The sequence below is a fragment of the Neisseria canis genome (assembly GCF_900636765.1).
Classification (GTDB): Bacteria; Pseudomonadota; Gammaproteobacteria; order Burkholderiales; family Neisseriaceae; genus Neisseria; species Neisseria canis.
The window spans coordinates 2,124,739-2,182,409 of sequence record NZ_LR134313.1; the positions used below are offsets into that span (position 1 = coordinate 2,124,739).

Consider the following 57,671-nt stretch of genomic DNA (forward strand, 5'->3'; position numbering starts at 1 on the left):
GCAATCACCAAAGTATTTTCAGACAGGCATACTGTTTTTTCATTCAAGCAAACCAACTCTTCGCCTTCTTTTGCCCTACGGACAATGATGCTGCCGCTCAATTTATCCGCATCAAAAATATGCATAGGCTGGCCTAGCTCCAGCATGACATAGTTGCCGATATCGACTAAAGCGGAAATCGAACGGATACCGCTGCGCACCAAACGCTGTTTCATCCATTCAGGGCTTGCCGCCTTAGCGTTCACATTCTCAATAACACGGCTGATAAAGCGGCCGCAATCCGCAGGTGCCTCAATGCGCACAGGTTGCGTTTTTGTGCCGGTAATGTCGGCAGGCACAATATCCGGCACACGGTTTTGACATTGCGTTAAAGCAGCCACTTCCCTAGCCAACCCTTTGATGTTTAAGCAGTCGGCGCGGTTAGGCGTAATTTTCAGCGTAAACACCGTATCATCCAAATCGAGATACTCGCGGATATTTTGCCCCACCGGCGCTTCGGCAGGCAGCACCAGCAAACCGCCCGCATCTTCAGACAGGCCTAATTCTTTTGCCGAACAGAGCATGCCATTGGAAGTTTGCCCCCGCATTTTCGTGGGTTTGATTTTGAAGTTACCCGGCAATACGGCACCCGGTAAGGCACACGGCACTTTAATGCCTGCCTGAACATTCGGTGCGCCGCAAACAATTTGAATCAGTTCGCCCGTGCCCGCATCTACTTGGGTAACATTCAAACGGTCTGCATCGGGATGCTTTTCTACCGATTTAACTTCTGCCACAACCACACCGGTAAAAGCGGGCGCCGCTGTATCGGCTTCTTCCACCTCAAGGCCGGACATAGTCAGCAGGTGGGCAAATTCATCGGCGGAAAGATTAGGGTCGGCTTGTGTTTTCAGCCATGAGTAGGAAAACTGCATGTTTAATCTCGGTTTATTTCAGATATTTCGATTGATTTAACGTATCAGAAGTGTCGGCAAACTGAATTTTCAGACAGGCATTTTATCGGTTTAATCATTGACGCCCGTCTGAAAACAATCTACAGCCGGACAAAGGTACATTATCTAAACTGTCGTAAAAAATTCAGATCGTTGTCGAAAAACAAACGCAAATCATTGATACCGTAACGCAGCATGGCGAAGCGGTCTAATCCGATGCCGAAAGCAAAGCCGGTGTATTTTTCAGGATCAATGTTCACATTATTCAACACATTCGGATGTACCATGCCGCAGCCGCCCACCTCCAGCCATTTGCCGTTATCTCCCATAATGTCGATTTCGGCAGACGGCTCGGTAAACGGGAAAAACGAGGGGCGGAAACGCACTTGCAAATCATCGCGCTCAAAAAATCTACGGATAAAATCAGTAAATACCGCTTTCAAGTCCGCCATTGTCACACCCTCTTCCACCCACAGACCCTCTGCTTGATGAAACATAGGCGAGTGCGTAGCATCGGAATCCACCCGATACACCCGCCCCGGCGCGATAATGCGGATAGGCGGCTCTTTTTTATCCAGCATGTAGCGAATTTGAATCGGTGATGTATGGGTGCGCAAAACATCACCGTTTTCCACATAAAAAGTGTCCTGCATCGCGCGTGCGGGATGGTTCTGCGGAATATTCAAAGCCTGAAAATTATGAAAATCGTCTTCGATTTCAGGCCCGTCGGCAACCTCGAAGCCCATGCCGTGAAACAGCTCCACTACCCGCTGAAGCGTTAAAGTTACCGGATGCAGCCCGCCATCGCTTTGACCCCGCCCCGGCAAAGTAACATCCAAGGCTTCCGCCGCCAACTGGGCTTGCAGTTTGGCCGCATTTAACGCATCGCGTTTAGCGTTATAAGCTTCTTGAAAGCGGTTTTTACATTCATTGATATGCGCACCGGCGGTTTTTCGCTCTTCCGGCGACATCTGGCCAAGCTGTTTCAGCAAAAGGTTTAGTTCACCGGTTTTTCCCATATATTGCGCTTTGATAAGCTCTAAGGAATTGAAATCTTGAGCAGATTCCACGGCAGCAATGCCGGCAGCTGCAATTTGGTCTACGTTTTGCATAATGCAGTATTTTCAAATGGGTAGTTAAAACTATATCGTTTTAATGGTGTTGGAATCACACCATCGATATTGATAACGGAAAGGCATAAATGCCTGTCTGAAAAATCAGGTATTGTAACGCAAATATATTTTAAAAAACAGTAGCATGATGCTGTTTTTAACATTCAGTTCAATTAAAAAAAGGAAACCTAAGTTTCCTTTTTTCTTGATAACCGGATTCAGCTATTATGCTAAAGCAGCTTTGGCTTTTTCTACCAGCTGTGCAAATGCTGCTTTATCAAACACTGCCAAATCAGCCAACACTTTACGGTCGATTTCAATAGCGGCACGTTTTAAGCCGTTCATGAATTTACTGTAAGACAAGCCGTTTTGACGGGCGCCTGCATTGATACGGACAATCCACAATTGACGGAATTGGCGTTTGCGTTGACGACGGTCACGGTAAGCGTATTGCCCAGCTTTCATTACCGCCTGTTTGGCAACACGATAAACATTTTTACGACGACCGCGGTAACCTTTGGCTAACGCTAATACTTTTTTATGACGGGCTCGTGCGGTTACACCGCGTTTTACGCGTGGCATATCTCAAACTCCTTAAGCGTACGGTAACATTTTAGAAACAGAAGCCAAATCACGGTCGTTCACCATAGCGGTGCCGCGCAATTGACGTTTGTTTTTAGTGGTTTTCTTAGTCAGAATGTGGCGTTTGAACGCATGCGCGCGTTTCACGCCGCCGTTACCCAGTACTTTAAAGCGTTTTTTCGCGCTCGACTTGGTTTTCATTTTAGGCATGGGAATACTCCATATCATTTATTAGATAAGATATAAGGGGATTTTAAATTTGCTTCAAAATACTTGAAACCCCTATACCACGGTTTTCGCCGCTGAGTAATATTGCTTCAACGCGGCAAATTAAAGCAAGCTTTGAATTATAGCCTTATTTCTTTTTCGGCGCAATCATCATAACCATTTGACGGCCTTCCATTTTCGGAAACTGCTCGATAGCGCCCACTTCAGCCAAATCTTCCTTAACCCGTTCAAGCAATTGCGCACCAAATTCTTGGTGGGCCATTTCACGGCCTCGGAAACGCAAAGTCACTTTCACTTTATCGCCATCTGCCAAAAAGCGGTTGATATTGCGCATTTTGATTTGGTAATCGCCTTCATCGGTGCCCGGACGGAATTTGATCTCTTTGATCTGCACCTGTTTTTGCTTTTTCTTGGCTTCATCACGTTTTTTTGATTGCTCGTATTTGTATTTGCCAAAATCCATGAGCTTGCATACAGGGGGTTTGGCAGTTGGGGAAATTTCAACCAAATCCACATCCTGCTCTTCCGACATGGCCAAAGCATCACGTAATGAAACAATACCAAGCTGTTCGCCTGAACCACTGATTAAACGCACTTCTTTTGCGGTGATTTCACCGTTGATTCGTGCTTCGCGTTCTTGTGCGATGACTATACTCCTTATAAAAATTACTAGGTTAACAGGGCTTCTATCCATACAGCCCTAAACTTTATTTAGGTTTAATATTACAAGCCCGGTTTCAAACAGCCTGTAAATTCCACCTTAACTTGCAAATGCCTGTCTGAAACTTTTTTCAGACAGGCATTTCATCCTGTCAACTTGAATCAGGATTAAAACTCCGCTTTCAATTCTTCATTCAAACGGTTGATAAATTCATCTACGGAAAGGCTGCCCAAGTCTTCCGCTTTACGACGCACGGCAACATGACCGTTTTCTTTTTCTTTATCACCTACAACAATTTGGTAGGGGTAACGGTATTGGCTGTTATCACGGATCTTGTAACCGATTTTTTCATTACGCAAATCCAATTCGGCACGGAAACCCGCTGCGTGTAATTTTTTCACCACTTCCCGGCAGTAATCTGCCTGTTTTTCAGTGATATTCATCACAACCATCTGCACCGGTGCGAGCCATAAAGGGAAAGAACCTGCGTGGTTTTCAATCAAAATCCCGATAAAGCGCTCCATAGAGCCAAGAATAGCACGGTGCAACATTACAGGGCGGGCACGGCCGTTATCTTCAGTTACATATTCGGCGCCCAAACGCTCAGGCAGCACGAAATCCAGCTGAATGGTACCACATTGCCATGAGCGGCCAATAGCGTCTTTAATATGATATTCAACCTTAGGGCCGTAGAAAGCACCTTCACCGGGCAATTCTTCCCATTCAATACCGCAGGCGGTTAATGCTTCGCGCAAACCTTGCTCGGCTTTATCCCAAGTTTCATCGGAACCGGCTCTTTTTTCAGGGCGCAAAGAAAGTTTTACGCTTACATTATCAAAGCCGAATTGCTTGTACACTTTCATTACCAACTCGTTAAACGCTTTGGCTTCCTGTGTTATTTGTTCTTCAGTACAAAAAATATGCGCATCATCCTGCACAAAGCCGCGCACACGCATCAAACCGTGTAAAGCGCCGGAAGGCTCGTTTCGGTGACAGGAACCAAACTCTGCCAGCCGCATGGGCAAATCGCGGTATGAACGCAAAGTATGGTTGAAGATTTGAACGTGACCGGGACAATTCATCGGTTTAACGGCGTAAGTGCGTTTTTCCGATTCGGTTACAAACATATTTTCCTGATAATTTTCCCAGTGGCCGGATTTTTCCCAAAAGGTTTTATCCATCATCAATGGGGTTTTGATTTCTTGGTAACCTGCGGCCTCAAGCTCTTTGCGCATATGTTGCTCGATGACCTGCCACAAAGTCCAACCCCGCGGATGCCAAAACACCATACCGGGCGCTTCATCTTGCAGATGGAACAAATCAAGCTGCTTGCCGAGTTTCCGGTGATCGCGCTTTTCAGCCTCTTCCATGCGCGTAATATAGGCTTTGAGGTCTTCTTTTGTGGCCCAAGCCGTGCCGTAAATGCGTTGAAGCATTTCATTGTTACTGTCGCCGCGCCAATAAGCGCCGGCAAGTTTGGTTAATTTGAAATGCTTCAAGAATCTTGTGTTCGGCACATGCGGGCCGCGGCACATATCTACATATTCTTGATGATGATACAAGCCCATTGCCTGCACTTCAGGCATATCTTCAATCAAACGCAGCTTGTATTCTTCGCCGCGATCTTGGAAAGTTTTTACCGTTTCGTCGCGCGGGGTCATCACTTTGATTACATCGTAATCCTGCGCTATCAATTCCTTCATACGCGCTTCGATGGCGGCAACATCTTCAGGCGTAAACGGTTTTTCCGTAGCAATATCGTAATAAAAGCCCTCTTCGATAACCGGGCCGATTACCATTTTTGCGTCTGGATAAAGCTGTTTCACTGCATGGCCGACCAAGTGTGCGCAAGAGTGGCGGATGATTTCCACGCCTTCGGAATCTTTCGGAGTGATGATTTGCACGCTGGCATCTTGGTTAATCGGATCGCACGCATCAACCAACACCCCGTTTACCTTGCCCGCAACCGTGGCTTTAGCCAAACCTGAGCCTATGGACGCAGCAATCTGCGCCACTGTTACAGGGGCTTCATATTGGCGGACTGAGCCGTCGGGCAAGGTTATGTTCAACATTAAAAATACTCCGAAAACCTACAAAACAACGGCCAAGCGAATATGGCCGTTTTAAAATAATCAACCGTTCGACAGTTGTAATCCGGGCTTCGGCATCTAACACTCGCCCCGAACCCATACACCTGCATAAATAAAGTGTTAAATTTTAGCCGATAGCAACATTGATTGGCAAGCAGGCATATCATAATTTTTGCTGTCTGCACAAGATGTTTAGCCCTTTCAGACAGGCATTTCAGGTTTTCGGCTATAATCCGCAGCAAATTAATCCTATCTAAAGACACGAAATGCTCAAATTTACCTTGCACAAAACCGACGGCCATGCCCGCCGCGGTACGCTGGAGCTCAACCACGGCACCATCGAAACACCGGTTTTTATGCCGGTAGGCACTTACGGCTCAGTAAAAGCCATGACGCCGCAAAATCTGCACGACATCAAAGCTCAAATTATTTTGGGCAACACTTATCATTTATGGCTGCGTCCGGGTTTGGAAGTGATCGAAGAATTCGGCGACCTGCATCAGTTTATCGGCTGGAACAAGCCGATACTTACCGATTCGGGCGGCTTTCAGGTATTTTCACTTTCCGACATGCGCAAGCTGACGGAAGAAGGCTGCACCTTCAAAAGCCCGATTAACGGCGACAAATTGTTTTTATCGCCCGAAATTTCTATGAAAATCCAAACCGTGTTGAATTCCGACATCGCGATGCAGCTTGATGAGTGCACGCCCGGCGAAGCCTCGCACGAACAAGCGAGAAAATCCCTGCAAATGAGCCTGCGCTGGGCGGAGCGCTCGAAAAAAGCATTTGAAGATTTACGCAATCCGAATGCCCTGTTCGGCATTGTTCAAGGCGCGATGTATGAAGACTTGCGTGAGGAATCGCTAAAAGGTTTGGAAGCTTTCGACTTCCCCGGCTTGGCCATCGGCGGGCTTTCAGTGGGCGAACCCAAGCCGGAAATGTATCGGATGTTGCGCGCAATCGGCCCGATTTTACCGGCGCACAAACCGCATTATCTGATGGGCGTGGGTACGCCCGAAGATTTGGTATACGGCGTGGCACACGGCGTGGATATGTTCGACTGCGTGATGCCCACCCGCAACGCCCGCAACGGCTGGCTCTTTACCCGCTTCGGCGATTTGAAGATCAAAAATGCGGTTCACAAACACGATACCCGCCCGATTGATGAAAGCTGCTCCTGCTACGCCTGTCAAAACTTCAGCCGCGCCTACCTGCATCATTTGCACAAAGCGGGAGAAATTCTCGGCGCCCAACTCAACACTATTCACAATCTGCATTTCTATCAAGTGATTATGGCGGAAATGCGTGAAGCCATCGAGCAGGGCAAATTTGCCGACTGGCAGGCCCAATTTCATGAAAACCGCGCCCGCGGCGTGTGATTCAAGTGCATATAAACCCAAATGCCTGTCTGAAAACTTTTTCAGACAGGCATTTGCACACTGATTCCGCTCTTTTACTATAGTTAATCCACTTAAGTTTAATAACGATACCGTCATACTCGGGCTTGCCCCGAATATGACAAGCGTACTATTTTTTAAGTTGTTTCACTATAAATCTCAAACACCACCCTTCAGCCCGCTCAAATAATCCCGCACTTTTCCTTCATCCAAATGCCAATGGCAAAGCTCTTTATCTTCATGCAACAAAACCGGCACCAGCTCATTATATTCCGCTTCCAGCGCCTCATCTTCATCCACATCCACCACCGCCAGCTCAAAGCCGAATTCCTCTTGCAGCGGTTTCAGTTCATCCCGCATTTTGTGGCACAAACTGCAATATTCACGAAACATCAAAGTCAGCTTCACTTCATCATCCCCATTTTTCAGACAGGCATCCATTCAGCCCAACACAAACAATTCATTACCATGCCGCTTCAGCCAATTTTTCGCTTCGGCCGTGTGCGGCGTAAACCGGTCAACCAGCGCCCAAAAATCACGGCCGTGGTTTAAATGGCGCAAATGGCAAAGCTCGTGTATGCACACATAATCCGCCACAAAATCCGGCGCACCGATCAAACGCCAGTTTAAACGAATGCCCGTGCGCACCCGGCACACGCCCCAAAACGTTTTGGCATTCGATAAATCCGCCGCCACCGGCTGCAATCCCGTTTGCGCCGCATGGCGCATCAAACGCGGCAGCAGCATTTCCGCCGCATGCGCGCGCAAATAACGCGCCAAATGCCTTTGCTGAGCCCCCCAATCACCGCACGGCACATGCACAACACCCTGCCCCAAAGCCACAAAAGCCGCACCGTGCTCAAGCAGCTCATGCCTCACGCCCCGATACCAAACAAATTCCGGCCGCCCCGCTCCCTGCCCGGTATCCGCCTTTTGCAACAAATCCAACACAACACGCTCGTTTTCAGACAGCCATTCAAGCAAGCTGCGCTCGCTCAAAAACGGCGGCACATTCACACTGATTTCATCCGCCGACACCGGCCGCATAATAATGTTTTTCTTCGCACTGCGCCGAAGCTGCAAAGCAATGCTTTGTCCATTGTTTAAAATATGTTTTTTACGAATCATCCCAATATGGCCGTGAAAATCAAAATCCCGCGGAAACAAGCAAAAAGCACCATATCCTTCTGATAGTTAATCCGCTTACATAAAACGGTACCGTCATACTCCGGCCAAGCCCGGGCATGACGAGCGCACTATTTTTAAAACACACCATTTTTAAGTTGGCCCACTATATATGCCAATGCCTGTCTGAAACAGAAAGTGCTTGACGCACAAGCATAAAGCCACTAACATGCGCACTCATTTTTTATTTGAAGCCATCGTCTTCAGCCAACTTAAAAATGCCTATCCTCGGATAAGGCTTTTCTTTTTGGTTTTGCACATTCCACACGCAAAACCAACCGATTGCAGGTTGTCGCCGATGTTAACACAAGCCCCCGAGCTTGCGACAACCTTTAAAAGCTATATTCCGTATTTCTTTTTTCCCCTGCTTCAGGCTGCCTGCGCTTCTCAGGCAGAAGGTGTTGTTGATGTTTTAGGAACACCATGTCTATCAAATTCAGCGATTTACTGCACGACAAAAATATCCTTTCCGCCCTCAAAACCGAAGGCTACGAAACCCCTACCCCCATTCAAGCGCAAGCCCTACCCGCCGCATTGGAAGGCCGCGACATCATGGCCGGCGCACAAACCGGCTCAGGCAAAACCGCCGCATTCCTGCTGCCCACCCTCCAGCGCCTGACCAAACGCAGCGAAAAACCCGGCAAAGGCCCGCGCGCGCTGGTGCTCGCCCCCACCCGCGAACTGGCCGCCCAAGTTGAAAAAAATGCGCAAGCCTACGCCAAAAACATGAAATGGTTCCGCACCGTAACCATCGTCGGCGGCTCATCATTCGGCCAACAAATCCGCGCATTGAGCAAACCCGTAGATTTGGTGGTGGCCACACCCGGCCGCCTGATGGATTTAATGGAGAGCGGCAAAGTCGATTTCGACCGCCTCGAAGTATTGATTCTCGACGAAGCCGACCGCATGCTCGATATGGGCTTTATCGACGACATCGAAACCATCGTCGCCGCCACACCCGAAAGCCGCCAAACCCTGCTTTTCTCCGCCACTTGGGATGGCGCCGTAGGCAAACTCGCACGCAAACTCACCAAAAATCCCGAAGTAATCGAAATCGAACGCGTTGACGACCAAGGCAAAATCGAAGAGCAGCTTTTATACTGCGACGACAAACGCCACAAAGACCGCCTGCTCGACTACATCCTGCGCGACGCCAATATCGACCAATGCGTGATTTTCACCTCAACCAAAGCCATGACCGAAGTCTTGGCCGACGAATTATACGACAAAGGCTTTGCCGCCAACTGCCTGCACGGCGACATGCCGCAAGGCTGGCGCAACCGCACACTGATGGATTTGCGCAAAGGCCGCTGCAAAATCCTCGTTGCCACCGACGTAGCCGCCCGCGGCATCGACGTGCCCACCATCACCCACGTGATCAACTACGACCTGCCCAAACAAGCCGAAGATTACGTCCACCGCATCGGCCGCACCGGCCGCGCAGGCCGCACCGGCTTGGCGATTACCTTTGCCGAAGTAAACGAATATGTGAAAGTGCACAAAATCGAAAAATACATCGGCCGCAAGCTGCCCGAAATGACCATCGAAGGCATGGAACCCACCCGCAAACGCAGCAAACCCGCGGGCAAAAGCAAAGGCGGCTGGGGCGACAAACGCGGCGGCGACAAAAAATGGGGCGCACGCAAAGACAGCCCGCGCAAAGACGGAGCACGCAAAGACAGCGGCTTTAAAAAAGCCAAAAAATCCGGCGGCGGCAGCTTCAAAAAGCAGGATAAAAAAAGAAGCTGATCCGACTTGAATCAAGCACAATGCCTGTCTGAAACGATTTTCAGACAGGCATTAATGATTCCGAAACCCAAACCGCAGTCGGATACTTACATCCGACAAAATTTTGGCTGCTCCGTGATTGCAAAATATATCCGTGGGATGCGATACATCGGATTCAAAAATCCGACCTATCTGACTGCTTTTTCAGACAGGCATATAGCCAATCCGTTTACATAATAACGATACCGTCATACTCGGGCTAGACCCGAGTATCTCCTAAAGTTACTGAAACTCAAGATACTCTGGTCAAGCCCGAGTATGACGACCGTGCTATTTTTAAGTTGATTAACTATAGGAATAGCAATTACACATGCAACGTTTCAGACGGCATTGGAACAGAAGCCCGAACAACGAGTGCGTGTGTACCGCACACACCCCACACATGGGATTAAGTTTTATGCAGGCTACCGCTTGCTAAGATTGTTCAGATGTAGGTCGGATTCTTGAATCCGACAAATAGGGAATGTGCTGTAAAGAAAAATGTTTCAGGCAGCTTTACATTGATTTTGTCGGATACGAGTATCCGACCTACGGCTGACTGCCCGAGCGTTTCCCAGACGGCAAAGATTTGGTGATGCTCTGTACCGGCTGCTCCGGCATCGCACCGTTTTTATCCATTTTGGAACAGCCCGAAATTTGGCAACGCTTCGACCGCCTCGCCCTTGCGCATTCTGTTTCTTACGGCAATGAACTGATTTTCAACGACCGCATCGCCGCCCTTGCCGAACACCCGCTGATTGAAGAGCATTTCCACAAACTGCATTTCGTACCCGTCGTTACCCGCGAAACCACCGACGGCGCACTCGGCAAACGCCTGCCCGAACTGTTAAAAAACGGCGAACTCGCCACCGCACTCGATATGAAGTTCACCCCTGCCGACACCCGCTTTATGATCTGCGGCAACCCCGCCATGGTGAAAGACACCTTCCAAGCCCTGCTCGACATGGGCTTTGCCATGCACCGCAACCGCATTCCCGGGCAAATCATGATGGAAAACGGGTTTTGATGAATTTTATTGGATGCTTATTATAAAAGGCCGTCTGAAACATATTTTTTTCAGACGGCCTTAATGTATAAATTGCTGTATCGCAAGCAACTTGTGCGTACTTTTGGCCATGCGTTTTACGCTTTAAAGCATAGTAAACGTTTAATCATAATCAGGATATGTGGCGCAGCTATGCACGCGGTTTTGAATGGAACAGCGCATATCGCCTACAAAGATTTTAAAATCACGCCACATTATTTATGTTCAGAACAATGCCGTCTGAAAAGAAAGTTTCAGACGGCATTGGAGCGGAAGTTCGAACAACGCGTGCGTGCCTCACACACCCTACGCATGGAGTTTAGGTTTTATACAGGCTACGGCTTGCTTTTGAAAATTCAAACAGCTTGGTAGGTCGGATACTTGTATCCGACAAAATAAGGATATGCTGTGATACCGAGATATATCAGGGGGATAAGTCGGATTCGAGAATCCGACCTACGGATTTACAAACGTTAAACCATCGATAGAGTATGTGGCGCAGCCACGCACGCGGTTTTGAATGGAACAGCGCATAATCGGCTATAAAGATTTTAAAATCACGCCGCATTATTTATGTACAAAACAATGCCGTCTGAAACTTTCTTTTCAGACGGCATTGGAACAGAAGCCCAAACAACGCGCGCGCGCGTACCGCACACACTTTATGCATGGGATTTAGCTTTTATGCAGGCTACGGCTTACTACATTTACTTACGTAATATAGTGACAATCAGTAGTTATATCTACAAAGTCAATTAGGTTCTCAACATTAATTTTTTGAGTAAGACCAATTTTAAATGTATTACCAGATTCGTAAAATATATCATAGTGGTACAAGGGATGTAATTTACCATTTTCTCGTTCTTCATCATGGTCATATCTAATATATCCATCTTCCATAATTAGTAAGCTATTTAAAATTTCATATACTAATTTCATATTATAGTTTTCATCATCTACATGAATCAAATCATTACCTTCATTTATATAGCATGAGGTTCCCATATCATATGATTCTGATAGTTTAGTTAGAGCCTCCCTAAGATAAGATACAATACCTATATCTATATTTTTCCCACTATAATAAATATTTTGTATTTTATTCCCATCCTTGTTAAGGATATAAGTAAATGGAAATCTAATAGAAAATATTTTTTTATCGAGTATGAAAAATAATCTAGAAAATTTATTTTTATGTAATATGAAAAATAAATTAGATTTTGGCTTTATAGTATTATTATTTGAGGAGTCAAGATCAATGAGCATACACTGCAAGGCTTCAATAATAAGAAGAAGTAAATCATATTTTTTTCTTATTGGAGCGTTAAATTTGTCTTTTTCATACTCCTCTATTTTGAAATAAAGCATTAGCTTAACACCTCTAACAAAGATTTTACTTTAGAGCGGATTAATTCCGTATCATAAGTTTCACCACAAGAATTAAGAACTCCATCAAATACCCAATTAATATTTTTCATATTTATATTTGGAGATTGCTTTCTAATTTCAATAAGAACTAAATCTCTGAAAGACATAATCGTGCTGTTATCAAAATTAAGATTAAGTTGTTTAATTTCTTCTTTATTTGAGTGATCAGGTTCAGTTACGATCATTTCTCCCTTTTCATTAATATCTTGTAGCCCAGATTCATATTGCCTCCATATGGAAGGGTCGACGATATTTATAAATAAAGTGCTTTGTATAAAAGATCGAGTCATTGCCATATAGAGTGCATTCCTAATCCTCAAATCTTTGTTAATATTATTGGGAGAAACACAAATCACAAACGGAAACTCAAGACCTTTTACATTGTTATGATTAGTAATACATAACTGCCCATCTTTGTGGACTTGTGTTTCAAAAGCTAAATTTATTTTCCATTCGATTCCAGATTCTCTTAATTTTCGCTCAATTATTGCACTCATATCGTTATTGTAAGCTCTGTTTTTTTCGATAAAAATAACAGCAATATCGCTTGGTTTAATCGTAGAATTGTTTCTCTTAATTTCAGTTATTGATTCTACTATTTTACTGGCGATTTCATCTTTATTTAAGCAGTTGATATTTCTAATTAGTACACTATCAGATGTTTGAATATCTTCAAATCTTCTTATCGGTAATCTACTAAAGTGATAACGCTCCTCATGTTTTTTTATTGTATATCCATAGGCTTGCCATTCCTCATCAGTTGGCCATTGTAATTTAGAATTTTCAAATAAACCCATTCCTAATCCATGAGAAAACATCAATGTTTTAGGGTCTGTTCTGTAACATTGGTTTAATAAATAATCAACATCTTTATTTACTTTTGCATTCGTACCAAAGATAGATTGAAATATATCTCCAGCTATATAAATTTTATCTTTAGCAACTCGTTCACATAGATTAATAAAATTATCGCTAAAGTCTTGGCTTTCATCAATCATAATATAATCAAAAGCATACTTATCATTGTTGCTATCATCATTGTTTATAGCATCTAGTGCTATTCTACAAACTTCAGAAAATGAAGAATTATTTCCATAAGTAAGAAATGGGATATTGTAAAAATGACAAATATAACGATATGCCCCTGAGTTAATATCATTCTGTGATCCCCAAGCATGGATGCACCATAATCTTTGGTTCCATTCAATCTGCTGTTCAACTTTCATAAAGTTAAAGAAAGAAGGTATTCTTTTTTTTAAATTATTTGCAAGAATTTTATTATGGCATGTGAATAGTATTTTACTATTTTCTGAATTTATATATAAATCTTTTAATTTGTGAAGTAGTAACTCAGTTTTCCCAGTGCCTGACAGACCTTGTATAACTAAGCGTTTTTTATTTTTTTTATTAAATAAAAAATTAGTTTGAGTAGAATCAAATAGTAATATCTTTTTCTTAACTTTATCTAAAATGTTGTCTGGTACGTTTAAGCCATCAACTTTTTCTATATCATTAATACTACCAGTAAATAAAGATATTAGTAATTCACTTAGCCTTTGTTCACTATTTTCATGTAGTTTAATTTTTTTAAAAAAATCTGATAAGCAATCTATTTCGTGGAAATTACTTATTTTTTCAATAATATGTTCCCATTTTTTAGGTCTGCCAATTTTGTCTTTATATTGGTACTTATTAGAAATGTATCCAATATCTTCAATAACTTCCTCGTAATAATTATTGAATGGTTCGTTTTCAGAAGAATTAAAATTGATAAATATAATTTTACTTTTAGGTTTCAATAAAATTAAAGCTTCCTTGTATTCATAAGTGTATTTTCTTGAATCAATTAAGGGAGCTTGAATAAGGAAAATATGATCATGATTTAATGAGTTTTCAGAATATGTTTTAATTTTCTCAATAAATTTATTTAAATCATCATTACTCTGAAAAGTTGAGTTTTCAACATCGGAAAAAAAATAGTTTGTATAACTTGATGTAAGAGAATTCATTTTCTCTCCTTTCTATCTTAATGAATTTATGCTAATAATATTCTTCAAATACTTCCCAGTATAACTCTTCTCAACCTTCACCACTTCCTCCGGACTACCTTTAGCAATAATCCTCCCCCCACCATCGCCACCTTCCGGCCCTAAGTCGACAATATAATCCGCTGTCTTAATCACATCCAGATTATGCTCGATAATCACAATCGAGTTGCCTTTGCCTTTCAGACGGCCGATGACTTCCAGCAGCAGGGCGATGTCGGCGAAGTGCAGGCCGGTGGTGGGTTCGTCTAGGATGTAGAGGGTGCGGCCGGTGTCGCGTTTGGAGAGTTCGAGGGCGAGTTTGACGCGTTGGGCTTCGCCGCCGGACAGGGTGGTGGCGGATTGGCCGAGGCGGATGTAGCCCAGGCCTACGTCCATCAGGGTTTGCAGTTTGCGGGATACGGTGGGCACGGCATCGAAGAATTCGCGGGCTTCTTCTACGGTCATGTCGAGCACTTGGCTGATGTTTTTGCCTTTGTATTGCACTTCGAGGGTTTCGCGGTTGTAGCGTTTGCCGTGGCACACTTCGCAGGGCACGTAAACGTCGGGTAGGAAGTGCATTTCTACTTTGATCACACCGTCGCCTTGGCAGGCTTCGCAGCGGCCGCCTTTGACGTTGAACGAGAAGCGGCCGACGTTGTAGCCGCGTTCGCGGGCAAGGGGTACGCCGGCGAAGAGTTCGCGGATGGGGGTGAAGAGGCCGGTGTAGGTGGCGGGGTTGGAGCGGGGCGTGCGGCCGATGGGGGATTGGTCGACGTTGATGACTTTGTCGAGGTGTTCGAGGCCGGTGATGTCGTCGTAGGGCGCGGGTTCTTCGTGGGCGCGGTTGAGTTCGCGGGCGGTGATTTTGGCGAGGGTGTCGTTAATCAGGGTGGATTTGCCGCTGCCGGATACGCCGGTGATGCAGGTAATCAAACCTAAAGGCAGCTCGAGGGTAACGTTTTTGAGATTGTTGCCGCGTGCGCCTTTGAGCACGAGTATTCTTTCGGGGTTGACGGGCGTTCTTTCAGACGGCACGGCAATGGCTTTTTTGCCGCTGAGGTATTGGCCGGTAACGGAATCGGTGCAGGCGGCGACTTTGTCGGGTGTATCGGCAATGATAACGTTGCCGCCGTGTTCGCCCGCGCCGGGGCCCATGTCGATCACGAAATCGGCTTCGCGGATGGCATCTTCGTCGTGTTCGACCACGATCACGCTGTTGCCGAGGTCGCGCAGGCGCTTGAGGGTGGCGAGCAGGCGGTCGTTGTCGCGCTGGTGCAGGCCGATGGAGGGTTCGTCTAAAACGTACATCACGCCGGTGAGGCCGCTGCCGATTTGGCTGGCAAGGCGGATGCGCTGGGCTTCGCCGCCGGAAAGGGTTTCGGCGCTGCGGCTGAGGTTCAGATAGTCGAGGCCGACGTTAATCAGAAAGCCCAAGCGCTCGGTGATTTCTTTGAGGATTTTTTCGGCGATGTGTTTTTTGTTGCCTTCCAAATCGAGGGTTTCAAAGAACCGGTGCGTTTGGGTGAGCGGCCATGCGGAAATTTCGTGCAGCGGCTGTTTGCCCACATAAACATAACGCGCTTCTTTGCGCAAACGTGCGCCGCCGCAGCTCGGGCAGGCGCGGTGGCTTTGGTATTCGGCGAGCTGTTCGCGCACGGTGGGCGAATCGGTTTCGCGGTAGCGGCGTTCGAGGTTGGGGATGATGCCTTCAAAGGCGTGGCTGCGGTTGAAGGTGGTGCCGCGTTCGGAAAGATAGGTGAAATCAATCACTTCTTTGCCGGAACCGTGCAGCACGATTTTGCGGATGTTTTCAGACAGGCTTTCAAACGGGGTATCGACATCGAATTGATAATGTCGTGCCAGCGATTGAATCATTTGGAAATAGAACTGGTTGCGTTTGTCCCAGCCTTTAATCGCACCGGCGGCTAGGGAAAGCTCGGGGTGGGCGACCACTCGCTCGGGGTCGAAGAAATTCATGCTGCCCAAGCCGTCGCAAGTGGGGCAGGCGCCGACGGGGTTGTTGAAGGAAAACAGGCGCGGTTCGAGTTCGGGCAGGCTGTATGAGCACACGGGGCAGGCGAATTGGGCGGAAAACCAATGTTCTTCGCCGCTGTCCATTTCCATTGCCAACGCGCGTTCGCCGCCGTGGCGCAGGGCGGTTTCAAAACTTTCGGCCAGCCGCTGTTTGATGTCGGCTTTCACTTTTACGCGGTCGATGACCACGTCGATATTGTGCTTGATGTTTTTTTCTAGCTTGGGCACTTCGTCGAGCTGATAGACTTCGCCGTCCACGCGCACGCGGGCAAAGCCCTGCGCCTGCAAGTCGGCAAAGAAATCGACAAATTCGCCTTTGCGTTCGCGCACGGTAGGGGCGAGAATCATCACGCGGGTGTCTTCAGGCAGTTTTAAGACGGCATCCACCATTTGCGACACGGTTTGGCTGCTCAAGGGCAAATCGTGTTCGGGGCAATGCGGCGTGCCGACGCGGGCATACAGAAGGCGCAGATAATCGTGGATTTCGGTTACGGTGCCGACGGTGGAGCGCGGGTTGTGGCTGGTGGATTTTTGTTCGATTGAAATCGCGGGCGACAAGCCTTCGATCAAATCGACATCGGGCTTATCCATCATCTGCAAAAACTGGCGCGCATAGGCGGAAAGGCTTTCCACATAACGGCGCTGGCCTTCGGCATAAAGCGTGTCGAACGCGAGCGAGGATTTGCCGCTGCCCGACAAACCCGTTACCACCACGAGCTTGTGGCGGGGGATGTCGAGATCGACGTTTTTCAGATTATGGGTGCGTGCGCCGCGGATGCGGATGGTGTCGTTGTCGTGCTTGCTCATGATGCCTGTCTGAAATATATAGAAAACCGCTTATTTTAACGTGTATCGTTATGAAAGAGATAGTTTTTATGCAAAACAAAAATAACGCTCGCCGGAAAATTTTTCGCAATGCGGCGCAACATGATTTCTGCCGCGCAAACAAAATGCCTGTCTGAAAAACATTCAGACAGGCATGGTTTCAGACAGGCATTATTTATCAATCAGCGTGCCTTCCTGCATCATCATCACCCGGTCGAAGCGGCCGGCCAGTTCGTCATCATGCGTAACCACCACCAGGCTGGTGCCCAACTCGCGTTTCAAATCTATCATCATATCCAGCACGTTTTGCGCGTTTTTGCGGTCGAGGTTGCCGGTGGGTTCGTCGGCCAGCAGGCATTTCGGGCGCGTAACCAGCGCACGGGCAATTGCGGCGCGTTGGCGCTCGCCGCCGGAAAGCTCGCTCGGGCGGTGTTGCATACGGGCTTTCAAGCCCACCCGGTCAAGCATCTGCACGGCCTGCTCTTCGGCTTGCGCTTTGGGCTTTTTGGCGATTAAAAGCGGCATCATCACGTTTTCCAGCGCGGAGAACTCAGGCAGCAGATGGTGAAATTGGTAAACGAAACCCAAATATTGGTTGCGCAGCAAACCCAATTGTTTTTGGTTTAACGCGCCCAAATCATTGCCCATCAGCTCTATTTTTCCCAAACTGGGCATATCCAGGCCGCCGAGGATGTGCAGCAAAGTGGATTTGCCGCTGCCGGAAGCGCCGATAATGCTCACGCTCTGGCCTTCCCGGACCTGAAAATTCAAACCTTGCAGCACCTGCACCCTCAACGCACCGTCGTTATAGCTTTTGCTGACGTTTTGGCAGCTCAAAACCACATTATTCATAACGCAAAGCCTCCGCAGGTTGGGTTTTCGCGGCGCGCCAGCTCGGATAAAGCGTGGCAATAAACGCCAAAGTTAACGAAATAGCGGCAATCACGGCCACGTCGTGCGGGTTCACATCGCTGGGCACATAATCGATAAAATAAAATTGCGGATTAACCAGCTTTTTACCCATCAAACCTTCGAAAGAAGCAATGATTTTACCCACGTTCAAACCGAGCAGCACGCCGACTACCACACCGACCAAAGTGCCGAAAAATCCGGCAAACGCGCCCTGCACCATAAAAATCTTCATCACGCTCCCGGGCGATAGGCCCAAGGTACGCAAAATGGCAATATCGGCCTGCTTTTCCGTTACCGCCATAACCAGCGACGACACCAGATTAAAGGCCGCCACGGCGATAATCAGCGTGAGGATGATGAACATCATGCGCTTTTCCAATTCAACCGCTTCAAAATAGCTGCGGTTGGCAAACGTCCAGTCGCGCACCCACACTTTATGCTGCTCGGCGGCGGGAATCAGGTTTTGGGTAAACTCGGGGGCGTTTTGCGGGTCGGCAAGTTTCAGCCGCAAACCGTTCACACCGTCTTCACCCAAGCGGTAAAGCGTTTGCGCATCGGTCAGGTGGGTAAGCGCAAGCGAATTATCCACTTCGTAAACGCCTGTTTTCACAATGCCCGACACATTAAACTGCTTCAGGCGCGGCACCACGCCTGCGGGCGTTACATTGCCCTCCGGCGTGATCACGGTTACTTTGCCGCCCTTTTCCGCGTCGAGCGCTTCGGCCAAGCCTTCACCCAAAATAATGTCGAATTCGCCCGGGCGCAGGTCGTTGAAACTGCCGCTGGTCATTTTATCGCCGTAATCCACCACTTTCTTTTCTTCTTCAGGCAGGATGCCGCGTATCTGCACGCCGCGCACTTCGCCCGAATTGGCCAGCAAGGCCTGATCGGCAATATAAGGCGCGCTGGCCAATACTTCTTTTTTGCCCTGCACATACCGGCGCAAATCCTGCCAATTCTCGCCGTTGCCCATTTCGAAATAGCCGATTTCCGCATGCGGCGCCACATTGAGCAGTGCGCCGCGGATGTCTTTTTGAAACCCGGCCATCACCGACAACACGATAATCAGCGCCGCCACGCCCAGCGCGATGCCCAAAATGGAAATTAAAGTGATAAACGACATGAATCCGTTGCGTTTTTTCGCACGCAGATAGCGCAAACCAATCCAAGTTTCTAAAGAAGCCATTTGCAGGGGCCGCCTTCCTTCAGCTGAAAATAAACGCGCATTGTACCGTAAATCGGGTTAAATCGGTTTAAGCCTGTCTGAAACAAGTAAATCTGCGCTTCGGGAGCCGATTCAGGTATAATTCCGCCCTTGATTCAAATGAACTTCAAACACGCTTCCATGTCTAGAAAACCCAAACACGAGCTTGAAAACAATAAATTAAACAAACGCCTGCGCCATGCCGTGGGCGACGCCGTCAATGATTTCAATATGATTGAACACGGCGACAAAATCATGGTCTGCCTTTCCGGCGGCAAAGACAGCTACGCCCTGCTGGATATTCTGCGCCAGTTACAGGCCAGCGCACCGGTCGATTTCGAATTGATTGCCGTCAACCTCGACCAAAAGCAGCCCGGCTTTCCCGAGCACGTTTTGCCCGAATACCTCGAAAGCATAGGCGTGCCGTATAAAATTATTGAGGAAGACACTTATTCCGTGGTCAAACGCGTGATTGAAGAAGGCAAAACCACCTGTTCGCTGTGCAGCCGTTTGCGCCGCGGCGTGCTGTACCGCGTGGCCAAAGAACTGGGCTGCACCAAAATCGCGCTCGGCCACCACCGCGACGATATTTTGGAAACGCTGTTTTTAAATATGTTTTACGGCGGCAAACTCAAAGCCATGCCGCCCAAGCTGGTGAGCGATAACGGCGAGCACATCGTTATCCGCCCGCTGGCGTATGTAAAAGAAAAAGATTTGGAACGTTATGCCGAGTTGAAGCAGTTTCCGATTATTCCGTGCAACCTTTGCGGCTCGCAGCCTAATTTACAGCGGCAGGTGATTAAAGAAATGCTGCAAGATTGGGACAAACGTTTCCCCGGCCGCATCGAATCCATGTTTTCCGCCCTGCAAAATGTCGTGCCTTCGCATCTGGCCGACACGGCTTTGTTCGATTTTGCCGGTTTGGAACGCGGGCAGGCGTTGAAATACGGCGGGGATACGGCTTTCGACAAAGAAAGCCTGCCGCAGCAGTTTTCAGACAGGCATTCAGAGCAACACGATAACCCTATAACCATCGGCGCGCCGCCCTCACGCAAAGTGATTAATATATTGGCCAGCAAACCGAAAAGTTGATATTGATAGCCTGCTTATCCATGTTTTCTTATATATAGAGAGGATGATGAAAAATGAACGATTTAAACAGTCTGCCGCTTCCTGAAGAGAATCAGGAAGACGGCCAGATTGAAGTTATCATTGCGCCGCCGGATCTGCGTATCGGTGCAGTATTGCTGAATTCGCTTTTTACCTTCATTGCATTTATTCCCTTGATTTTATTACCGATTGTTTCCATCTTAATCTTCCCGCCACATTCAAGAACTATCGGTCTAAGCAACCAGCCAAACTCATTGCAAACCACGTTTGGATACTCGGCAATAATATTGTTGGCTTATCTGGTTCCCCTGATTTACTGCATCTGGCAAATTGTTATGATGAGCAAGTACGGCCAGTCACTGGGCAAGCGATTACTGAAAATCAAAGTGATTAAATCGAACGGTGATGAAGCAGGGTTTGTAGATACTGTGTTGCAGCGCGAGTTATTTTACAGTATTGCCAGTTTTATTATTATATTTTTCACCACAGTTTTAGTAGAAACAATCTCCAACGCACTAATTCAAAAATATATAATAATGGGCTCCTCACTCATCCTTGCCTTCTTCATCTACTCACTGCCCAACCTAATCTGCCTGATCATGCTGTTTAACATTAAACGCGACCGCCGAACCTTGCAGGATTATGTAGCCGATACCGTAGTAGTGAAGCTGCCTGAATAAACTGCAATGCCTGTCTGAAAAACACTGTTTCAGACAGGCATTGTTTACTGCGCAACTGACCTGATTTAACCCTTTGGTAAAACCACGAAAATAAGGCTTATCTCAACATGGTAAGCCTTTTATAATCCCATCCCAAACACTTGCTCCCTGTTTTCAGACAGGCATAGCCGGTCTCTCACCTAATTCTTTACTTTCATCGGAATACCCATGACTACCATCCTCATCCTATGCGGCTTAATCTGCATCGTTATCGGCCTGCTCGGCACCATTTACCCCGCCATCCCGGGCTTGGGGCTGATGTTTGGCGGCGCATGGCTGCTGGCTTATGCGGGCGACTACCAAATCATCGGCACCAATACCTTAATCGCATTAGGTGTGTTCGCAGCCGTCGGCACTGCCACCGATTATATAGCCGGCATGATGGGCGCCAAGTTTACCGGTGCCAGCAAACAGGCTATTTGGGGCGCGTTTATCGGCGGCATCGTCGGCGCTTTTTTCAGCATTCCCGGCTTATTAATCGGCCCGGTTATCGGCGCCGCTACGGGTGAAATCGTTGCCAGAAAAGACGTATGGTCGGCCGGAAAAGTGAGCATCGGCACGTTTATCGGGTTTATTCTCGGCGTGGTGGCAAAAGTCGGCTGCGCCGCCGCTATTGTACTGACGCTGGCTACGGTATGGATTGTCAGCCTGTTTAATTAAGCTTTTCAAACCCCATAAAACAATGCCTGTCTGAAAGCAAACCGTTTTTTCAGACAGGCATTGTGTTTATTTGAGCAACTCGGCCAGCATGTATTCGTAAACAGCGGAAAGTTTGGGAATGTCTTCTAAAAGCACGTGCTCGTTAATCTGGTGGATGCTGGCATTGGAAGGCCCCAATTCAATCAATTCTTTTGCAACGGCTTTAATGAAACGGCCGTCGGACGTGCCGCCGCTGGTGGAAAGTTCGGTTTGGATGCCGCACACTTCGGCTGCCGCGGCCTGAGCCACCTGCGTGAGCCGGCCGGCTTCGGTAAGGAAAGGCTGGCCGGAGCACGACCATTCCAAATCGTAATCCACGCCGTGTTTATCCAAAATCGCATGCACCCGTTCTTTTAAGCCTGCCTCCGTCGATTCGGTGGAAAAGCGGAAATTGAATTTGATGTTCAACACGCCCGGAATCACATTGGTTGCACCCGTGCCGCCGTTGATATTGGAAATCTGAAAACCGGTCGGCGGGAAATAATCATTGCCTTTGTCCCACTCTTCAGCAGTCAGCTCCAGCAAAGCGGGCGCCACTGTGTGCACGGGGTTTACCGCCAAATGCGGGTAGGCGATGTGCCCCTGTTTGCCTTTAACGGTGAGGTTGCCCGAGAGCGAACCGCGGCGGCCGTTTTTAATGGTGTCGCCCACGCGGTTTACCGCTGTCGGCTCGCCCACAATGCAATAATCAATTCCCTCGCCGCGCTTTTGCAGCGCTTCAACCACTTTGACCGTGCCGTCATACGCATCGCCTTCTTCGTCGGAAGTAATCAAAAAAGCAATGCTGCCTTTGTGTTCCGGATTTGCCGCCACAAAGCGCTCGCACGCGGTAACAAAAGCCGCAATGCTGGTTTTCATATCCGCCGCCCCCCGGCCATACAGGCAGCCTTCCCGCTCTGTCGGCACAAAAGGCGGAGACGCCCATTTTTCTTCAGGACCCGGGGGCACCACATCGGTATGCCCGGCAAAACACACAACCGGCGCCGCGCTGCCTTTGCGCGCCCAGAAATTTTTCGTGTCGCCAAAATTCATGGCTTCCACCGTAAAGCCCATTGCCTCAAGCCGCCCGGCCAAAATGGCTTGGCAGTTTTTGTCGTCGGGTGTGACGGATGCTTGGGCAATCAGTGCTTTGGCCAATTCTAAAGTAGCGGTTTCAGTCATCGCAGTTTCCGGTTGTCGAAATGAAGTTGGAGATTGTATCAGCTTTGTTTCAGACAGGCATACCGCCGCTTCACGCCGAATCACAAAACTTGTCAAAAAAACTCATTCCGTTACAATCACCTTACCCGAAAATTCTACAAAGGCCTGTCTGAAAATGGAAAACAAAAAATTTATTTGGGACACCATCAGAGAAGAAACCGCAAGAGCCGCCGCCGAAGAGCCCATGCTGGCCAGCTTTCTGCATTTAACCGTGCTGCGGCACAACTGCCTCGACCGCGTATTGGCGTTTCATTTGTCCAGCAAACTCTCCAGCACCACGATGGACGCGCGCGCTTTGTTTGAAATCTATCTGCGCGCCCTGGAAGACGACCCTTCCATTTCAAAAGCCATGCAGGACGACATAAAAGCCTATTACGAGCGCGATCCCGCGTGCGACCAATATTGCCTGCCGCTGCTCTATTTCAAAGGCTTCCATGCCATTCAGGCACACCGCATCAACCACTGGCTGTGGCAAAACGGCCGCCAGACTTTGGCCTATTTTCTGCAAAACCGCTCATCGGAAGTGTTCGGCGTCGACATCCACCCCGCAGCGCGCTTCGGCAGCGGCATCATGATTGATCACGGCACGGGCGTGGTGGTGGGAGAAACCGCTGTTTTGGGCAACGATATTTCGATTTTGCACGGCGTAACCCTCGGCGGTTCGGGCAAAGAAAGCGGCGACCGACACCCGAAAGTGGGCGACGGTGTCATGATAGGCGCCAACGCTTCCGTACTCGGCAACATCCTCATCGGAGAGTGCGCCAAAATCGGTGCGGGCAGCGTTGTGGTGGCGGACGTGGAGCCGAACACCACCGTTGTCGGCGTGCCTGCCAGAGCGGTGGGCAAAGCCAAAAACATGCCGGCCGCCGACATGGATCAAAACATTGCGTTTTTCTATTCGATTTGAATCCGCTTTCAGACAGGCATCTTATCAACACGCAAATGCCTGTCTGAAACACATATAAAACAACCGGCAAACTGCGTTTGCCCCGTTTATCCATAGTATAATTATGCCTGTCTGAAAAGTTCAGACAGGCATAATGGTATCGGCTAACAACTCACAATAACATTTGCCGCTGTCTTTCCAAAACCCGCTATCTGTGGAGCCTTTCCGTGCATTTCTCACTCGCACCCGTCGTTCTCGTCTTACTTGTTGCCGTTATCGCGGTTATTGCCTGCCGCCGTTTCAACATTCCCTCCATGCTGGGCTATCTGCTGGTCGGCTTTATCGCCGGCCCGGGCGTGCTGCACCTCATCCCGCAAAGCAGCGCTACCGACTATTTGGGGGAAATCGGTATCGTATTCCTGATGTTCAGCATCGGCTTGGAATTTTCACTTTCCAAACTGAACTCCATGCGCCGCTTGGTGTTCGGCTTGGGCGGCCTGCAAATCGGTATCACCCTTGCCGCCGTATTAGGCATCCTGATTATCAGCCAAAACACGCCGTTTACCCAGGCCTTTGCCGTTGCCGGCGCTTTGGTTATGTCGTCCACCGCCATCGTCAGCCGCATTCTTTCTGAAAAAACCGAATTGGGCCAGCAACACGGCCAAATGGCGATGGGCGTGTTGCTGATGCAGGATATCGCTGTGGTGCCGCTGATGATTCTGCTGCCCGCCCTGGCCGGAGGCAACAGCGGCAACCTTTGGTGGGAGCTTTCCCTTGCCGCGGTCAAAATGGTGCTCACACTTTGCGTATTGTTTATCATCGGCAGCCGCGTGATGACACCCTGGTTCCGCTTGGTGGCAAAAGCCAAGTCGTCGGAACTGTTCATGATCAATGTTTTACTGGTCACACTGGGCATCGCCTACCTTACCGAACTGGAAGGCCTCTCACTTGCCTTAGGCGCATTCGTGGCCGGCATGCTGCTTTCGGAAACCGAATACCGCTTCCAAGTGGAAGACGATATCCGACCGTTTCGCGACATTTTGCTCGGCTTCTTTTTCATCACGGTAGGCATGAAGCTCAACCTCAACGTTTTGGTGGAAAACTGGCCTTTGGTCATGATTTTGCTCGCCATTATTATTCCGCTGAAAGCCCTGATCGTTTTCCTGATTGCCTGGCGCATGAAGCACACCGGCGCCGAAAGCCTGAAAGCAGCCCTATATCTGGCGCAAGGCGGTGAGTTCGGCTTCGTTATTCTCGCCGTAAGCGGCAATCTGGCCCTTATTTCCGACAATTTGGAGCAGGCCGCCACCGCCGCCATCCTGCTTTCCATGATCGCCGCACCATTTATCCTCAACGGCAGCGATAAGGCCATCAACAAACTGATTAAGCCGAGCTGGGATCTGCAAGCAGCCGATCTGCAAAAAATGCTGATTGACACCATGAGCAAATCCGACCATATCCTACTTATCGGTTTCGGACGCGGCGGCCAAAACATCGGCAGAATACTGGCTGCACAAGATATCCCCTACTATGCCTTGGATTTAGACGCAGAGCGGGTTCAAATAGCGCGCGGCATCGGCGAGCCCGTTGCGTTCGGCGATGCCAAACGCAAAGAGATTCTTGAAGCAGCCGGCCTCTCCCGTGCACAAGCCGTAATCATCACGCTGAACAACATGCACGAAACGGAGCACGTTCTCGACAGCATCATGCATCTGCATCCCACCATGCCGGTCCATGTACGCGCCGTTACCGATGACTATATCGACAAATTTACCGACTTAGGCGCAGAAGAAGTTATCTCCGACACACGCGAAGCCAGCCTCGCCCTAGCCTCTTTCGCCATGATCAACAGCGGCCTCTCCTACCAGCGCGTGCATCAAATCATTTCCGACGTAAGACGCAGCCGCTACCAAATTTTAGAAGGCTTAATCAGCGGCTCCGACGATGAAGAAAGTTTTTACAATGAAATCAACAGCGTAAACCGATACGCTTTCGCCCTGCCGCGGGAAGCTTACGCCGTGGGTAAAAGCATCCGGGAGCTTCCCCTGAACGAAACACAAGTGAAGCTCGCTGCCGTCCGCCGTCAAACCAGCCAAATCCGTGATTTCACTCCCGATTTCGTACTTGAACCTAACGACATCCTGATTATCATCGGCAGAAAAGAAAAAATAATTTCTTTTGAAAACTGGTCGTTACAAGGAAGCGAATAATTTCCTCAAAAAGCACTTGCGCAGAAAGCCAGAATTTGGTTTAATCACGTTCTCACAGCAAACACAAGGGTGATTAGCTCAGTTGGTAGAGCGTCTGCCTTACAAGCAGAATGTCGGCGGTTCGACTCCGTCATCACCCACCAAGCTTTTCGCGCGGAGTGGTAGTTCAGTTGGTTAGAATACCGGCCTGTCACGCCGGGGGTCGCGGGTTCGAGCCCCGTCCACTCCGCCAACAATACAACAAAGCGTTTACGCAAACGCTTTTATTATTTAGGGTGATTAGCTCAGTTGGTAGAGCGTCTGCCTTACAAGCAGAATGTCGGCGGTTCGACTCCGTCATCACCCACCAAGCTTTTCGCGCGGAGTGGTAGTTCAGTTGGTTAGAATACCGGCCTGTCACGCCGGGGGTCGCGGGTTCGAGCCCCGTCCACTCCGCCAACAATACAACAAAGCGTTTACGCAAACGCTTTTATTATTTAGGGTGATTAGCTCAGTTGGTAGAGCGTCTGCCTTACAAGCAGAATGTCGGCGGTTCGACTCCGTCATCACCCACCAAGCTTTTCGCGCGGAGTGGTAGTTCAGTTGGTTAGAATACCGGCCTGTCACGCCGGGGGTCGCGGGTTCGAGCCCCGTCCACTCCGCCAATTCTTATCATAACCTGATAATTAATATAATGAATTTCGGGTTATATCTGTTTTATGTACCATATATGTACCTCACAAAAAAGCCGGTGATTAATCACCGGCTTTTTTCATATATAATAAGCTGTAAGAAATCCTGTCTGAAACCTTTTATTTCCTCCAACTTCCCACCCCCTCCGCCTTTTCAAACCGGCATCCGCACACTTGGCAAAACCGCCCCTTTGCGCTAACCTTCCGTCATCTCTTTACCTCCTTGGTTACCGGAATCCCCATGCGCACCCAAGCCTACCATCTCGACTTCTCCCGATTCTCGCCCGAGCTCTCCGTTTCACGATTCGACGCTACCGAAACCGTCAACCGGCCATACCGGATCGAAGTCTGGTTCTCTTCTCCCGATGCCGATTTACCCCTCTCTTCCTATATCAACCAACAGCTGCGATTCTCCGTCCTCCCCGAAGCCGGAACCCTCGCCAATCTCAACCCGATGTATGCGCCCGAACCGCTCAAACTCTGGAACGGTATCGTCACTTCCTGCGAGAAACTGTCCGTATCCAACGATGAAACGCTCTACCGGCTGATCATGGCGCCGCGACTGGCCGCACTCGCCCACCACCGCGCTTCACGACTGTTTCAAAACCAGTCCGTACCCGACATCATTGCCGCGGTTTTGAAACACCGCGGTTTCTCCGGCGTCGATTTCCGCTTCAACCAAAGCCGTTCTTACGGGGTACGCGAGTATGTCACCCAATACCAGGAAAGCGATCTCGACTTTATCTGCCGCTTATGCGAGGAGGAAGGCATTTGGTTTGTCTTCGAGCAATCCGGGCAGCACAGGGATGTGGTGGTGTTCGGCGATGCCCCCGCCCATTATCTAAGGGATAAGGTGCCGCCCTACCCCTTCCGCCCCCATGCCGGATTGGAGAGCGCCAGCGAGGAGGCGGTATTCGATTTGCGGGTCAAACACAATCCGATTGTGCAATCCGTACGCGTCGGCGACTACAATTACCGTGATGCCGATACCGATTTGGCCCACCGGGAGTTCAACCGGGCCGACGATGCTTCGGTTTTGCTCGGCTCCGACTCCTTTTGGGGGCTGCATCAAAAGTCGCCCGACGAGGCCGCCCTTCAGACAGGCCTGTTGCAGCAGCTCAATCTGTGCCGTCGGATCGAGGCGGACGGCAGCGGCAATGTGACCGCGCTATGCCCCGGTAAGGTGTTTCAAACTTCTCCCGCCTTTCATGAGGCGCCCGACGGCTGGCTGGTGCTGTCCGTCTCTCACCGCGGCAGCCGCGACCAAGCATACAGCCACCACTTCACCGCCATCCCCGCACAAACCGTATTCCGCCCCCAACGGGGCACGCCCCGGCCGAGTATCAGCGGTACCTTGCCCGCCCGCATCACCAGCCCCGGCAACTACACTTATGCCTATATCGACGAGATGGGGCGCTACCGAGTAAAGCTGCCGTTCGACCTCGACGAATGGAGCCCGGGCGGAGAAAGCCGTCCCATCCGACTGGCCAAACCCTATGCCGGCCCCGACTACGGCCAACACTTTCCGCTGCACGAAGGTACCGAAGTGATGCTGTCGTTCGTGCAGGGTAATCCCGACCGACCCTACATCAGCGGGGTGATGCACGACAGTTCCCACCCCGACCATGTTCCCGCCGATTGGAACACCCGCAACGTCATCCGCACCTGGGCGAACAACAAACTGCGGATGGAAGACAAACAGGGTCAGGAACACATCAAACTGGCGACCGAATACGGCAAAACCCAACTCAACCTCGGCCATATCGTCGACAGCCAACGCCAAAAACGCGGCGACAACGGCGAAGGCTTCGAGCTGCGTACCGACAGCTGGGGCGCACTAAGGGCGGGTAAGGGTTTGTTTATCAGTGCCGATGCCCAAAATCAGGCTGCGGGGCAGGTGTTGGATATGTCGGAAACCGTCAAGCGTTTGGAAGAGGCATTATCGCTGGCCAAACAGTTGGACGATGCGGCTAAAAATGCCAAGAACGATGCTACTGAAAGTCAGGCACAGAAGAACCAGCTGCAAAGCAGTTTGAAAGATCTGCAACATGCGGGCATCATCCATTCCGCACCGGGCGGCATCGCCACCTCCACCCCGCAGAGCCAGCTGCACACTGCCGGCAGCCATATCCATTGGGTCAGCGGCGGCGACAGCAATATCAGTGCCGGTAAAAACTTTACTGCTCACGCCCGGGAAGGGCTCAACCTGTTCGCCCAAAGCAAAGGCGCCAAACTCCAGGCCAATCAGGGCGCGGTGACGATACAGGCGCAAAACGACCGTATGCAGGTCAATGCCTTAAAAGATTTGGAACTCTCTTCCAGCAGCACCAAAGTGACGGTGGCGGGAAAGCAGGAAGTGATGATTACCGGCGGCGGGGGCAGCTATATCCAGCTGAAAGACGGCGAAATCGTACTCGGTTCGCCCAAAATCGTGCGGGTTAAAGCACCGGCAATGCCGGTGGGCGGCGGCGACAGTTTCAATTTCAACGGTTTCCCGCTGACCGATAAAATCTGTATCCCCTGTAAGATTGCCGAACTTACCGGCAAACCGGTCAATCCCGTTTCCGGTATCAAAGTGTTGCCCGATGAAACCGATTTCGCCTTTGACGGACTGGTACCTTTCGTTTGGAGCCGCAGTTACTTCTCCGATGTGGCCGAGTCCGGCTGGTTGGGGCAAGGATGGATTACCGCACTCAGCGCCAAACTCGAACGCATCGGCGGCCGCTTCAGCTATACCGATACCCAGGGGCGCAACTTCAATCTGCCCGAACTGTCCGAAAGCGACGGACAAATGCTGTTTGAAGCCGAGCAGATCGTCTTCGAACGCATCGGCAACGGCAGCTATCAAATCAGCAGTCTCGACGGCAGCAGCAAACTGCACTTTGCGCCGCTGCATTTGAACGGCCATGACCGCAGCGGCAGCGGTAACGGTGTTTACCCCCTGATTCGTGTCAGCGACCGCTTCGGTAACGGTTACCGCATTGTGTATGACGACCATGGCTTACCCGCCTATGTGACCGACAGTCTTCAGCGCACCATCCGCTTCCACTTTACCGATCTCCGGCCTAACGAAGCGGATACGAAACATAGCCCCGTTTACCGTCTGACCCACATTGCCCTGCAACAAGGTACGCAGCCGGATGATGCGGCAGACGAGATGCTGGTTGTTTACCGCTATGACGACAACGGCAACCTGAGCGAAGTCTATGACGGCCGTGGCCGTCTCCGCCGCCGTTTCGGCTATACCGGCTCGGTGATGACGCAGCATCAAAACACTGCCGGACTGACCGCTTATTACGAATACGACCGCTACGACGCAGACGGCAAAGTATTGCGCAGTTATACCGATGCCGGCGAAGAATGGCGCTTTACCTATGCTCCCGGCCATACCGAGATTACCGACGCCCTCGGCCGCACCGAACACCTGTATTTCGACCACCACAACGAAGTGGTTAAAAAAGTGTTTGCCGACGGCAGCAGTATCCTGACCGAACGCGACGCTTTAGGCCGCCCGGTCAAAGTAACCGACGAGATGGGACGGGAAACCCGCTACCGCTACAACGAACAGGGCTTACTCGCCATGATCGGCGGCGAAGGCGGCCAAAACCAACATATCCGCTATAACCGACAACTCCGGCCGGTCGAAATTACCCGCCCGCACGGCCATAAAACCCTGCTTGAGTACGACGCACAAGGTCGGTTGGTCAAACAGAGCGACGGCAAAGGCCACGCGACCGCTTACCGCTACAATAACTACGGTCAGCCGGTACAGATTACCGATGCCAAAAACAACGGCTACTTCTTCGACTACGACGACAACCACCGTCTGAGCAGCACCACCGACTGTTCCGGCAAACAGACCCGTTACCAATATGACGGCAAAGGCCGCGTCACTACCATCACCGATGCCGCCGGCGGCACCACCGCCTACCGTTACGACGCCGACGGCCGACTGGAACACACCACTTATCCCGACGGCAGCAGCGAGCATTACCACTATGACGAAGCGGGCCGTCTGAAAGCCCATACCGACGCCGCCGGCAACCGTACCGAATACGCCTACAACAGCGACAACCAACCTACCGAGCGCACCAACGCCCTGGGCGATACCTTCCGCTACCGCTACGATGCCGCCCGCCGTCTGACCGAACTCATCAACGAAAACGGCGACAGCTACCGTTTTGCTTACGACGAACGCGACCGTTTAACCGCCGAAACCGGCTTCGACGGCCGGGCCACCGAATACACCTACAACCCCGCCGGCGAACTCGTACAGGAAAACCGCTACGGCCAAACCCACCGCTTCGGCAACCACCGCCGCGAACTGCTGCAAACCACCGTCTACCACCGCGACCGCCTCGGCCGCATTACCCAAAAAGACAGCCATTGTGCCGGCAGCAGCCAAAGCCGGAGCAGCCGTTACTACTACGACAAACTCAACCGGCTCACCCGCGCCTTCAACGACCACAGCGAGATCCGCCTCAGTTACGATACTGACGGCCTGCTGACAAAAGAACGGTTCCGCCCCCTCAGCGAACCCATCCGCCTCGACATTCTGCAACCGCACAACAGCGAAGGCGAAAAAGTCACCGAATACCGTTACGACATCCTCGGCAACCGCACCCAAACCATCCTGCCGACGGGCGAAACCCTCAACTACCTCTACTACGGCAGCGGCCATCTGCACCACATCAACCTCGACGGCGACACCATTACCGATATCGAGCGCGACGACCTGCACCGTCCCGTATCCAGAAGCGCCGGCAAACTGCACACCCGCCTGATTTCAGACCCCTTAGGCCGTCTGAAAGAACAGCTGGTACAACTCGAAGCACCCGGCGGCAAAGCCACCGAGCCGAAAGGCCTGATCAAACGCCGTTACCATTACGATACCAACGGCAATCTGGTTCAAACCGAAGACCAACACCACGGCAATAAAGACTACGCCTACGACCCCTTGGGCAGGATTACCCGAGCCGGCGACGAACGCTTCGCCTTCGACCCCGCCCACAACATCAGCGGCGACGGTGTCAAAGTGGCCGGCAACCGCCTCACCGACTATAACGGCATCCACTATGTTTATGACCCGCTGGGTAACCTGAGCGAACGCCACAACCACGCCACGGGCGAAAGCCAGTATTACCGCTACGATGCCGACAACCAGTTAACAGAAGCACGTATCGAACAAGAGGGAAGGCGGTCTGAACACTGGCACTACCGCTACGATGCCTTGGGCAGAAGGGTGAGCAAACAGAACGCCCGCAACCAAACGGAAACCCGTTTCCTATGGGAAGGCAGCCGCCTGTTACAGGAATACGGCGATAAAGCGACCTATACTTACGTTTATACCGAACAGGGAAGCTACGAACCGTTGGCACAAATCGTTCAGACGGCCAACCGGGACGGCAGCAAAGCCGACAGACGGATTCTGTACTACCACAACGACCAAATCGGCATTCCGCGCGAGATGACGGATGGGGAAGGCAACATCGTTTGGCGTGGAGAATACGACGGTTGGGGTAAACTGGATAATGTAGAGAGTGCAAATCTGAAAGAAGACGTACATCAGCCGTTCAGGTTACAGAACCAGTATGCGGATAAAGAGACGGGGCTGCATTACAACTTCTTCCGTTATTATGATCCGCACTGCGGGCGGTTTACGCAGCAGGATCCGATTGGGTTGTGGGGTGGGGAAAATTTATATTTCTATGCCTTTAACAATTTCACTTGGTCCGATCCTATAGGACTTGAGCCTATGGAGATTGGAAAGCATATACCTAAAACTATACCTAAATCTTCTGGCAAAGGAGGGCCAAGTTTTATTACCAATCTAATGATTCCCGGGAAAGGCAATTCAGCAGCAACTCATCAAGCGGATCCAAATTTAAGGGCAAAACCGGATACTCCTCGAAGTGATAACGGTGAATGGGGAAGCGGCTGCGGTGATAAATATACTGATCACACTGTACCGGACGTAGCCATGATCAATGGTCATCAAGTTAATCTGCTAGGGGCTTGTCAGCGTCATGACGATTGTTATGGTGAAGCGCGCACAAAAGGAGCAAATAGATTAAGATGTGATGCAAAATTAAAACGTGAAATTTATCAGGAATGCAGAAAACAAAAAGGAATTAGTGCAAGAGACTGTAACGCCTTGGCACAACGCACCTATTTAGGTGTCCGATTCGGTGGCAGCCAAGCATGGCGTGAAGCCGGTGGTAAAAATCCTTGGTCAACAGAATGATTAATTAGGAGCAAGCAATGAAATATTTCACGATAGTCTTATTTTGCTGCGCATCATTAACAGCTTGTTGGTCTTCTGACGAACGAAATATCAGAGAAAAAGACATCGGAATCAATACCAATGCCTTTTTTGACTTAAAAACGGTTGATGCCGATGAAAAGTTTAAGGCAGCAATGATTTACGATCCGATACATCATTTACCGCATACGTTGTTGGTTATGGGAGAAAAAACTGATAAAAATAAAAAAATAGAATTAGTAAAAACTTTTTTTCGCCTGGATCCGCAAGGTCGTGTTTTTATCAAAAATGAACCGTGCGGTTTACTATGCCAGTCGGTGTTTAGGTCTACCGGATTTGATACAAACGGCCAGTTTAAAGCTTTTAGCGTTAATGAGATTATTGATGGCGAGGGGAAAATCTTATTGAAAGCGCACGGCAGTATAGTGCCTGTAAAAAACAGCAAAAATCAGGTTATCGGTATTTTAAATTTTGGCACGCCACCAAATAGCCCTCCAAACGCTGTATATACCGTTTCATATCAAGACCTGGCGGGGAGAACCATTAAAAAATTAGCCCGGTGTGGAAATGATGATAACTACGGCTTACAGTACGGTACTTATCATAATGAACGAGGGCAGTTGGTTTTTTTCTTAGTTAATTTTTCTGCCCAATTGTTATGTACGGAAACGCTGGCGGGAGAAACCAAACAATTTCATTGGCCTTTTAGAGGAATTGACATTACAGACGCATTCAAAAATAATTTTTTAGTTTTTCAGCCCGAAGAAACCAAGGAAAATACCGTTGAAGCTGTTTTAATTGACCGCAACACGCTCGCTCCCAGAAAACTATTTACATATTCCAAGCCTGATATATTTTGGTTGGGCAGTGATCTTAACAAATTTTCCAATTCGACGGCATTCGAGGGTTGCGACAAACAAAATTATTTAGCTGTCAACCTACAGGGCGTTGTTGCACGTTACCCTTTTTCACGGGTACTTATTTTTAAAGAGAACGGTGAAATCGTTTTTGATATGAAGAGCAATCGGGTAATAGGAATATATACTTTTCAATCATCTCATTCCATTGTTTTAGTTGGCCACGACGGCATTAGAATTTTAAAAGACAAACGGTGTTAACTTACTGCTTTCAGACAGGCCCTGCCTGTCTGAAACCTTTTATTTCCTTCAACTTCCCACCCCCTCCGCCTTTTCAAACCGGCATCCGCACACTTGGCAAAACCGCCCCTTTAGGCTAACCTTCCGTCATCTCTTTACCTCCTTGGTTACCGGAATCCCCATGCGCACCCAAGCCTACCATCTCGACTTCTCCCGATTCTCGCCCGAGCTCTCCGTTTCACGATTCGACGCTACCGAAACCGTCAACCGGCCATACCGGATCGAAGTCTGGTTCTCTTCTCCCGATGCCGATTTACCCCTCTCTTCCTATATCAACCAACAGCTGCGATTCTCCGTCCTCCCCGAAGCCGGAACCCTCGCCAATCTCAACCCGATGTATGCGCCCGAACCGCTCAAACTCTGGAACGGTATCGTCACTTCCTGCGAGAAACTGTCCGTATCCAACGATGAAACGCTCTACCGGCTGATCATGGCGCCGCGACTGGCCGCACTCGCCCACCACCGCGCTTCACGACTGTTTCAAAACCAGTCCGTACCCGACATCATTGCCGCGGTTTTGAAACACCGCGGTTTCTCCGGCGTCGATTTCCGCTTCAACCAAAGCCGTTCTTACGGGGTACGCGAGTATGTCACCCAATACCAGGAAAGCGATCTCGACTTTATCTGCCGCTTATGCGAGGAGGAAGGCATTTGGTTTGTCTTCGAGCAATCCGGGCAGCACAGGGATGTGGTGGTGTTCGGCGATGCCCCCGCCCATTATCTAAGGGATAAGGTGCCGCCCTACCCCTTCCGCCCTCATGCCGGATTGGAGAGCGCCAGCGAGGAGGCGGTATTCGATTTGCGGGTCAAACACAATCCGATTGTGCAATCCGTACGCGTCGGCGACTACAATTACCGTGATGCCGATACCGATTTGGCCCACCAGGAGTTCAACCGGGCCGACGATGCTTCGGTTTTGCTCGGCTCCGACTCCTTTTGGGGGCTGCATCAAAAGTCGCCTGACGAGGCCGCCCTTCAGACAGGCCTGTTGCAGCAGCTCAATCTGTGCCGTCGGATCGAGGCGGACGGCAGCGGCAATGTGACCGCGCTATGCCCCGGTAAGGTGTTTCAAACTTCTCCCGCCTTTCATGAGGCGCCCGACGGCTGGCTGGTGCTGTCCGTCTCTCACCGCGGCAGCCGCGACCAAGCATACAGCCATACTTTCACCTCCATTCCCGCCGACAGCATCTTCCGCCCCGAACGCATCACCCCGTTGCCCAAGATTCAAGGCAGCTTACCGGCACGGGTTACCAGCCCCGGCAACTACACTTATGCCTATATCGACGAGATGGGGCGCTACCGAGTAAAGCTGCCGTTCGACCTCGACGAATGGAGCCCGGGCGGAGAAAGCCGTCCCATCCGCTTAGCCAAACCCTATGCCGGCCCCGACTACGGCCAACACTTTCCGCTGCACGAAGGTACCGAAGTGATGCTGTCGTTCGTGCAGGGTAATCCCGACCGACCCTACATCAGCGGGGTGATGCACGACAGTTCCCACCCCGACCATGTTCCCGCCGATTGGAACACCCGCAACGTCATCCGCACCTGGGCGAACAACAAACTGCGGATGGAAGACAAACAGGGTCAGGAGCACATCAAACTGGCGACCGAATACGGTAAAACCCAGCTCAACCTCGGCCATATCGTCGACAGCCAACGCCAAAAACGCGGCGACAACGGCGAAGGCTTCGAGCTGCGTACCGACAGCTGGGGTGCGGTTAGGGCGGGCAAAGGGTTGTTCATCAGCACCGACGCCCAAAATCAGGCTTCGGGGCAGGTGTTGGATATGTCGGAAACCGTCAAGCGTTTGGAAGAGGCATTATCGCTGGCCAAACAGTTGGACGATGCGGCTAAAAATGCCAAGAACGATGCTACTGAAAGTCAGGCACAGAAGAACCAGCTGCAAAGCAGTTTGAAAGATCTGCAACATGCGGGCATCATCCATTCCGCACCGGGCGGCATCGCCACCTCCACCCCGCAGAGCCAGCTGCACACTGCCGGCAGCCATATCCATTGGGTCAGCGGCGGCGACGGCAATATCAGTGCCGGTAAAAACTTTACTGCTCACGCCCGGGAAGGGCTCAACCTGTTCGCCCAAAGCAAAGGCGCCAAACTCCAGGCCAATCAGGGCGCGGTGACGATACAGGCGCAAAACGACCGTATGCAGGTCAATGCCTTAAAAGATTTGGAACTCTCTTCCAGCAGCACCAAAGTGACGGTGGCGGGCAAGCAGGAAGTGATGATTACCGGCGGCGGGGGCAGCTATATCCAGCTGAAAGACGGCGAAATCGTACTCGGTTCGCCCAAAATCGTGCGGGTTAAAGCACCGGCAATGCCGGTGGGCGGCGGCGACAGTTTCAATTTCAACGGTTTCCCGCTGACCGATAAAATCTGTATTCCCTGTAAGATTGCCGAACTTACCGGCAAACCGGTCAATCCCGTTTCCGGTATCAAAGTGTTGCCCGATGAAACCGATTTCGCCTTTGACGGACTGGTACCTTTCGTTTGGAGCCGCAGTTACTTCTCCGATGTGGCCGAGTCCGGCTGGTTGGGGCAAGGATGGATTACCGCACTCAGCGCCAAACTCGAACGCATCGGCGGCCGCTTCAGCTATACCGATACCCAGGGGCGCAACTTCAATCTGCCCGAACTGTCCGAAAGCGACGGACAAATGCTGTTTGAAGCCGAGCAGATCGTCTTCGAACGCATCGGCAACGGCAGCTATCAAATCAGCAGTCTCGACGGCAGCAGCAAACTGCACTTTGCGCCGCTGCATTTGAACGGCCATGACCGCAGCGGCAGCGGTAACGGTGTTTACCCCCTGATTCGTGTCAGCGACCGCTTCGGTAACGGTTACCGCATTGTGTATGACGACCATGGCTTACCCGCCTATGTGACCGACAGTCTTCAGCGCACCATCCGCTTCCACTTTACCGATCTCCGGCCTGCGGATACGGAACATAGCCCCGTTTACCGTCTGACCCATGTCGCTCTGCAACAAGGTACGCAGCCGGATGATGCGGCAGACGAGATGTTGGTTGTTTACCGCTATGACGACAACGGCAACCTGAGCGAAGTCTATGACGGCCGTGGCCGTCTCCGCCGCCGTTTCGGCTATACCGGCTCGGTGATGACGCAGCATCAAAACACTGCCGGACTGACCGCCTATTACGAATACGACCGTTACGATTCAGACGGCAAAGTGTTGCGCAGTTATACCGATGCCGGCGAAGAATGGCGCTTTATCTACGCACCCGGCCATACCGAGATTACCGACGCCCTCGGCCGCACCGAACACCTGTATTTCGACCACCACAACGAAGTGGTTAAAAAAGTGTTTGCCGACGGCAGCAGTATCCTGACCGAACGCGACGCTTTAGGCCGCCCGGTCAAAGTAACCGACGAGATGGGACGGGAAACCCGCTACCGCTATAACGAACAGGGCTTACTGGCCATGATCGGCGGCGAAGGCGGCCAAAACCAACATATCCGCTATAACCGACAACTCCGGCCGGTCGAAATTACCCGCCCGCACGGCCATAAAACCCTGCTTGAGTACGACGCGCAAGGTCGGTTGGTCAAACAGAGCGACGGCAAAGGCCACGCGACCGCTTACCGCTACAATAACTACGGCCAGCCGGTACAGATTACCGATGCCAAAAACAACGGCTACTTCTTCGACTACGACGACAACCACCGTCTGAGCAGCACCACCGACTGCTCCGGCAAACAGACCCGTTACCAATATGACGGCAAAGGCCGCGTCACTACCATCACCGATGCCGCCGGCGGCACCACCGCCTACCGTTACGACGCCGACGGCCGACTGGAACACACCACTTATCCCGACGGCAGCAGCGAGCATTACCACTATGACGAAGCGGGCCGTCTGAAAGCCCATACCGACGCCGCCGGCAACCGTACCGAATACGCCTACAACAGCGACAACCAACCTACCGAGCACACCAACGCCCTGGGCGATACCTTCCGCTACCGCTACGATGCCGCCCGCCGTCTGACCGAACTCATCAACGAAAACGGCGACAGCTACCGTTTCGCCTACGACGAACGCGACCGTTTAACCGCCGAAACCGGTTTCGACGGCCGGGCCACCGAATACACCTACAACCCCGCCGGCGAACTCGTACAGGAAAACCGCTACGGCCAAACCCACCGCTTCGGCAACCACCGCCGCGAACTGCTGCAAACCACCGTCTACCACCGCGACCGCCTCGGCCGCATTACCCAAAAAGACAGCCATTGTGCCGGCAGCAGCCAAAGCCGGAGCAGCCGTTACTACTACGACAAACTCAACCGGCTCACCCGCGCCTTCAACGACCACAGCGAGATCCGCCTCAGTTACGATACTGACGGCCTGCTGACAAAAGAACGGTTCCGCCCCCTCAGCGAACCCATCCGCCTCGACATTCTGCAACCGCACAACAGCGAAGGCGAAAAAGTCACCGAATACCGTTACGACATCCTCGGCAACCGCACCCAAACCATCCTGCCGACGGGCGAAACCCTCAACTACCTCTACTACGGCAGCGGCCATCTGCACCACATCAACCTCGACGGCGACACCATTACCGATATCGAGCGCGACGACCTGCACCGTCCCGTATCCAGAAGCGCCGGCAAACTGCACACCCGCCTGATTTCAGACCCCTTAGGCCGTCTGAAAGAACAGCTGGTACAACTCGAAGCACCCGGCGGCAAAGCCACCGAGCCGAAAGGCCTGATCAAACGCCGTTACCATTACGATACCAACGGCAATCTGGTTCAAACCGAAGACCGACACCACGGCAATAAAGACTACGCCTACGACCCGCTGGGCAGGATTACCCGAGCCGGCGACGAACGCTTCGCCTTCGACCCCGCCCACAACATCAGCGGCGACGGTGTCAAAGTGGCCGGCAACCGCCTCACCGACTATAACGGCATCCACTATGTTTATGACCCGCTGGGCAATCTGAGCGAACGCCACAACGACGCCACGGGCGAAAGCCAGTATTACCGTTACGATGCCGACAACCAACTGACCGAAGCGCGTATCGAACAGACAGGCAGGCCGTCTGAACACTGGCACTACCGCTACGATGCCTTGGGCAGAAGGGTCAGCAAACAGAACGCCCGCAACCAAACGGAAACCCGTTTCCTATGGGAAGGCAGCCGCCTGTTGCAGGAATACAGCGATAAAGCGACCTATACTTACGTTTATACCGAACAGGGAAGCTACGAACCGTTGGCACAAATCGTTCAGACGGCCAACCGGGACGGCAGCAAAGCCGACAGACAGATTCTGTACTACCACAACGACCAAATCGGCATTCCGCGCGAGATGACGGATGCGGAAGGCAACATTGTTTGGCGCGGAGAATACGGCGGTTGGGGTAAACTGAATAATGCGGAGAATGCGAACCTGAAAGAAGACGTGCATCAGCCGTTCAGGTTGCAAAACCAGTATGCGGATAAAGAGACGGGGCTGCATTACAACTTCTTCCGTTATTACGATCCGCACTGCGGGCGGTTTACGCAGCAGGATCCGATTAAATTAGCTGGGGGAGAGAGTTTGTATGCTTATGCACCCAATGTTCAAAAATGGATGGATTTTTCAGGATTACAACCTTTCGACCTTCAAGCTTTCGGTATTTCTGACAGGGCAGCCTCAAACATGTACAACCAAGGAATGAATGAGCTTGCGAAAAAGCTAAACGCTCAAGCACAAACATATTCTGAATATACAACTGGTTTGGATGTATCAGGAGATGTAACTGCCTTTGGAAAATTGAGCGGATCTGGTGGTTATTTGCAGTCACAGAACACTAAAGGACAAACTAATAAGTGTGCATATGTAACAATATGTGCTGGCGCTGGTGCAGCGGGTGGGGCAAAAGCAGCATTTCAAGGAGTTTATTCAACCCAGTCAACCTCAAGCGGTGTATCTTTCCCTACTTGTACAGATGCGACAGGAACCATTTTAGGTGGCTGGACTGGATCTGGTTGTGTAGACCCCAACACAGGAAGTTTTACAGGAACAACAGGGCCTGCGCTTGGAGCACAAGTGGGTGCAACAGTTAAACAGTGCGTTCAAGCGACGGTATGTGCACCATTCCGATAATTATTTTTTAATTTCCCAAAATGTTATGATAAAAAACAATATTATTCTGATGATACTTAGCTTGGAATTATTTGGTTGCGGCTATTTTGATAAGCAAGTATCTGATACAAAGCTAAATTGTGCTATCGATGTATCCGAGCAAGCTGTAAAACAGCTCATTCAATGTGCTCAGATTGGAGATGCAGTCAGCCAATATAATTTGGGCGTGAAATATCGTGAAGGAATAGATGTTCAACAAGATTTTGAACAAGGTTTTCATTGGACTCAACGTGCTGCTGCACAAGGATTAGCTGAAGCAGAGGCTAATCTTAGTTGGTTTTATGAAACCGGATTGGGGGTACCCAAAAATCCTGAACAAGCCTTCTTGTGGGCAGAAAAAGCAGCGAAGAAAAAAATACCTTTAGCGATAAATAACTTGGGTAGCTATTATCAAAAAGGTTTTGGTACCGCCGTTAATTTGGAAAAGGGAGCTGCATATTTTCGACAAGCCGCAGAAGAAGGTAACCTTTCACTTGCTCAAGTCAATTTGGGATTTGCTTATTTCTATGGAAATGGTGTTCCGCAAAATACTGAAAGAGCTTTGTTCTGGACAAAAAAAGCAGCCGAGCAAGGTGATTCACAAGCCATGGCTAATTTAGGTAAGTTTTATAAAGAACTAGGACAGCTGAATGAAGCATTTATGTGGACAGAAAAAGCAGCTGCAACGGGAAACCCTTTAGCTGAAGCGAATTTAGGTTTTATGTATGCTCATGGTGTTGGTGTTAATGCAGATAAAGACAAAGCTTGGTTTTGGCTTGATAAATCAATGAAGCAAAATAACTCTTACGCATTTTTCTTAATGGGGACGCTTCATTCGCAATCAAATCCTACTTTTCCTTATGATGAAGCCAAAGCCTACAAATACTATCAACAAGCAGCTGAGATGGGTAATGCCAATGCTCAAAATAATTTGGCTAATTGGTTGATGAACGGACGTTATATTCCTAAAAATGAAACTGAAGCACTAAAATGGTATGAAAAAGCAGCAGAAAATGGTTTACCCATAGCTATACGAACTTTGATTAAAATTTATGGAGAAGGCTCTAAGGATATTCCCAAAGACGAAGCCAAAAAACAACATTGGCAGAATAAGCTTTCTGAGCAATAAATTCTTTCAGAGAGTCTCATGAGAGAGGCTGACGAGATGGGGCTACCGCTACAACGAACAGGGCTTACTCGCCATGATCGGCGGCGAAGGCGGCCAAAACCAACATATCCGCTATAACCGACAACTCCAGCCGGTCGAAATTACCCGCCCGCACGGCCATAAAACCCTGCTTGAGTACGACGCACAAGGTCGGTTGGTCAAACAGAGCGACGGCAAAGGCCACGCGACCGCTTACCGCTACAATAACTACGGTCAGCCGGTACAGATTACCGATGCCAAAAACAACGGCTACTTCTTCGACTACGACGACAACCACCGTCTGAGCAGCACCACCGACTGCTCCGGCAAACAGACCCGTTACCAATATGACGGCAAAGGCCGCGTCACTACCATCACCGATGCCGCCGGCGGCACCACCGCCTACCGTTACGACGCCGACGGCCGACTGGAACACACCACCTATCCCGACGGCAGCAGCGAGCATTACCACTATGACGAAGCGGGCCGTCTGAAAGCCCATACCGACGCCGCCGGCAACCGTACCGAATACGCCTACAACAGCGACAACCAACCTACCGAGCGCACCAACGCCCTGGGCGATACCTTCCGCTACCGCTACGATGCCGCCCGCCGTCTGACCGAACTCATCAACGAAAACGGCGACAGCTACCGTTTTGCTTACGACGAACGCGACCGTTTAACCGCCGAAACCGGCTTCGACGGCCGGGCCACCGAATACACCTACAACCCCGCCGGCGAACTCGTACAGGAAAACCGCTACGGCCAAACCCACCGCTTCGGCAACCACCGCCGCGAACTGCTGCAAACCACCGTCTACCACCGCGACCGCCTCGGCCGCATTACCCAAAAAGACAGCCATTGTGCCGGCAGCAGCCAAAGCCGGAGCAGCCGTTACTACTACGACAAACTCAACCGGCTCACCCGCGCCTTCAACGACCACAGCGAGATCCGCCTCAGCTACGATACCGACGGCCTGCTGACAAAAGAACGGTTCCGCCCCCTCAGCGAACCCATCCGCCTCGACATTCTGCAACCGCACAACAGCGAAGGCGAAAAAGTCACCGAATACCGTTACGACATCCTCGGCAACCGCACCCAAACCATCCTGCCGACGGGCGAAACCCTCAACTACCTCTACTACGGCAGCGGCCATCTGCACCACATCAACCTCGACGGCGACACCATTACCGATATCGAGCGCGACGACCTGCACCGTCCCGTATCCAGAAGCGCCGGCAAACTGTACACCCGCCTGATTTCAGACCCCTTAGGCCGTCTGAAAGAGCAGCTGGTACAACTCGAAGCACCCGGCGGCAAAGCCACCGAGCCGAAAGGCCTGATCAAACGCCGTTACCATTACGATACCAACGGCAATCTGGTTCAAACCGAAGACCGACACCACGGCAATAAAGACTACGCCTACGACCCGCTGGGCAGGATTACCCGAGCCGGCGACGAACGCTTCGCCTTCGACCCCGCCCACAATATCAGCGGCGACGGTGTCAAAGTGGCCGGCAACCGCCTCACCGACTATAACGGCATCCACTATGTTTATGACCCGCTGGGCAACCTGAGCGAACGCCACAACCACGCCACGGGCGAAAGCCAGTATTACCGCTACGATGCCGACAACCAGTTAACAGAAGCACGTATCGAACAAGAGGGAAGGCGGTCTGAACACTGGCACTACCGCTACGATGCCTTAGGCAGAAGGGTCAGCAAACAGAACGCCCGCAACCAAACGGAGACCCGTTTCCTATGGGAAGGCAGCCGCCTGTTGCAGGAATACAGCGATAAAGCGACCTATACTTACGTTTATACCGAACAGGGAAGCTACGAACCGTTGGCACAAATCGTTCAGACGGCCAACCGGGACGGCGGCAAAGCCGACAGACAGATACTGTACTACCACAACGACCAAATCGGCATTCCGCGCGAGATGACGGATGCGGAAGGCAACATCGTTTGGCGTGGAGAATACGGCGGTTGGGGTAAACTGAATAATGCAGAGGGTACGAACCTGAAAGAAGACGTGCATCAGCCGTTCAGGTTACAGAACCAGTATGCGGATAAAGAGACGGGTCTGCATTACAACTTCTTCCGTTATTATGATCCGCACTGCGGGCGGTTTACGCAGCAGGATCCGATTAAATTGGCTGGGGGAGAAAATCTATATCAACTCGCTCCTAACGTTAGCGAGTGGATTGATGTTCTTGGCTTAAATAGAAGATCAATGGATGGGGTTGATGAATTTGGGGATTGGAGTGGTGCCTCTAAAGCTATAGTCAAAGGTAAGCAGACAGGAACCCCTTTTATTGAAGTCTCTTGCGCAGCAGGTTTAGGAGGTAGTTTTGGTTTAGAATTTCCTGGGAAAGGTCGAGTTGTTACTAGTACAGCAATTACATCTGGTGCTGGCTGTGGTTATATGGCAGGATTTTCTCAATCCAATAGAGATAGAGAGGATGGTTTATTTTCTGAAGTATGTGAAACTGCTTCCGCTGGGTACGCGTATGGATCATGTCAAGGAAATAGTTTAAAAAAAGGTGCAAAACCATACATTTCAAATAAAATAGGTACAGGTACAGGTACATCTATAACAGGTAATATTGGATATCAGAAAACTTTTGATTTTAGAAGAAAGTCTCTTGAATTTAGCCCTAATTCAAATTTACAAAACTTAGACTTACCGAATGGTTTTCCAAGCTCAAACTCTATTCATCCAAATTCTATAATACAGAATATACCTAGATGAGATATTTATGAATAAACTAAATTTAAATATTTTACTGTTATTGTTATTCGGTTGCGACAGTTCTACTATTCAAGCAAGAAATTTTGATTGTAATGTTGATAAAGAATATTCTATTCAAGATCTTAAGAAATGCTCAGAGCAAAATAATATCGTGCGCCAGTATGATTTAGGCATATCTTACTTAGAAGGTAAAAAAATACCTCAAGATATGAAGCAGGCTTTTTACTGGATTAATAAGTCAGCTAACCAAGGATTTAGTGGTTCTCAAAATATGATGAGTTGGTTTTATAGAACAGGAACAGTTGTTGAAAAAGATGATAAAAAAGCATTTGAATGGGCTGTTAAAGCTGCTGAGTCCGGATCAAGAAAATCATTGAATAACGTAGGGTTTTATTACCAACAGGGAATTGGAGTAGAAAGAGATTTAAAAAAAGGTTTGGAATATTATTTAAAAGCTGCTGAGTTAGGTAATCTGGATGCGCATGTCAATTTAGGATATGCCTATTTAAACGGATGGGGTGTAGAGCGCAATCTTGAACAAGCTTTAAACTGGATGTTAGAGCCTGCCAGAAAAGGAAATGTTAATGCAATAGTTAATGTTGGTTTAATATATCAAGACTTAGATAATCTTAAAGAGGCTGAAGAATGGTTGCGCAATGCCGCAGAATTTAATCATCCAGTTGCTCAAGCTCATCTTATTTGCCTTTTAGCTAAGAAAACTGACCAAGAAGCAAAAGAGGAAGCAAAAAAATGGTTAGACACTATTCAAGAGACTAATCCCGCAATCGCATTTTATGTATTAGGTAAGCTTCATTCCGAAAAAAATAAGCTATTCCCAAACAATGAATATCAAGCTTCTGAATATTATTTAAAAGGAGCAGAAATGGGAGATGCGGGTTCTCAATATGAAATTGCTCAAAGATTAATCAATGGGCACTTCATTCCAAAAAATGAGCTGGCTGCATTACGTTGGTATGAATCGGCAGCTGAAAATGGCATACAAGATGCCAATATACGATTGGTAGAGATTTATAGTAAAGGCACTTCAGAGATTCCTAAAAACAAAACAAAAAAACAATACTGGCAAAGTAAACTGCCTCAATAATTACGTATTACGGATTATAAATAAACAATCCTGCTATTATTAAAAGCCAAAAGGCTGTCTGAAAATATTGAACTGCACCCCAAAAGTTGGACACCCCTCCGACTAAAAAGGTGCAGTTTTCTTATGAACAAATATACACTAGACTTCAAATACCGAGCCGTACTCCATTATCACCAAGTGCACAGCCAACAGCGCACCGCAGAGCACTTCAACGTCTCGCGCACACACCTGCGCCGTTGGGTAGCCGCCTATCGGCAAGGCGGCATCGCCGCACTGCAACACCCTCAGGCGCACTCCATGAAAACCAAACGCAAAAACCCGTTTATCGTCGATAAGCCCGACCATGAAAAAACCCAAGCAAAGCTGATTGAAGAGCTGCGTTATATGCGTGCGGAGAACGACTACCTAAAGCACATGAACGCCCTCAACGAAAAGGAAGGGAACGCCGCCAAAGCTGCGAAACCGTTCAAAAGTTGAGGGCGAAACACCCGCTGAAATATCTGCTGCACAGTGCCGGCATCCCCAAAAGCAGTTTCCATTACCCTATCGGCAAACCCGACCCCGATGCTGCGGCCAAAACCGCAGTGAGCGAAGTATACCGCCAACACAAAGGCCGCTACGGTCAACGGCGGATTGCCGCCGTATTGTCGTGGAACAAAAAGAAAGTCGGGCGCATTATGGGTTTATTGGGGTTAAAAGCCAAAGTCCGCAGCAAAAGAACCTATCGCCCGCAGGCTAAGGGGAAGCTTCGGCAAACATTCTCAATCGTGAATTTAGTGCCGCCAAATCGCGAGATAAGTGGTTGACCGATGTGACCGAGTTTAAATGCACAGACGGCAAACTGTATTTATCGCCGATATTGGATGTGTTCAATCGCGAGATTGTAGCCTATTCTTTAAGCCGCAGAGCGAACGGTGACATGGTAACGCAAATGTTGGATAACGCATTCGGCCGTCTGAAAGGGGCAACGCCGCTGCTGCATTCCGACCAAGGCGTACCGTATCGAACCGGTGCTTATCGGGCGAAATTGGCTGAGAACGGGATTGTGCAAAGCATGTCGCTCAAGTGATGCTGTCGTTCATGCAGGGTAATCCCGACCGACCGTATATCTCGGGGGTGATGCACGACAGCTCCCACCCCGACCACGTTCCTGCCGACTGGAACACCCGCAACGTGATCCGCACTTGGGCAAACAACAAACTGCGGATGGAAGACAAACAGGGTCAGGAACACATCAAACTGGCGACCGAATACGGCAAAACCCAACTCAACCTCGGCCATATCGTCGACAGCCAACGCCAAAAACGCGGCGACAACGGCGAAGGCTTCGAGCTGCGTACCGACAGCTGGGGCGCACTAAGGGCGGGTAAGGGTTTGTTTATCAGTGCCGATGCCCAAAATCAGGCTGCGGGGCAGGTGTTGGATATGTCGGAAACCGTCAAGCGTTTGGAAGAAGCATTATCGCTGGCCAAACAGTTGGACGATGCGGCTAAAAATGCCAAGAACGATGCTACTGAAAGTCAGGCACAGAAGAACCAGCTGCAAAGCAGTTTGAAAGATCTGCAACATGCGGGCATCATCCATTCCGCACCGGGCGGCATCGCCACCTCCACCCCGCAGAGCCAGCTGCACACTGCCGGCAGCCATATCCATTGGGTCAGCGGCGGCGACAGCAATATCAGTGCCGGTAAAAACTTTACTGCTCACGCCCGGGAAGGGCTCAACCTGTTCGCCCAAAGCAAAGGCGCCAAACTCCAGGCCAATCAGGGCGCGGTGACGATACAGGCGCAAAACGACCGTATGCAGGTCAATGCCTTAAAAGATTTGGAACTCTCTTCCAGCAGCACCAAAGTGACGGTGGCGGGCAAGCAGGAAGTGATGATTACCGGCGGCGGGGGCAGCTATATCCAGCTGAAAGACGGCGAAATCGTACTCGGTTCGCCCAAAATCGTGCGGGTTAAAGCACCGGCAATGCCGGTGGGCGGCGGCGACAGTTTCAATTTCAACGGTTTCCCGCTGACCGATAAAATCTGTATTCCCTGTAAGATTGCCGAACTTACCGGCAAACCGGTCAATCCCGTTTCCGGTATCAAAGTGTTGCCCGATGAAACCGATTTCGCCTTTGACGGACTGGTACCTTTCGTTTGGAGCCGCAGTTACTTCTCCGATGTGGCCGAGTCCGGCTGGTTGGGGCAAGGATGGATTACCGCACTCAGCGCCAAACTCGAACGCATCGGCGGCCGCTTCAGCTATACCGATACCCAGGGGCGCAACTTCAATCTGCCCGAACTGTCCGAAAGCGACGGACAAATGCTGTTTGAAGCCGAGCAGATCGTCTTCGAACGCATCGGCAACGGCAGCTATCAAATCAGCAGTCTCGACGGCAGCAGCAAACTGCACTTTGCGCCGCTGCATTTGAACGGCCATGACCGCAGCGGCAGCGGTAACGGTGTTTACCCCCTGATTCGTGTCAGCGACCGCTTCGGTAACGGTTACCGCATTGTGTATGACGACCATGGCTTACCCGCCTATGTGACCGACAGTCTTCAGCGCACCATCCGCTTCCACTTTACCGATCTCCGGCCTGCGGATACGGAACATAGCCCCGTTTACCGTCTGACCCATGTCGCTCTGCAACAAGGTACGCAGCCGGATGATGCGGCAGACGAGATGTTGGTTGTTTACCGCTATGACGACAACGGCAACCTGAGCGAAGTCTATGACGGCCGTGGCCGTCTCCGCCGCCGTTTCGGCTATACCGGCTCGGTGATGACGCAGCATCAAAACACTGCCGGACTGACCGCCTATTACGAATACGACCGTTACGATTCAGACGGCAAAGTGTTGCGCAGTTATACCGATGCCGGCGAAGAATGGCGCTTTATCTACGCACCCGGCCATACCGAGATTACCGACGCCCTCGGCCGCACCGAACACCTGTATTTCGACCACCACAACGAAGTGGTTAAAAAAGTGTTTGCCGACGGCAGCAGTATCCTGACCGAACGCGACGCTTTAGGCCGCCCGGTCAAAGTAACCGACGAGATGGGACGGGAAACCCGCTACCGCTATAACGAACAGGGCTTACTGGCCATGATCGGCGGCGAAGGCGGCCAAAACCAACATATCCGCTATAACCGACAACTCCGGCCGGTCGAAATTACCCGCCCGCACGGCCATAAAACCCTGCTTGAGTACGACGCGCAAGGTCGGTTGGTCAAACAGAGCGACGGCAAAGGCCACGCGACCGCTTACCGCTACAATAACTACGGCCAGCCGGTACAGATTACCGATGCCAAAAACAACGGCTACTTCTTCGACTACGACGACAACCACCGTCTGAGCAGCACCACCGACTGCTCCGGCAAACAGACCCGTTACCAATATGACGGCAAAGGCCGCGTCACTACCATCACCGATGCCGCCGGCGGCACCACCGCCTACCGTTACGACGCCGACGGCCGACTGGAACACACCACTTATCCCGACGGCAGCAGCGAGCATTACCACTATGACGAAGCGGGCCGTCTGAAAGCCCATACCGACGCCGCCGGCAACCGTACCGAATACGCCTACAACAGCGACAACCAACCTACCGAGCGCACCAACGCCCTGGGCGATACCTTCCGCTACCGCTACGATGCCGCCCGCCGTCTGACCGAACTCATCAACGAAAACGGCGACAGCTACCGTTTTGCCTACGACGAACGCGACCGTTTGACCGCCGAAACCGGTTTCGACGGCCGGGCCACCGAATACACCTACAACCCCGCCGGCGAACTCGTACAGGAAAACCGCTACGGCCAAACCCACCGCTTCGGCAACCACCGCCGCGAACTGCTGCAAACCACCGTCTACCACCGCGACCGCCTCGGCCGCATTACCCAAAAAGACAGCCATTGTGCCGGCAGCAGCCAAAGCCGGAGCAGCCGTTACTACTACGACAAACTCAACCGGCTCACCCGCGCCTTCAACGACCACAGCGAGATCCGCCTCAGTTACGATACTGACGGCCTGCTGACAAAAGAACGGTTCCGCCCCCTCAGCGAACCCATCCGCCTCGACATTCTGCAACCGCACAACAGCGAAGGCGAAAAAGTCACCGAATACCGTTACGACATCCTCGGCAACCGCACCCAAACCATCCTGCCGACGGGCGAAACCCTCAACTACCTCTACTACGGCAGCGGCCATCTGCACCACATCAACCTCGACGGCGACACCATTACCGATATCGAGCGCGACGACCTGCACCGCCCCGTATCCAGAAGCGCCGGCAAACTGCACACCCGCCTGATCTCAGACCCCTTAGGCCGTCTGAAAGAACAGCTGGTACAACTCGAAGCACCCGGCGGCAAAGCCACCGAGCCGAAAGGCCTGATGAAACGCCGTTACCATTACGATACCAACGGCAATCTGGTTCAAACCGAAGACCGACACCACGGCAATAAAGACTACGCCTACGACCCGCTGGGCAGGATTACCCGAGCCGGCGACGAACGCTTCGCCTTCGACCCCGCCCACAATATCAGCGGCGACGGTGTCAAAGTGGCCGGCAACCGCCTCACCGACTATAACGGCATCCACTATGTTTATGACCCGCTGGGCAACCTGAGCGAACGCCACAACCACGCCACGGGCGAAAGCCAGTATTACCGCTACGATGCCGACAACCAGTTAACAGAAGCACGTATCGAACAAGAGGGAAGGCGGTCTGAACACTGGCACTACCGCTACGATGCCTTAGGCAGAAGGGTCAGCAAACAGAACGCCCGCAACCAAACGGAGACCCGTTTCCTATGGGAAGGCAGCCGCCTGTTGCAGGAATACGGCGATAAAGCGACCTATACTTACGTTTATACCGAACAGGGAAGCTACGAACCGTTGGCACAAATCGTTCAGACGGCCAACCGGGACGGCAGCAAAGCCGACAGACAGATTCTGTACTACCACAACGACCAAATCGGCATTCCGCGCGAGATGACGGATGCGGAAGGCAACATCGTTTGGCGTGGAGAATACAGCGGTTGGGGCAAACTGAATAATGCAGAGGGTACGAACCTGAAAGAAGACGTGCATCAGCCGTTCCGCTTACAGAACCAGTATGCGGATGAAGAGACGGGGCTACACTACAACTTCTTCCGTTATTACGATCCGAACTGTGGGCGGTTTACGCAGCAGGATCCGATTGGGTTGATGGGGGGGATGAATGTTTATCTCTTTGGTTCAAATACACAAATATGGACAGATTTCTTAGGACTTCAATCTAAAAATGAATGTAATGGTATAAATAACAAGGGATTAGAGGATTTGGCTAATGGAACTTCTATAAATTATTCGGCAGCTCTCGGGCTTGGATTAACGGGAGCTCAACAATATTCAGGCTGTGGGAAGGTTACTCACACATTAGGAAGAACTGTTGGAGCGGGATATGAAGCATATGTAACAAAAGATATTATTGCATCGGATAAACCGGATGGAAGATTTCTTGAGGGATGTATTGCTGCAGGCCAAGGTAGGGTTATTCAAGCTTGCGGGGGATATTCTTGGTCTGGTAAAAAGTTTTTTGGTTCTATTCGTGCAGGGTATGGAAGTGCAGGTAAAATTGGTATAACAGATGGATGGCAAGAAACGTCTTATCCCATACCTAATCCGGTTCCGGAAATAAATGCGCCTACTCCCAATATAGACTTCAATGGAGCTTTTCAACAATGGGGCAATATTTATAGATAACAGGATTATATTTAAATGAAGGTATTTTTTATAGTAATTATTGTAGTTTTAAATTTAATTTATTTTTTTTCGTTATATAAACTGGCAAAAGAAATAGATAACGATATGTATTTTTTAGATTTTATAACAATGAATAGAAAGTATGAGTCTATTGCATATAAATTGTTAATAAATAGAAGTTTTTATGACTCACATCGCTCTAAATATGCACGATTAGTAAAATATACTTTTTTACCTTCACATATCAGTATTGCTATTTTTTTTGTTATTGCCTTATTTTTTAGAAAATAATAAGACATTACATTAATTGGCACGCTTGGGTAGTTTTAATAAGAGACTAATGTGATTTAATATCATTAGTGGGTCGATGAAACATAGATTATAACTACATAAATAGACTTGAATTGGAGTTTTAGTAATGATTAGAAATTTGTCTGTTTTAATGTTATTTTTATGTGGGTGTTCGTCTAATTTAATAGAAGAAAAAACGAATTTATTAGATGAAACAAAGATACAGGAGGTTGTTTCTAAGGAAGATTTAAATTTGTTTATTAATCTTCAAGCAGATGAGGATGTGCAATACTTAATTAAGAGTGCTAACGCTGCCACAGTAAATGGGTTTAGAATTTTGTATTCTAAACCGGGGGAAATAATAATCATCAAAGATAAAACTGTGTTAGCAAGAATTGGAGATAAACAAAGGGTTTTTTATAATGGAAATTATGCACCCATTGCAAGTAATCAAGTAATATTAAAAAATAACCTTTTAATATATTCAAATAATCATAATGATTTTATCGATTATGGAATAGATGGTATAGATATTGTATCAAAAAATGATTTACCATTCTTTAATCATATAAGTGATAAAGATAAAGCACAAAAAACTGCATCATATGTGAATGGTCAGCTATGTCGAAATCTGCATCCAGAGCTTTCTACAGCCGCTTGCTGTAATGGAAAAGGATATAGATTTTCTTTTGAAAGCGGGTGGAGTGAGGATCCAAAAATAACAATAAAGTGTAAGGCACTAAATTAATAGTGAGCAGTATTTAAACAGCTTTATTTTTGCTTGCGGACAGGCCTATGCCTGTCTGAAACCTCTTTATTTACGCTAGCATGGCTCATATCTTTACATATTTTATGCCGTTCAACTATGCCTGTTAAAGCCTATCAACTCTCTTTCGCTCATTTTAGCCATTCTCTTTCCATCATCCCCTTTTCCGTCACAGAATCCGTTAACCTGCCCTTTATCGCCTATGAAATTTGTTGATTCTCTTGGGAGAATAGAAAAATATAGAATATTCGGTATCTTTAAGAGATTCTAACTAGTATTAGATCTGAGCTAAAAACTGAATGTATAAAAGGAAAAAGAGGACATGCTACCATTTACGCTTCAGGAGGCTCTTATGGCGTAGGAGGTATTGTTGGATCCAATGGTTCAGATGTAACATTTGAAGATAAGTTAGACCATATTGATCCTAATGTTTTTAATGGATTGTATTCTGAAGGTGGTGGAAATATTACTTTCATAAAAGGAATAGGTTTAGGAAGTACTAAACTTGGGCAAGCAAAGTCTAAAGGTTTGCTTACAATATATGATAGAGGGTATTCTGTTGAGTTAGCCGCGAACGGAGGGAAGTCTACTGTTACTTCCTCATACATAGAATCGTGTCAAGAAAAACCTAAAGTTAATTGTGCGAAATGCCAATATCCAAATAACTATCCAATAGAGAATTTGCCTCCAGTTCCTAATGTTTCTATTAACGAAATGATTCGAATGGTTCCCTATTATTGAATTAGATTAGAACATGTTAGAAATTTTTTTCATATTAATAATTTTATCTTTTTATTGGATTTTTTTGATTTATGTTAATGGCAAAGCTAAGAATTTAGTTGAGTCAATCAGAAAACATCCGGAATTAGATAAAGTATGTGGCTATCCCTCAAATACTTATTTTTTTTGGGAGTTTATTAGATTAGATTACAGTTTTGCTATTTTTTTATGGAAGAATAAACAGATGCCCAAAATATTAGAATTTGATTTTAAGGAATACAGTTTAATCAGAAATCTTGCTATTTTCATAATTTGGTTAGAAGTATTACGAGGTTTATTTATTATATTGATATTTATTTTTCATCAAAAAAATTATAGTATTTGATATTTTAGTATTCATACTTATTGCTAATATAAGTTAAATCATTTTTTTCGAAAAACTTATTTGTTAAATTTTATGTAATGGATTTTATATGATTACAAATTTCTATATTATTTCTGCTGTAGCATTAAGTATGAATTTTCAATCAGCTTTTTCATTTTCAAAGCAGGATGAACAGAGTCTTAATACAGTGCAGACTAGTTCATTGATAACAGCTCAAGGAAAAATAATTAGTGAGGTTTTTAGTGACTGTACGCAGTACGATTTTGAATCGGCAGTCAAATCATTTACAGTTGTTGCAAGGTTAGATAGTTCAGGTTATGTTGAACAAACTTGGAATGATAAAAATGATGAGTTTTCGTTATGTGTAGAAGAAAAAATTCAAAGAAAATTTATATTTCAGCCCCCAAAAACTCCTTTTTTTACTGCTTTTGAATTTAAATTTGAAGAGTAATTATTACTTTCATTACTGAATAATAGGTTATGATATCCTCGGCAACCGCACCAAAACCCTCCTGCCCACGGGCGAAACACTCAACTACCTGTATTACGGCAGCGGCCATCTGCACCACATCAACCTCGACGGCGACACCATTACCGATATCGAGCGCGACGACCTGCACCGCCCCGTATCCAGAAGCGCCGGCAAACTGCACACCCGCCTGATCTCAGACCCCTTAGGCCGTCTGAAAGAACAGCTGGTACAACTCGAAGCACCCGGCGGCAAAGCCACCGAGCCGAAAGGCCTGATCAAACGCCGTTACCATTACGATACCAACGGCAATCTGGTTCAAACCGAAGACCGACACCACGGCAATAAAGACTACGCCTACGACCCGCTGGGCAGGATTACCCGAGCCGGCGACGAACGCTTCGCCTTCGACCCCGCCCACAATATCAGCGGCGACGGTGTCAAAGTGGCCGGCAACCGCCTCACCGACTATAACGGCATCCACTATGTTTATGACCCGCTGGGCAACCTGAGCGAACGCCACAACCACGCCACGGGCGAAAGCCAGTATTACCGCTACGATGCCGACAACCAGTTAACAGAAGCACGTATCGAACAAGAGGGAAGGCGGTCTGAACACTGGCACTACCGCTACGATGCCTTAGGCAGAAGGGTCAGCAAACAGAACGCCCGCAACCAAACGGAGACCCGTTTCCTATGGGAAGGCAGCCGCCTGTTGCAGGAATACAGCGATAAAGCGACCTATACTTACGTTTATACCGAACAGGGAAGCTACGAACCGTTGGCACAAATCGTTCAGACGGCCAACCGGGACGGCAGCAAAGCCGACAGACAGATTCTGTACTACCACAACGACCAAATCGGCATTCCGCGCGAGATGACGGATGCGGAAGGCAACATTGTTTGGCGCGGAGAATACGGCGGTTGGGGTAAACTGAATAATGCGGAGAATGCGAACCTGAAAGAAGACGTGCATCAGCCGTTCAGGTTGCAAAACCAGTATGCGGATAAAGAGACGGGGCTGCATTACAACTTCTTCCGTTATTACGATCCGCACTGCGGGCGGTTTACGCAGCAGGATCCGATCGGGTTGATGGGTGGAGATAACCTTTATAGATTTGGTAATTCAACACAAGGCTGGATTGATTTATTAGGTCTAGAAGGGCAAACAGTACTTCAGAAAATTGATAATTACTTAACAGGAGCATATATTGAAGGCTCTGCGACAGCAGGATTAGGCCTGGCGGCTAGTTGTGAATATGCGGGTAAAGGAAAAGTGAGCTGCAGTATAGCACTTACAGCAGGAGCCAGCTTGGAGGCTGGTGCCGGCATATCTAAAACTGTAGGTAAAAAAGATGATGGGTCATATGCTGAGATATGTGCAACTGTAAAGCCTGGTGTTTCAGTAGGAGCCTGTGGCGGCTCTAATTTAAAAAGAAAAGCAAAACCCTATGGCACGGGTAAGGCGGGTGTTGGTGCTGGTGCGGGATTAACTGCGAATATAGGATATCAAAAAACAATTGATTTCTTAGCCCCTCTTCCTAAAGCTCAACCACAATACTTGCCAAAGGGAATGCAACTACCGCCAGGAATAGATCCAAAGAATGTGCATCCTAATTATATATTTAACAACATGAGGTTTTAAGATTAAAAATGAATAAATCAGAATTATTAATTTTAGTACTTACTCTATCTTGGGTTTTTACTTATTGGTATTTTGCTTACAAAATATGCAAAAAATACCAGAAAATAAACTCTATATGGGAAATGCTTATTACAAAGAATCTAGAAAGTAATAAATTACTCTGGGCTATTATGCTGGGTAAACCATCTATAAATCATATTCCTAAAAACTTTGATTTCTATTTTGTAAAATATGGGGCTTTTGCCGTAATACCCCTAATTATTCTACTAAGAATCATTATTAACTAATAATACTAAGACCCAAAGTCAAACTCGAACGACAACCAATGCTTGTGTGGGTCGCTGTGCGGAAGAGAGAAAAGACCCTTGTACTAAACTACCAACAAAAAATGTTGCAAGAAAAACCGCCTTGAGACAAGCTGGTATACCTATAAGCTCACCACCCATCGCACAAAATATAATACCTAATTGGGAACAATATATGTATAAAAACCCAAATGGTTCACAAGTACCTTTAATTGTTTCTCACCATCCTGCGGATGCGACACATCCCTGTCCACACTGGCATGTAGGTACAGCTAAGATGGATGGTAGTTTTGTGCAACGAAGAAATAATGGGAATGGTACATTTTCATGGAAATATTATAAAGATAATGTAACTATTCAACATAGGAAATAGCCAAATGATAGAAATGAAGGATAAAATTTTTATTTTAAAACAGAAAAATATAATAAAAAATTTAAAAGAAAACCATATGATCAATTATTTGATTACAGAATCTCAAAGTATTATTTCATATCCTCATTCATTTAAAATACTAAATAGTAATTTTGTAAATAATGAAAATGTAGAGTTAAAAAAAACAGATTTTGATATTCTTAAAAAAGAAGTATTCAGAAAATTAATATTAGAAGGTAATGAGAACGTTTATGTTTACTTTTATGGCGGAATAAATGATATAGCTAAATTCCCAATAGAATTATTTCCATTATTTATAATTAAAAACAAAGATATTGAAAAATGGTTAGCGTTAATACAGCAATCTAATTTTTATTGCTTAAAATTTTTCAACATTTCACTCAGTAAAATGGTTGATATATCTTCATTAGATAACAATGAGGAAGATATATTATCTATATCTACTGGAACTAAATCATAGTTAGCAGAAAAATATTTCTCAAGATATATTCAAATAATATATTTCAAAATAAGAGGCTGACGTAGATTAGCCCTAAATACCGCACCAAAGCCGCAGAATTTTTAACTGCGGCTTTGGTGTTCCAAAATTAAAACGGAACTCACATTCTTTTAAGAACAGAAAATACGAATCTGCCGGCAACCTGACTCGTACCGAGAATCAACGCAATGGCAATAAAGACTACGCCTACGACCCGCTGAGCAGGATTACCCGAGCCGGCGACGAACGCTTCGCCTTCGACCCCGCCCACAACATCAGCGGCGACGGTGTCAAAGTGGCCGGCAACCGCCTGACCGACTACAACGGCATCCGCTACGTTTATGATCCGCTGGGCAATCTGAGCGAACGCCACAACGACGCAACGGGCGAAAGCCAGTATTACCGCTACGATGCCGACAACCAACTGACCGAAGCGCGTATCGAACAAGAGGGAAGGCCGTCTGAACACTGGCACTACCGCTACGATGCCTTAGGCAGAAGGGTGAGCAAACAGAACGCCCGCAACCAAACGGAAACCCGTTTCCTATGGGAAGGCAGCCGCCTGCTACAGGAATACGGCGATAAAGCGACTTATACTTACGTTTATACCGAACAGGGAAGCTACGAACCGTTGGCACAAATCGTTCAGACGGCCAACCGGGACGGCAGCAAAGCCGACAGACAGATTCTGTACTACCACAACGACCAAATCGGCATTCCGCGCGAGATGACGGACGCGGAGGGCGATATTGTTTGGCGCGGAGAATACAGCGGTTGGGGCAAACTGAATAATGCAGAGAATGCGAACCTGAAAGAAGGCGTGCATCAGCCGTTCAGGTTGCAAAACCAGTATGCGGATAAAGAGACGGGGCTGCATTACAACTTCTTCCGTTATTATGATCCGCACTGTGGGCGGTTTACGCAGCAGGATCCGATTGGGTTGATGGGTGGGGAAAACTTATATCATTTTGCGCCAAATGCCCAGCGTTGGGCTGA

At 49.1% G+C, this 57,671-nt stretch carries 42 protein-coding genes, 6 tRNA genes and 2 pseudogenes (2 of these 50 only partly in view); 33 read left to right on the plus strand and 17 right to left on the minus strand.

The annotated features are described in order from the left end of the window. The 6 genes from pheT to thrS form a co-directional block, all read right to left on the minus strand. Positions 1–914, minus strand: the 5' end (the start) of a protein-coding gene (pheT, locus tag EL143_RS10135) for a phenylalanine--tRNA ligase subunit beta (RefSeq protein ID WP_085416341.1). Its footprint begins 1,447 nt before the window's first position; the window shows 914 of its 2,361 coding nt (coding positions 1–914); it begins with the start codon at positions 912–914; the stop codon falls past the left edge of the window. A gap of 140 nt (positions 915–1,054) precedes the next feature. After that, the gene (gene pheS, locus EL143_RS10140) at positions 1,055–2,044 is read right to left on the minus strand and encodes a phenylalanine--tRNA ligase subunit alpha (protein ID WP_085416342.1); all 990 of its coding nucleotides are present in this window, start codon (positions 2,042–2,044) and stop codon (positions 1,055–1,057) included. A gap of 225 nt (positions 2,045–2,269) precedes the next feature. After that, positions 2,270–2,626, minus strand: coding sequence for a 50S ribosomal protein L20 (gene rplT / locus EL143_RS10145; RefSeq protein WP_009116466.1), 357 nt, complete (start codon positions 2,624–2,626; stop codon positions 2,270–2,272). A 12-nt stretch (positions 2,627–2,638) separates the two neighbouring features. After that, entirely contained in the window at positions 2,639–2,836 is a 198-nt protein-coding gene (rpmI, locus tag EL143_RS10150; RefSeq protein WP_085416343.1) for a 50S ribosomal protein L35, read from the minus strand. 145 nt (positions 2,837–2,981) lie between these two features. Further along, complete coding sequence (gene infC / locus EL143_RS10155) at positions 2,982–3,548, minus strand: translation initiation factor IF-3 (protein WP_126326733.1); 567 nt, start codon at positions 3,546–3,548, stop codon at positions 2,982–2,984. Positions 3,549–3,682: 134 nt separating this feature from the next. Continuing rightward, on the minus strand, positions 3,683–5,587 hold the full coding sequence (gene thrS / locus EL143_RS10160) for a threonine--tRNA ligase (protein WP_085416344.1): 1,905 nt from the start codon (positions 5,585–5,587) through the stop codon (positions 3,683–3,685). A 284-nt stretch (positions 5,588–5,871) separates the two neighbouring features. On the opposite strand from thrS, the gene tgt reads away from it, so the two are divergent. Beyond that, on the plus strand, positions 5,872–6,984 hold the full coding sequence (gene tgt, locus EL143_RS10165; protein WP_085416345.1) for a tRNA guanosine(34) transglycosylase Tgt: 1,113 nt from the start codon (positions 5,872–5,874) through the stop codon (positions 6,982–6,984). Positions 6,985–7,161: 177 nt separating this feature from the next. Here tgt and EL143_RS10170 read toward each other — a convergent pair whose 3' ends face one another. Both EL143_RS10170 and EL143_RS10175 read right to left on the minus strand, forming a co-directional pair. Next, a complete protein-coding gene (locus tag EL143_RS10170; protein WP_232001380.1) occupies positions 7,162–7,410 on the minus strand; it encodes a glutaredoxin family protein in 249 nt (82 codons plus the stop codon). Between the two features lie 33 nt (positions 7,411–7,443). Next, positions 7,444–8,130, minus strand: coding sequence for a M48 family metallopeptidase (locus EL143_RS10175; protein ID WP_085416347.1), 687 nt, complete (start codon positions 8,128–8,130; stop codon positions 7,444–7,446). Between the two features lie 480 nt (positions 8,131–8,610). Here EL143_RS10175 and EL143_RS10180 point away from each other — a divergent pair, with 480 nt between their 5' ends. The 5 genes and pseudogenes from EL143_RS10180 to EL143_RS12395 all read left to right on the plus strand — a co-directional run bounded on the left by EL143_RS10180 (position 8,611) and on the right by EL143_RS12395 (position 11,678). Continuing rightward, positions 8,611–9,936 carry a DEAD/DEAH box helicase gene (locus EL143_RS10180; RefSeq protein ID WP_085416348.1) on the plus strand — a complete coding sequence of 442 codons (1,326 nt, stop codon included), beginning with the start codon at positions 8,611–8,613 and terminating at the stop codon, positions 9,934–9,936. A gap of 6 nt (positions 9,937–9,942) precedes the next feature. After that, positions 9,943–10,152 carry a hypothetical protein gene (locus EL143_RS10185; protein WP_126326735.1) on the plus strand — a complete coding sequence of 70 codons (210 nt, stop codon included), beginning with the start codon at positions 9,943–9,945 and terminating at the stop codon, positions 10,150–10,152. Between the two features lie 361 nt (positions 10,153–10,513). Continuing rightward, positions 10,514–10,981, plus strand: a pseudogene (locus tag EL143_RS10190) (ferredoxin--NADP reductase); the annotation flags it as partial. A gap of 63 nt (positions 10,982–11,044) precedes the next feature. Further along, on the plus strand, positions 11,045–11,371 hold the full coding sequence (locus EL143_RS10195) for a hypothetical protein (protein WP_085416349.1): 327 nt from the start codon (positions 11,045–11,047) through the stop codon (positions 11,369–11,371). 148 nt (positions 11,372–11,519) lie between these two features. Then, entirely contained in the window at positions 11,520–11,678 is a 159-nt protein-coding gene (locus EL143_RS12395; protein ID WP_158087825.1) for a hypothetical protein, read from the plus strand. A 32-nt stretch (positions 11,679–11,710) separates the two neighbouring features. Here the strand turns inward: EL143_RS12395 and EL143_RS10200 are convergent, their stop codons facing one another. The 5 genes from EL143_RS10200 to EL143_RS10220 form a co-directional block, all read right to left on the minus strand. Next, positions 11,711–12,367, minus strand: coding sequence for a hypothetical protein (locus EL143_RS10200; RefSeq protein WP_126326737.1), 657 nt, complete (start codon positions 12,365–12,367; stop codon positions 11,711–11,713). Further along, complete coding sequence (locus EL143_RS10205) at positions 12,367–14,436, minus strand: DEAD/DEAH box helicase (protein WP_126326739.1); 2,070 nt, start codon at positions 14,434–14,436, stop codon at positions 12,367–12,369. The genes EL143_RS10200 and EL143_RS10205 overlap by 1 nt, the downstream gene beginning before the upstream one ends. Positions 14,437–14,448: 12 nt before the next feature. Continuing rightward, positions 14,449–17,295, minus strand: a complete 2,847-nt coding sequence (gene uvrA / locus EL143_RS10210) for an excinuclease ABC subunit UvrA (RefSeq protein ID WP_085417499.1) — start codon at positions 17,293–17,295, stop codon at positions 14,449–14,451. 189 nt (positions 17,296–17,484) lie between these two features. Continuing rightward, positions 17,485–18,165 (minus strand): lipoprotein-releasing ABC transporter ATP-binding protein LolD, encoded by a 681-nt coding sequence (gene lolD / locus EL143_RS10215; RefSeq protein ID WP_085417498.1) that lies wholly within the window; start codon positions 18,163–18,165, stop codon positions 17,485–17,487. Then, positions 18,158–19,411, minus strand: coding sequence for a lipoprotein-releasing ABC transporter permease subunit (locus EL143_RS10220; protein WP_085417497.1), 1,254 nt, complete (start codon positions 19,409–19,411; stop codon positions 18,158–18,160). Before EL143_RS10220 ends, lolD begins: the two co-directional genes overlap by 8 nt. A 159-nt stretch (positions 19,412–19,570) precedes the next feature. Between EL143_RS10220 and ttcA the strand changes: the two genes are divergently transcribed. The 3 genes from ttcA (at position 19,571) to EL143_RS10235 (ending at position 21,918) form a co-directional block, all read left to right on the plus strand. Then, positions 19,571–20,521 carry a tRNA 2-thiocytidine(32) synthetase TtcA gene (gene ttcA / locus EL143_RS10225; RefSeq protein WP_085417500.1) on the plus strand — a complete coding sequence of 317 codons (951 nt, stop codon included), beginning with the start codon at positions 19,571–19,573 and terminating at the stop codon, positions 20,519–20,521. Between the two features lie 53 nt (positions 20,522–20,574). Further along, the gene (locus tag EL143_RS10230; RefSeq protein ID WP_085417496.1) at positions 20,575–21,219 is read left to right on the plus strand and encodes an RDD family protein; all 645 of its coding nucleotides are present in this window, start codon (positions 20,575–20,577) and stop codon (positions 21,217–21,219) included. A gap of 207 nt (positions 21,220–21,426) precedes the next feature. Then, positions 21,427–21,918, plus strand: a complete 492-nt coding sequence (locus tag EL143_RS10235) for a DUF456 domain-containing protein (RefSeq protein WP_085417495.1) — start codon at positions 21,427–21,429, stop codon at positions 21,916–21,918. A gap of 66 nt (positions 21,919–21,984) precedes the next feature. Here the strand turns inward: EL143_RS10235 and dapE are convergent, their stop codons facing one another. After that, positions 21,985–23,118, minus strand: coding sequence for a succinyl-diaminopimelate desuccinylase (gene dapE, locus EL143_RS10240; RefSeq protein ID WP_054618488.1), 1,134 nt, complete (start codon positions 23,116–23,118; stop codon positions 21,985–21,987). A gap of 154 nt (positions 23,119–23,272) precedes the next feature. On the opposite strand from dapE, the gene cysE reads away from it, so the two are divergent. The 20 genes from cysE to EL143_RS10340 all read left to right on the plus strand — a co-directional run bounded on the left by cysE (position 23,273) and on the right by EL143_RS10340 (position 53,835). Continuing rightward, positions 23,273–24,064 carry a serine O-acetyltransferase gene (gene cysE, locus EL143_RS10245; protein ID WP_054618487.1) on the plus strand — a complete coding sequence of 264 codons (792 nt, stop codon included), beginning with the start codon at positions 23,273–23,275 and terminating at the stop codon, positions 24,062–24,064. Positions 24,065–24,270: 206 nt separating this feature from the next. After that, complete coding sequence (locus EL143_RS10250; protein WP_054618486.1) at positions 24,271–26,253, plus strand: monovalent cation:proton antiporter family protein; 1,983 nt, start codon at positions 24,271–24,273, stop codon at positions 26,251–26,253. A gap of 67 nt (positions 26,254–26,320) precedes the next feature. Then, positions 26,321–26,396 (plus strand) — tRNA-Val (locus tag EL143_RS10255). Positions 26,397–26,408: 12 nt separating this feature from the next. Next, positions 26,409–26,485 (plus strand) — tRNA-Asp (locus EL143_RS10260). A 41-nt stretch (positions 26,486–26,526) separates the two neighbouring features. Beyond that, a tRNA-Val gene (locus EL143_RS10265) sits at positions 26,527–26,602 on the plus strand. 12 nt (positions 26,603–26,614) lie between these two features. Further along, positions 26,615–26,691 (plus strand) — tRNA-Asp (locus EL143_RS10270). A 41-nt stretch (positions 26,692–26,732) separates the two neighbouring features. Then, positions 26,733–26,808, plus strand: a tRNA-Val gene (locus tag EL143_RS10275). A gap of 12 nt (positions 26,809–26,820) precedes the next feature. After that, positions 26,821–26,897: transfer RNA gene (locus EL143_RS10280), tRNA-Asp, on the plus strand. A gap of 268 nt (positions 26,898–27,165) precedes the next feature. After that, complete coding sequence (gene vgrG / locus EL143_RS10285; protein WP_126326741.1) at positions 27,166–33,168, plus strand: type VI secretion system tip protein VgrG; 6,003 nt, start codon at positions 27,166–27,168, stop codon at positions 33,166–33,168. Positions 33,169–33,185: 17 nt separating this feature from the next. Then, entirely contained in the window at positions 33,186–34,304 is a 1,119-nt protein-coding gene (locus EL143_RS10290) for a hypothetical protein (protein WP_085417585.1), read from the plus strand. 160 nt (positions 34,305–34,464) lie between these two features. Further along, positions 34,465–40,464 carry a type VI secretion system tip protein VgrG gene (vgrG, locus tag EL143_RS10295; RefSeq protein ID WP_126326743.1) on the plus strand — a complete coding sequence of 2,000 codons (6,000 nt, stop codon included), beginning with the start codon at positions 34,465–34,467 and terminating at the stop codon, positions 40,462–40,464. Continuing rightward, positions 40,448–41,611 (plus strand): tetratricopeptide repeat protein, encoded by a 1,164-nt coding sequence (locus EL143_RS10300; protein ID WP_085417581.1) that lies wholly within the window; start codon positions 40,448–40,450, stop codon positions 41,609–41,611. The genes vgrG (EL143_RS10295) and EL143_RS10300 overlap by 17 nt, the downstream gene beginning before the upstream one ends. Before the next feature lie 73 nt (positions 41,612–41,684). Beyond that, complete coding sequence (locus tag EL143_RS10305) at positions 41,685–44,384, plus strand: RHS repeat domain-containing protein (protein WP_126326745.1); 2,700 nt, start codon at positions 41,685–41,687, stop codon at positions 44,382–44,384. Positions 44,385–44,391: 7 nt separating this feature from the next. Next, positions 44,392–45,489: an SEL1-like repeat protein gene (locus EL143_RS10310; RefSeq protein ID WP_085417584.1), complete on the plus strand. Its 1,098-nt coding sequence runs from the start codon at positions 44,392–44,394 to the stop codon at positions 45,487–45,489. Positions 45,490–45,612: 123 nt separating this feature from the next. Continuing rightward, the gene (locus EL143_RS10315) at positions 45,613–45,966 is read left to right on the plus strand and encodes a helix-turn-helix domain-containing protein (protein ID WP_085417595.1); all 354 of its coding nucleotides are present in this window, start codon (positions 45,613–45,615) and stop codon (positions 45,964–45,966) included. After that, the gene (locus EL143_RS10320) at positions 45,963–46,295 is read left to right on the plus strand and encodes an IS3 family transposase (RefSeq protein WP_085417594.1); all 333 of its coding nucleotides are present in this window, start codon (positions 45,963–45,965) and stop codon (positions 46,293–46,295) included. Before EL143_RS10315 ends, EL143_RS10320 begins: the two co-directional genes overlap by 4 nt. Positions 46,296–46,300: 5 nt before the next feature. Next, positions 46,301–46,558, plus strand: a complete 258-nt coding sequence (locus EL143_RS10325; protein ID WP_170162410.1) for a DDE-type integrase/transposase/recombinase — start codon at positions 46,301–46,303, stop codon at positions 46,556–46,558. After that, the gene (locus tag EL143_RS10330) at positions 46,558–51,222 is read left to right on the plus strand and encodes a DUF2345 domain-containing protein (RefSeq protein ID WP_232001381.1); all 4,665 of its coding nucleotides are present in this window, start codon (positions 46,558–46,560) and stop codon (positions 51,220–51,222) included. Before EL143_RS10325 ends, EL143_RS10330 begins: the two co-directional genes overlap by 1 nt. Before the next feature lie 418 nt (positions 51,223–51,640). Beyond that, on the plus strand, positions 51,641–52,261 hold the full coding sequence (locus EL143_RS10335; protein WP_126326751.1) for a hypothetical protein: 621 nt from the start codon (positions 51,641–51,643) through the stop codon (positions 52,259–52,261). Positions 52,262–53,472: 1,211 nt separating this feature from the next. Next, positions 53,473–53,835, plus strand: coding sequence for a hypothetical protein (locus EL143_RS10340; RefSeq protein WP_126326753.1), 363 nt, complete (start codon positions 53,473–53,475; stop codon positions 53,833–53,835). Here EL143_RS10340 and EL143_RS12750 read toward each other — a convergent pair. Together EL143_RS12750 and EL143_RS12755 are read right to left on the minus strand one after the other, a co-directional pair. Continuing rightward, the gene (locus EL143_RS12750; protein WP_232001290.1) at positions 53,819–54,037 is read right to left on the minus strand and encodes a hypothetical protein; all 219 of its coding nucleotides are present in this window, start codon (positions 54,035–54,037) and stop codon (positions 53,819–53,821) included. The genes EL143_RS10340 and EL143_RS12750 overlap by 17 nt on opposite strands. A gap of 21 nt (positions 54,038–54,058) precedes the next feature. Further along, positions 54,059–54,274 carry a hypothetical protein gene (locus EL143_RS12755; protein WP_232001291.1) on the minus strand — a complete coding sequence of 72 codons (216 nt, stop codon included), beginning with the start codon at positions 54,272–54,274 and terminating at the stop codon, positions 54,059–54,061. A 24-nt stretch (positions 54,275–54,298) separates the two neighbouring features. On the opposite strand from EL143_RS12755, the gene EL143_RS10350 reads away from it, so the two are divergent. From EL143_RS10350 to EL143_RS10360, 3 genes are all read left to right on the plus strand, one after another. After that, the gene (locus EL143_RS10350) at positions 54,299–55,498 is read left to right on the plus strand and encodes an RHS repeat domain-containing protein (protein ID WP_126326755.1); all 1,200 of its coding nucleotides are present in this window, start codon (positions 54,299–54,301) and stop codon (positions 55,496–55,498) included. A gap of 333 nt (positions 55,499–55,831) precedes the next feature. Beyond that, entirely contained in the window at positions 55,832–56,176 is a 345-nt protein-coding gene (locus EL143_RS10355; protein WP_126326757.1) for a hypothetical protein, read from the plus strand. A 4-nt stretch (positions 56,177–56,180) separates the two neighbouring features. Beyond that, entirely contained in the window at positions 56,181–56,657 is a 477-nt protein-coding gene (locus tag EL143_RS10360) for a hypothetical protein (protein ID WP_126326759.1), read from the plus strand. A 72-nt stretch (positions 56,658–56,729) separates the two neighbouring features. On the opposite strand, the pseudogene EL143_RS10365 reads toward EL143_RS10360, so the two are convergent. Then, positions 56,730–56,822: pseudogene (locus EL143_RS10365) on the minus strand (IS1595 family transposase); the annotation flags it as partial. 148 nt (positions 56,823–56,970) lie between these two features. Between EL143_RS10365 and EL143_RS10370 the strand changes: the two are divergent. Continuing rightward, positions 56,971–57,671, plus strand: partial view of an RHS repeat domain-containing protein gene (locus EL143_RS10370; RefSeq protein ID WP_085417590.1) — the 5' portion only. Its footprint extends 349 nt past the window's final position; only the first 701 of its 1,050 coding nucleotides appear in the window; its start codon is at positions 56,971–56,973; its stop codon lies off the right edge, out of view.

Excerpts from the sequence above, each read along its gene's own strand:
- EL143_RS12395 (WP_158087825.1), top strand. The coding sequence starts at position 11,520 with ATGGAACAGCGCATAATCGGCTATAAAGATTTTAAAATCACGCCGCAT.
- ttcA (WP_085417500.1), top strand. The coding sequence starts at position 19,571 with ATGTCTAGAAAACCCAAACACGAGCTTGAAAACAATAAATTAAACAAA.
- EL143_RS10220 (WP_085417497.1), bottom strand. The coding sequence starts at position 19,411 with ATGGCTTCTTTAGAAACTTGGATTGGTTTGCGCTATCTGCGTGCGAAA.
- EL143_RS10180 (WP_085416348.1), top strand. The coding sequence starts at position 8,611 with ATGTCTATCAAATTCAGCGATTTACTGCACGACAAAAATATCCTTTCC.
- vgrG (WP_126326743.1), top strand. The coding sequence starts at position 34,465 with ATGCGCACCCAAGCCTACCATCTCGACTTCTCCCGATTCTCGCCCGAG.
- EL143_RS10205 (WP_126326739.1), bottom strand. The coding sequence starts at position 14,436 with ATGAATTCTCTTACATCAAGTTATACAAACTATTTTTTTTCCGATGTT.
- vgrG (WP_126326741.1), top strand. The coding sequence starts at position 27,166 with ATGCGCACCCAAGCCTACCATCTCGACTTCTCCCGATTCTCGCCCGAG.
- rpmI (WP_085416343.1), bottom strand. The coding sequence starts at position 2,836 with ATGCCTAAAATGAAAACCAAGTCGAGCGCGAAAAAACGCTTTAAAGTA.
- EL143_RS10340 (WP_126326753.1), top strand. The coding sequence starts at position 53,473 with ATGATTACAAATTTCTATATTATTTCTGCTGTAGCATTAAGTATGAAT.
- EL143_RS10290 (WP_085417585.1), top strand. The coding sequence starts at position 33,186 with ATGAAATATTTCACGATAGTCTTATTTTGCTGCGCATCATTAACAGCT.
- tgt (WP_085416345.1), top strand. The coding sequence starts at position 5,872 with ATGCTCAAATTTACCTTGCACAAAACCGACGGCCATGCCCGCCGCGGT.
- uvrA (WP_085417499.1), bottom strand. The coding sequence starts at position 17,295 with ATGAGCAAGCACGACAACGACACCATCCGCATCCGCGGCGCACGCACC.
- EL143_RS10360 (WP_126326759.1), top strand. The coding sequence starts at position 56,181 with ATGATAGAAATGAAGGATAAAATTTTTATTTTAAAACAGAAAAATATA.
- EL143_RS10305 (WP_126326745.1), top strand. The coding sequence starts at position 41,685 with ATGATCGGCGGCGAAGGCGGCCAAAACCAACATATCCGCTATAACCGA.
- pheS (WP_085416342.1), bottom strand. The coding sequence starts at position 2,044 with ATGCAAAACGTAGACCAAATTGCAGCTGCCGGCATTGCTGCCGTGGAA.
- cysE (WP_054618487.1), top strand. The coding sequence starts at position 23,273 with ATGGAAAACAAAAAATTTATTTGGGACACCATCAGAGAAGAAACCGCA.
- lolD (WP_085417498.1), bottom strand. The coding sequence starts at position 18,165 with ATGAATAATGTGGTTTTGAGCTGCCAAAACGTCAGCAAAAGCTATAAC.
- rplT (WP_009116466.1), bottom strand. The coding sequence starts at position 2,626 with ATGCCACGCGTAAAACGCGGTGTAACCGCACGAGCCCGTCATAAAAAA.
- EL143_RS10330 (WP_232001381.1), top strand. The coding sequence starts at position 46,558 with ATGCTGTCGTTCATGCAGGGTAATCCCGACCGACCGTATATCTCGGGG.
- EL143_RS10200 (WP_126326737.1), bottom strand. The coding sequence starts at position 12,367 with ATGCTTTATTTCAAAATAGAGGAGTATGAAAAAGACAAATTTAACGCT.
- EL143_RS10315 (WP_085417595.1), top strand. The coding sequence starts at position 45,613 with ATGAACAAATATACACTAGACTTCAAATACCGAGCCGTACTCCATTAT.
- EL143_RS10230 (WP_085417496.1), top strand. The coding sequence starts at position 20,575 with ATGAACGATTTAAACAGTCTGCCGCTTCCTGAAGAGAATCAGGAAGAC.
- EL143_RS10310 (WP_085417584.1), top strand. The coding sequence starts at position 44,392 with ATGAATAAACTAAATTTAAATATTTTACTGTTATTGTTATTCGGTTGC.
- EL143_RS10335 (WP_126326751.1), top strand. The coding sequence starts at position 51,641 with ATGATTAGAAATTTGTCTGTTTTAATGTTATTTTTATGTGGGTGTTCG.
- EL143_RS10175 (WP_085416347.1), bottom strand. The coding sequence starts at position 8,130 with ATGATTCGTAAAAAACATATTTTAAACAATGGACAAAGCATTGCTTTG.
- infC (WP_126326733.1), bottom strand. The coding sequence starts at position 3,548 with ATGGATAGAAGCCCTGTTAACCTAGTAATTTTTATAAGGAGTATAGTC.
- thrS (WP_085416344.1), bottom strand. The coding sequence starts at position 5,587 with ATGTTGAACATAACCTTGCCCGACGGCTCAGTCCGCCAATATGAAGCC.
- EL143_RS10195 (WP_085416349.1), top strand. The coding sequence starts at position 11,045 with ATGTATAAATTGCTGTATCGCAAGCAACTTGTGCGTACTTTTGGCCAT.
- dapE (WP_054618488.1), bottom strand. The coding sequence starts at position 23,118 with ATGACTGAAACCGCTACTTTAGAATTGGCCAAAGCACTGATTGCCCAA.
- EL143_RS10235 (WP_085417495.1), top strand. The coding sequence starts at position 21,427 with ATGACTACCATCCTCATCCTATGCGGCTTAATCTGCATCGTTATCGGC.